Source organism: Roseibium sp. 10G30-5, assembly GCF_055809635.1.
In genome coordinates, this window is sequence record NZ_CM147918.1 from 2,280,001 (window position 1) to 2,325,000 (window position 45,000).

A 45,000-nucleotide genomic window follows, 5' to 3' on the forward strand; every position below is an offset into this window, starting at 1 on the left:
CCCGTGAGGGCTCTTGGAGATATCAGAAGTGCGAATGCTGACATGAGTAACGATAAAGGGTGTGAGAGACACCCTCGCCGAAAGTCCAAGGGTTCCTGCGCAACGCTAATCGGCGCAGGGTTAGTCGGCCCCTAAGGCGAGGCCGAAAGGCGTAGTCGATGGGAAACAGGTTAATATTCCTGTACTTGGTGGTAGTGACGGATGCCGTGTATCGTATTCCCTTATTGGATTGGGGATGCGGTGAAGGTGTTCCATGAAATAGCTCCACCGCTATAAACCGTACCCGAAACCGACACAGGTGGACTGGTAGAGCATACCAAGGCGCTTGAGAGAACTGTGCTGAAGGAACTCGGCAAAATGCTCCCGTAAGTTCGCGAGAAGGGAGACCTCATGGTGGGCAACCATTGTGGGGTGGCACAGACCAGGGGGTGGCGACTGTTTATCAAAAACACAGGGCTCTGCGAAGTCGCAAGACGACGTATAGGGTCTGACGCCTGCCCGGTGCCGGAAGGTTAAGAGGAGGTGTGCAAGCTCCGAATTGAAGCCCCGGTAAACGGCGGCCGTAACTATAACGGTCCTAAGGTAGCGAAATTCCTTGTCGGGTAAGTTCCGACCTGCACGAATGGCGTAACGACTTCCCCGCTGTCTCCAGCACAGACTCAGTGAAATTGAATTCCCCGTGAAGATGCGGGGTTCCTGCGGTCAGACGGAAAGACCCCGTGCACCTTTACTACAGCTTCACACTGGTATTCGTGACGACATGTGTAGGATAGGTGGTAGACGTTGAAGCATTGGCGCCAGCTGATGTGGAGTCATCCTTGAAATACCACCCTTGTCGTTATGGATATCTAACCGCGGTACTACAATATCCGGGACCGTGTGTGGCGGGTAGTTTGACTGGGGCGGTCGCCTCCCAAATGGTAACGGAGGCGCGCGAAGGTGGGCTCAGAGCGGTCGGAAATCGCTCGTTGAGTGCAATGGCATAAGCCTGCCTGACTGCGAGACTGACAAGTCGAGCAGAGACGAAAGTCGGCCATAGTGATCCGGTGGTCCCTCGTGGAAGGGCCATCGCTCAACGGATAAAAGGTACGCCGGGGATAACAGGCTGATGATGCCCAAGAGTCCATATCGACGGCATTGTTTGGCACCTCGATGTCGACTCATCACATCCTGTGGCTGGAGCAGGTCCCAAGGGTTTGGCTGTTCGCCAATTAAAGTGGTACGTGAGTTGGGTTCAGAACGTCGCGAGACAGTTCGGTCCCTATCTGCCGTGGGTGTAGGAGAATTGAGAGGATCTGTCCCTAGTACGAGAGGACCGGGATGGACGTACCTCTGGTGGACCTGTTGTGGCGCCAGCCGCATTGCAGGGTAGCTATGTACGGAAGGGATAACCGCTGAAAGCATCTAAGCGGGAAACCCACCTCAAAACGAGTTCTCCCTGAAGAGCCGTGGAAGACCACCACGTCGATAGGAAGCGTGTGGAAGTGTGGCAACGCATGAAGCTTAGCTTTACTAATAGCTCGTTCGGCTTGATCCTCTCATTAGTCAATGTTCATCAAATCAACTGACCAGTTTTGCGAAAGTGCAAGGACAGACACACATCTGTTCAGGCCCTCTCAGGGATCCAGAATCCCAAACGCTCAAACCGCAAAACTCAAAACAGACCAGTTCTCGATATTTTCTGCGCTTCGCCGGCCTGAGTGGCTCTAGCGGGGAGCCCCCACCCGATCCCGTCCCGAACTCGGCCGTGAAACTCCCCAGCGCCAATGGTACTGCATCTCAAGATGTGGGAGAGTAGGTCGCTGCCAGTGCCTGCAAAACGCAGAAAATAATCTCGGATACATAAAATAATAACGCGGGATGGAGCAGCCCGGTAGCTCGTCAGGCTCATAACCTGAAGGTCGCAGGTTCAAATCCTGCTCCCGCAACCAAATTATAACAAATATGATGAAATACACCCGCTACAAAAGCGGGTTGTTTGCGTTCAAAATTAAAAAAAAATCAGAAACGCAGAAACTGTGCCTCCCATCCAAAGGCAAAATCGAAATAAAAATGGCGTCGCTGACGAAGTGTTTGACGGGCGACCTTTAGCGTTCCGACACCCGACCCGCTCAAAAGCGGGTCGGCACGTCCCACGACACGAATTGATATGTCACTGTGGCCTGCCATCCCGAGAAAAACAGGTCAGAACCTGCGGCGGGCGTGTCTGATCGTGCGTTCCCGTTAAGCATTTACCGCCGTCGCGGCTTGAACTTGGATGTCGAGAGGGGGCGCGCCCTTAAAGGTGATCCTGCCGATATCGCCAGAGATGACTTCGTGAATGCCTGTGGTCATGCCGGTCAGGACGATATCACCGGCGGAAAGCCTCCGACCACGCTCTGCGAGATTTTCAGCCAGAAAGCGTACGGCAGCCAATGGACCGCCTGCAATTTTGGCCGCGGATCCATCGCCAACATCTTCGCCATTAATGCTTGTGTGCGATAGAAGAACTTCGAGTTGTGAGGTTCGCCATTCGGGTATCGCTCCGCCGATAACTGCGCCGGCGTTGTTGCCGTGATCGCTCACAACGGCAAGAGGACCAATGGCATTGATCGTTGCCATCGGGCTGGAGGCGATTTCGGAGCCGGCATGAAGATCAGCAATGGCATCCAGAAGGACGTCGTCTGAAAAACCGTTTTCACCGGCAATAAGATCTTTCGCCATGATGACAATAAATTCGGCCTCTAATGCACCGAACCCTTGCGGATAGATTCGTGCTTCGGCTGTGCCACCTGCGCGAAGGTCCTGGATCTTGTCGGCAAAGACGGGACCACAAAGGCGCGGGCTGCCAAGGGCTGCCTGAAGATCGGGATGGACACCGGCCACCTTCCAGCCGCCAACAATCCGACCATCAATGGCCAGAGCACGGTCCTGCACACAGTAGGCCTCTTTGAGCGTCTCAGGCAGGGCGCCTGGAAAGGTATCAAGTGGTGTTGCGGAGCGACGCGCGCTGACCAAAGCCGTGGCAATGCTGTCGATTTCCTTAGTCGGTAAGGCGCATGTTTAAAACTCCAAGAGCGTATCAGTCTGCCCATTAAGGCGCGATCTGCGATTTCAAGACAGGATAAGCTATATTTATCAAGGCCGTCCATGCTTGTGATCGATCGAATGGCAAGAAGCGGTCCTTGCACGTCAAAAACAGATCTGCAAAACTTTAAAAGGCCCCGGAGCATCTGCTTCGGGGCCTTTGTCATTTTACCATCAAACGCCTTCGCGCACATTCGATGTGCCGTGACCAGCTTAACGGCGTCGCGTCACCAGTGCGCGTGTCCTGATAGGCATCGAGAACCTCGGCCCCGCCTTCCGAGCCATAGCCGGAATCGCCAATGCCGCCGAAATGGATTTCCGGCAGGCCAATGCCGAGATGGTTGATCGACAGCATTCCTGCCTGAATTTCGTCGCCAAGCCGGTCGGCTGTTTCCAGACTGCTTGTGAAGGCATAGGCTGCGAGGCCGACATCCAGTCGATTGGCTTCCGAGACGGCATCGTTGATGGATGCGGTGCGGTTGACAATGGCAATCGGCCCAAAGGGTTCTTCGTTCATGATGCGAGCATCGGTCGGAACATCCGTCAGAACGGTTGGCTCGAAGAAGCTGCCATTGTTGCCGATACGGTGCCCCCCGGTGACCAGCCTGGCACCACGATCCAGCGCATCGGCCAAAAGCTCTTCCATGACACCGATGCGACGCGGCCCGACTAGCGGACCCATCTGTGAAGCGTCATCAAGACCGTTGCCAACCGTCAGTGCCTTGCTGTTGGTCGCAAATTGATCAATGAAATCACCCGCTACATTTTCCTCAATCAGAAAGCGGGTCGGGGATACACACACCTGTCCGGCATTGCGGTACTTGTGTTGGGTCATCAGCTTGACCGCTTCGCCTACGTTGGCGTCGGCGGCAACGATCACGGGCGCATGACCGCCCAGCTCCATCGTCGCGCGCTTCATGTGCAGGCCCGCCAGACCAGCAAGCTGTTTGCCCACAGCGGTTGACCCGGTGAAGGAAATCTTGCGAATGGCGGGATGAGGGATGAGGTGCCCGGAGATATCAGCGGGCACGCCGAAGACCAGGTTGACCGCCCCCTTGGGAAGGCCTGCGTCCATGAGACACCGCACCAGTTCTACGGCGGAGGCTGGGGTGTCCTCAGCGGCTTTCAGGACCACGGTGCAGCCTGTTGCCAGAGCCGCCGCCAGTTTGCGGGCCGCCTGATTGACCGGAAAATTCCACGGTGTGAAGGCGGCGACCGGGCCAATTGGTCCTTTTAAGGTCGTCTGTGTGATGCCGCCAGCGCGGGCCGGAGTGACAAATCCGTAGATGCGGCGGGCTTCTTCCGCGCACCAGTCAAACACATCGGCAGCGGTTGCAAGTTCCGCCTTGGCCTCGCGCAAGGGTTTGCCTTGCTCCATCGTCATGATGACAGCGTTCTGGTCAGCGCGCTCGCGAATCAGCTTGGCTGCCGCCCGCAAGAGCTTGCTGCGCTCAAATGCAGAGGTGTCGCGCCAGGCAGGAAAGGCGCGGGCCGCGGCGTCTGCGGCTTCGTCAAGATCGGCAGTCGTGGCGACGCTTACCTGACCTATGGTCTGATCATCGGCGGGATTGATGACGGGGAGTGTGTCCCCACTGGCGCCTGCACGCCATGTGCCGTCGATGAAAAGCAGGCTGTCGGGATACTGGGCCATGAGGGGGTGTCCGCTTGTTCTGGGGTTGGTGTCGTCCGACCTGACGTCTGTGCACAAACAGTGCGGATCGAGATCAGGTGGCGCTGAATTGCTCCAGCCAGTTTGTATAATCACGTTTGCTGTTGGCAATATGTTCGGCAAGCGCTTTTTGAAAATTTCCGCTGTCGCGTGCGCTCACCAGATCCAGCAGCTTTTGATGAAAGCCGAGAGAGCGCTCGATGACTTTGATGACTTCCAGCCCGCGATTGCGCAGCGCATCGATTTTCAGCGACAGAGGGTCATAGGCCTCAAGGATCATCGCATTGTCGGATCCGGCGACGATCGCCTTGTGAAACTCGGAATCGAGCCTCCGATAGGTGCGATAATCCTTTTCCGCTACAGCCACTTCCATCTTCTTGACGACGGAGGCCATGTCATCGCGCGTTTGTTCAAAGCGGCGAGAAAAAAGACGCTCGGCAGAGCCAAGCTCCAACAGCAAGCGCAGATCGAATATATCGGCCAACTCTTTCTCGTTGGGCAAAAAAACGACGGTTCCGCTTTTTGGGGCAATCTGTACCAGGTCCCTGACGGCGCAACTCCTGCAAGGCTTCGCGAACCGGAGTTTTTGACACCCCAAGGCTTTCAGACAGGCGTAGCTCGGACAATTGTGCGCCAAGCTCGATTGTTCCCTCGATAATCGCCTTTCGAATGTCGTGCAGAACGACTTCGGTCAATGATTGTGGGCGTTTCAGGCGATGGATAGGCACTGCGAGTCCTTTTATCAGAGACGGAGAATCTTGCCGAGACCATAGGCGAGAGTGGTGTGTTTGACAACTGATATCTGGCATGCTAGATCTTAAATATCAGTCCGACGCCATCCCTTGACGCGTCGGATGGGAGGAGGAACGTCATGGGTAAATTGCGATTTGGGCGCGGGATCGCCCTGTCGGCGCTGCTCGCTGTCTCGGCGGCGGCACCTGCATCGGCGAAAGACGTCACACTTACGTTTGCAAACTGGGCATCGGCAGAGGCTGCCACCCGGTCAGGCCTTGAGAAGGTCATTGCCGAATTCGAGAAGAAAAATCCTAGCATCAAGATCGACAGTCAGGCCATCGCCTTTCCGGAAATTGGCCGTCAGATGGTCTTGCGCATCCGTTCAGGCAATCCGCCTGATGTCGCGCAGGTTGCGGGAAACGATACCTTTGTTTTGGCGCAGACCGGGGCGCTGCAACCGCTTGATGCGGATGCCAAGGGCGGGCTTTTAAGTTCTCTGAAGGAAGGTTCTTACAAGCCTTTCGAGACCAAAAAGGGGTTGATCGCTCTGCCTTGGAACCAGGCCCCTGCCGGTTTCTGGTTCAACCGCGATATTCTGAAAGGGGCCGGTCTGGATCCTGCAAGTCCGCCGAAGACCATCGATGATCTGAATGCGGTCATGGCCAAGATCAAGGCCAAATATCCCAACATCATCGTTCTTGGCATGGACACGACGAACCGTGCGTTCTCGTTGCAGTCGAACTGGCCCTGGATTCGGGCGTTTGGTGCTTTGCCGATTGGGCCGAATGCCACTGGTGCGAACACACCGCAAATGAAAGCGTATCTGACATGGATGCGGATGTTGGCCCAAAAAGGTTACATCGATCCGGGTCGCAAGATTGGCGAATTCCGGCCGCTCATTGCACAGGGACAAGTTGCGTTTTTGTGGGATCAGGTGTTGGTGCAGGGTGTCATTCAAAATGCCAGCGGTATTGATGACAAGGCCTTCAACGCCAAGTTCGGCGTCGAGCCGATGCCGGCTGGTCCATCTGGCAAGGGCTACAGCTTTGAAGGGGGGCACCAACTCGTGCTCTTCAACAAGAGCGCCCACAAGGATGCGGCCTGGAAATTCATCAAGTTTCTGGCAACGGATGAAGACGCCGCGAAAATCTACACGGTGGGGACCAACAAGTCGATCCCGCCCGCCAAGAGCTTCAAGGATCCGGACCTGTCCAAGATGCTTGATACGCCTGTGATCAACGCGTTCTCCAATGACATCATTCCGACCATCTCGCCCGAGCCTTTCGGGCCGAAATTTTCGGAAGCCGCAACGGCCATCATGGCTGGTGTTCAAGAGGCCGTGACAAGTGACCGGTCGATTGACGACATCGCAGCTGACATCCAGAGCCAGGTCGACCGCTGATGAAATCTGGAGCAGCCCCCGGATGGTCCCTTTCCCGCCGTGCGCGGGGAGGGGTTCCCTTTCTCGACTGGATGGTTCTACCAACGCTTGCGGTGCTGGCGCTGATCATTGGCTATCCGGTCGTCTCGACGCTGACGCTGTCGAGCGAGCACTATAATCTCATCAATGATGTTGTTCCGCGCTTCATTGGAACGCGGAACTTCGAGAACATTGCCACCGACCGGGTGTTCTGGCTGGCTGTGCGCAACACGCTTTATTACACCTTCGGAACAGTCTTCGTGTCAGGTCTGGCAGGAGCTGGAATGGCTTTGCTTCTGGAAAACATGAAGGGGCGTTTTGCTGCTGCGGCGCGGGCCATCGTGGTGTCCCCGTGGGCGGTGCCCTTTGTGGTCGTCGCCTTCCTGTTTCGCTTCATGTACATGCAGAAAGGCGGCATCGTGAATGCCGTTGGTCTGCATACAGGCCTTCTGCATACGCCAATTCCATGGCTGAATGATTCCGATCTGGTTTTGCCGTCGATCATCATCGCCAATATCTGGACCACGACGCCCTTCTTTTTCCTTCTGGTGTCCTCGGCCCTGTCCGGGATTCCCGATGCGGTGCTGGAAAGTGCGCGCGTTGACCGGGCCGGGTTATGGTCAACCTTGTTTCACATCAAGCTGCCGTATCTGCGCAATCCGCTGGTGATCGGATCGCTGTTGATGATCATCGCCAATTTCAACGATTTCGCAAAGGTCTGGGTCATGACCCAGGTGGCCTAGGCTACGCATCCACCACACTGGTGGTCTATGTCTACCGGATGGCCTTCGAGAATTTCCGCATCGGCTATGCCTCTGCATTGGGTGTGATCTGGCTGATGTTGTTGTTGTTGACTGCAGCCTTGTACTTCCGGCTTTTGAGAGGCAAAGACTGATGAGTGTCGACACCGCACAGGGCTTTCAAGCCCGCTCTGGCCGCACCCGCACAATCGGCCGCGTCTTGCAGTATGCCGGACTGGGACTTGCCGTTCTGTGGAGCCTGGCTCCGATGTACTGGATGCTGGCAACCTCGTTGAAAGGCGAGCTGGAGGCAACTCAGCTTGATCCAACGTTCTATCCGCATGTGCCGACGCTCGCCAATTACGCCAGTCTCGCGGGGGGATCCCTGCCGTTCGTGCAGTTTTTCTTCAATTCGGTCGTTAGCTGTTTCCTTGCCGCTCTCGTGGCCGTGGTCATTGCCGTGCCTGCCGCTTATGCTCTGTCTCGCGCCCGGTTTCGCGCGGCCTCCAGCGTCGGCTATCTCATCCTGATCGTACGCATGTTTCCGATGGTGGTGCTTCTGGCACCGCTCTATCTGATCTTGCTGAAAACTGGTCTGCTGAATTCTCAGTTGGGTCTCGTTGTCGGTTACACCACCTTCGGACTGCCCTTCGCCGTGTGGATGATCAAGGGTTTCATTGATGCTGTGCCGATGGAGATCGAAGAAGCTGCGCGCGTGGATGGCTATCCGCGCTGGCAGATTCTGCTGCGCATTATTGTGCCGTTGATCTACCCGGGTCTGATCACCACTGGCATTTTTGTGCTGATGGAAGCCTGGAACAATCTGATTTATCCGCTGACCTTCATTACCAGCCTCGACAAGCAGACCCTGCCTGCGGCTTTGGTGCTGACGTTTACCGGCCAGTTCAAGACGGACTGGGGCGGCATGATGGCGGCGTCTGTCGTCACGACACTGCCGCTCATGGTCGCCTTCTTCTCGGTCCAACGCTCAATGGTGCGTGGGCTGACGGCAGGCTCGGTGACAGGGACCTGACGATGAGCAGCTTTGAAACAGTGTCTGCGCCACCTGCGCCTGTCGCCATTGTTACTGGTGCCGCACGCGGCATAGGTCTTGCGACCGCAACCCGTCTTGCCCGTCTGGGTTATCGCGTCCTTCTGAGTGATGTGACAGAAGGGGAACTGGCTCTGGCAACACAGGACCTCAAAGCGGCGGGCTTTACCGCCGAGTGCCTTGCGGTGGATCTGACCACGCCGGAGGCTGCGCGGCAGATTTCTGCCGCAGCGCTTGCTGCCTGTGGGTCGCATTGATGTGTTGGTCAACAACGCAGCCTTTCACGGTGAACGGCAATCGGTTTTGTCCACGTCTGCTGCGGAGTGGCGGGCAGTCTTTCAGGTCAATGTCTTTGCCGCAGCCGAACTTTCCCGTGTCGTTACGCTCGACATGGCACGTCGAGGGGCCGGTGCAATCGTCAATGTGGGGTCCGTTCAGTTCAGTCTGCCCGCCCTGTCTTATGCGGCCTATGTCGCCAGCAAAGGGGCGATTGTTGGAATGACGCGCGCCTTGGCGGCTGAACTTGGCTCGCTCGGCATTCGCGTTAATGCGGTCGCGCCCGGCGTCATTGCCTCTGAGGCTTATCAGGCCAGTCTTCAGCGCCTTTCTGGAGCGGAGGCGCCCGAGTTGGCCTCCCTTCTTGGCCGTGCTGGCGATCCGGATGAGGTGGCACAAGCTATCTGTTTCCTCGTCAGTGATGCAGCCTCCTTTATCACTGGCGCCGTGGTGCCGGTTGACGGCGGGCGGGCGCTCAGTCGCCGCTCCGATCCGTTCCAGTTTGAATTCGAACATGATCTCTCGCAGGAAGAACAACATGGCTAGAATCCGCGTCGACGGTGTCGAGAAACAATATGGCGCTCTGACTGTGCTGCATGACTGCAATCTTGAGATCAGGGACAATGAATTCATTGTGCTGGTCGGGCCATCCGGATCCGGCAAGACGACGCTCCTGCGACTTATCGCCGGACTTGAGACTATTTCGCGCGGGGACCTCTTCTTCGACAGCACGCGGGTCAATGATCTTGATGTTTCGGATCGTGACATCGCGATGGTGTTTCAGAACTACGGCCTCTATCCGCATATGACGGTCTACAACAACATGGCGTTCAGCTTGCGGCGGCGCGGTCTCGACAAGAAAGAGATCGATGAAAAGGTGCGCAGCGCGGCTGAACTGCTGAACCTGACGCCGTATCTGGAGCGCAAGCCGAAGCAGTTGTCCGGCGGGCAACGACAGCGTGTGGCGTTGGGAAGGGCGATCGTGCGAGATCCGGAAGTGTTCCTGCTTGACGAGCCGCTCTCCAATCTGGATGCCCAATTGCGTGTCCAGATGCGTTACGAAATCCTGCGTGTCCATCAGAGGGTGAAGGCGACAGCGGTTTATGTGACTCATGATCAGGTAGAAGCCATGACCATGGGCGATCGGATTGTCGTCATGAACCACGGTCGCATCCAGCAGGTCGGAACGCCTGAGGATCTGTACGATAATCCGGTGAACAGATTTGTTGCCGGGTTCATCGGCACTCCGGCGATGGGGTTTTTCGAGGCGCAGGTCCACCGGACAGAGACCGGAGCCATGTTGTTGACGAAGGCAGGCGAGCTGCCATTGTCTGCGGCCCAGAGCAGCGAAGATTGCCGACCGGTCCGGGGTGACCGTTGGCGCGCGTCCAGAGCACATTACCCTAGGCGAAACGACAGCGGGGTGGCCGACGCTCGCGGCGACCGTTGAAGTGGTCGAGATGCTGGGAGCGGAGCAATATGTCCATTGCCGGATTGGCGAAAACGAGGTGCTGACCGCCTGCATGCCGCGCACGTCCGGACTCAAGCCGGATCAGCCGGTGCAAATTTCGATCAATGCCGAAGCGCTGCACTTCTTCGATCTGGAAACGGAGGCAACGCTATGAGTACGTCCTCTCCACGTCTCGCCCGGATCGAGGCTTTTCCGGTACCGCCACGCTGGATATTCGTGCGTGTCACGGATGATGCGGGCAACATGGGATGGGGCGAGGCCATTCTGCCCAAGCGGCGTGATGCCGTTCTGGGGGCGATCGAGGATTTTTCCCGCCTGCTGGTCGGACAGGAGGCCGGGCGGATCGAGGATCTTGCCCAGCAGATGCGGAAAGGCGCGTTCTTCCGTCGCGGCCCGGTTTTGTGTTCTGCAGCCGCCGGGATCGAGATTGCTCTCTGGGATTTGAAGGCGCGCCGGGCAGAATTGCCCATCTTCGAATTTCTGGGTGGCTAAGGTGCGCGACAGCATCCGCTCCTACTGCTGGATTGGCGGGGACTCGCCTGCTGACGTGGTGGCCCATGCCCACACGCGGGTTGAGGCCGGGTTCTCCGCCGTCAAGATGAACGCGACATCTGCAGTGCCGGCCCTCGGCTATCATGCGGAAATCGATGCGCTTGTAGAGCGGATGAGCAATTTGCGGGATGCTTTTGGCTCCAGTCTCGACATTGCTCTTGATCTGCATGGTCGGGTGCCGCGGACAGCGCTAAAGGATCTTGTTCGCGAAATCGAACCGTTCCGGCCCATGTGGCTTGAAGAGGCATGGCTGCCGGAGGCTGACGACACGCACGGAATGTTGGCGCGTCTGGCACCTCATATCCCGATTGCCACGGGAGAGCGTTTGTTGGATCGCTGGGACTTCAAGCGTCTGCTGGATCGCGGCGGCGTCGATATTGTGCAGCCGGATGTCTCGATCACCGGCTTGTTCGAGCTGGAAAAAATCGCGCGCATGGCAGAAATCTACGATGTGGCAGTGGCGCCGCATTGCCCCAATGGGCCGGTGTCACTGGCAGCTTCTTTGCAAATCGGCTTCTGCTGCGCCAATGTCGTGATCCAGGAACAAAGCCTCGGCCTGCACTATAATCAGGGGTATCAGGGGCTGCCGCCAGCGGATCTGCTGGATTATCTGAAAGACGCGGCGCCTTTGACAACACAGTCCGGTGCATTCCCGCTGATGCAGGGGCCGGGATTGGGCGTTGAGCTTGATGGCGACAGCATTGCGGCTGCGCGGGACACCTCCCGCATGCGGGATGCTGGGTGGCGACATGCGGATGGGAGCTTTGCCGAATGGTAGGTTTTGACCAGATTCCGCTGGAGGACGCTGACAGAGTGCGGGTCAAGATCCGCAAAGTCGAAGCGTTTGCGTATCGGGAAGACGTTGCGCGCCCCTTGGCATTGTCCTTTGGTATCATGCGTCAACGCTCGGCTGTCTTTGTGCGTCTGGAAGCGGAGGACGGCACTTTTGGGTGGGGCGAAATTTTCGCCAACTGGCCCGCCGCCGGGGCAGAGCACCGCTGTCGACTGGTGATCGAGGATATTGCCGACATTTTTGTCGGCAAGAGCTTTTCACATCCTTCAGACCTGATTGTCTTGCTTGAGCAGCGCACCGAAATCAGGGCTCTGCAATGTGGTGAATGGGGCCCGTTTCGTCAGGCCTTGGCGGGGCTGGACATCGCGTTTTGGGATTTGTTTGCCCGACGCGCAGGCAAGCCGCTCGCCAAATTCCTGAATCCAGATGCGCTGGATTGTGTGGCGGCCTACGCCAGCGGTATTCACCCCGACGGCGCAGATCTGGAAATCGACAAAGCGCGAGCGCTGGGCTTTTCACGGTTCAAGGTCAAGGTCGGCTTTGATCGGCCAGATGAAGCAGGACGTATTGCCGAGCTCTCACAAGGCTTGAGCGCAGCAGAGCGGTTGTGTGTCGATGCCAACCAGTGCCTGGAGCGAGGCGCAGGCGCTGGATTTTCTGCGCAAGACCGACGGACTCAATCTGTCCTGGGTGGAAGAACCTGTGATTGCCACGGCGTCCGGGGCAGTCTGGCGCAATCTTGTGGCCGCAAGCGCCACGCCGATCGCTGGTGGCGAAAATCTGGCTGGTCTTGACGCTTTCGACACTGCGATCCTGGCCGGATATCTCGATGTTGTGCAGCCGGATGTTGCCAAATGGGGGGGATTACGGGATGCTTTTCTGTAGCCCGCCGCGCCATTCGCGCAGGGCGCAATTATTGCCCGCACTTTTTGGGCGGTGGGCTTGGATTGGCCGCTTCCGCGCATGTTCTTGCCGCAGTCGGTGGTCCCGGTGCGCTGGAGGTGGATGTGAACCCCAATGGCTTGCGCCAGACATTCGGTACGCAGCCTGGCGTCATGACCGCGGAGGGCTGGCAATTGAGCATGGCCCCCGGTCTTGGCATAGACGAATTGCCGGAGGCCCTGGGCGATTATCGCACATGCCACCGGGTAAGCCCATCGACATGAGGAGAAGACCTATGGCGGCCCGCGACGTTTCGAGCGACACGCTCTACACCAATGAATTCCGGCAACGCCTTCAGGCGGGGCGACCGCAAGTCGGCGTCTGGGCGATGCTCAATTCGACCTCGGCGATTGAAGGCTTGAGTTGGGCTGGCTTCGACTGGCTGCTGATTGACGGAGAGCATTCGCCAGCAGATCTCGGCGATATCCTGTCCCACCTGCGCGCCATGGAGGCCACACCAACGGTGCCGATTGTTCGCATGCCCGTAAGCGATCCGGTTCTGTTCAAGCGGCATCTGGATATCGGCGCCCGCACGATCATGGTGCCGATGATCCAAAGTGCTGCTGAAGCTGAAGCGGCTGTCCGCGCGATGCAGTACCCGATGGGGGGCATCGAGGCTTTGCGGGCATGCACCGGGCCAGCCGATACGCCCATGTGCCTGATTATGTGACCCGTGCCAGCGAAGGCCTTTTCTTGATTGTTCAGGTGGAAACCCCCGAAGCTCTGGCTCAGGTCGTCGAAATTTCAGCGATCGATGGGGTCGATGGAGTGTTTTTTGGCCCCGGCGACCTTTCTGCCAACATGGGATATCTTGGACAACCGGGGCATCCTGATGTGACCGCGGCCATCATTGATGCCTCCAAGCTGGTGCACGAGGCTGGCAAATATGCTGGCGTTCTGGCCCCCAGCCCGGATCAGGCATCGCATTATATCAAGGCGGGTCTGGATTTCGTTTCAGTGGCAACCGACTGCGGCATTCTGTTTGGCAACGCTGATCATATAGCCAAGGATTTTGGCGCTCAGGCGGATGCTCAGGCGACCCCCAAGGGCTAGTGGCCTCTCATTCCTATGCACACAAAGGCGGGACGCAGGGGGTGTTACCTGTCCCCGCCTTTGGCATATCAGCGTTTCAAAGGTCAGGGCCTGAGTCGGATCAGACCCTTTTCTTGTCCGTTGAAAAAGCAATGTCTTTTTGAGCCTCAAGCGCGGCCAGCCGGTTGGTCAGGGCCATGCGGATGTTCTCGTAAGAACTGCTGCCCAGCGTTAGCCGCAGCGGGGCGGTTTCTGCATCCGCACTGGTTATCATTGCCTCGGCCATGCGCGTGGGGTCGCCGATCAGTTCGAACGAACCGTCGAATATCGCGCGGCGGATGGCTCCGGCCGGGGTGTCTTCATAAACGGGCATAGGGTCCGGGCGGACGAGAGAGGCTCCGAAGTCCGTGCCAGCGGGGCCGGGCTCCACCAGTGTGAAGGTAATGCCGAACGGCGCCACTTCCTGTGCGGTCGCCTCAACGAATCCCTCAATTCCCCATTTTGTGGCGTGATAGAGACTGAAACTGGGGTAGGCAATCTGGCCGCCTTCCGAGGACACTTGCAAGATGCGTCCGCCCTTCTGGGCGCGAAGATGGGGCAAGCTTGCGCGGATCAGCGCAATGGAGCCGGTCAGGTTGGTCGCGATCTGATGGTCAATCTGTTCGTCCATCAGTTCTTCTGCTGCTCCGAAAAGTCCGTAGCCAGCATTGCTGACGATCACATCAATGCGACCGACTTTGGCGAAAGCCTCGTCAACAGTCTTGCGGATGGCATTCGTGTCGGTGAGATCCAGTTTGGCGATAGTCAGGCCGTCGCCATAGGTCGCCTTGAGATCGGTCAATGCGCCGATCCGCCGTGCTGTGGCAACCACCCGGTCGCCGCGCGCCAGCAGCTTTTGCGTCATCAGAAAGCCGAAGCCGGACGAAGTGCCGGTGATGAACCATGTGCGTGTCATTGTGTAAGCCTTTTGATTGCGGGGCAAATTAAGCAGCGTTGGCAAGCATAACGTCTGCCATGCTGCGCGCCCTTGCCGAGAAACCGGGCGGGTTTGCCTGAGGATCCAGCGAATACAGACGCGCCCGACACGGGGCGCAGACAGTATCCTTGCGAGCGCTCTCCTTATCTAGACGCCGAACAATCCTGTAACTATGCTGATCATTTTTGATGGATCAGTGAAAAAACAACAGCAATGACCAAGCCGACCCTGAATGATCTGAGTGCATTTCTGGACGTTGCCGCACATCGCAGTTTTCGCAAGGCCGCCGATGCGCGGGGCACATCGCCCTCGACCCTGAGCCATACCCTGCGATCTCTGGAACAGACCCTCGGCGTGCGGCTGCTGAACCGGACAACGCGCAGCGTGTCTCTGACGGAGGCGGGGGCGGCCTTTCTGGAGCGGATTTCGCCGACGTTAGGAGATCTTGATGCTGCCATTGACGACCTGGGCAGTTTCCGTGATCAGCCAATGGGGACAGTGCGCATCAATGCACCAGAGGTGGCAATCCGCCTGCTTCTGCCCACTGTTCTCCCGGTGATGCAAGCGACATATCCGGGTGTAAAACTGGATCTCGTCAGTGAAGGCCGCTTGGTCGACATTGTTGCCGAAGGCTTTGATGCCGGCATCCGCTTGGGCGAATCCGTGCCGCAGGAGATGATTGCGGTGCGCTTTGGTGGCCCGGTTACCTTTGTAACGGTGGCTTCCCCGGACTATCTCGTCCGCCATGGACGACCGGAAACACCTGATGATCTGGCAAATCACAGATGCATCCGTCAACGCCTGCCCAGTGGCAAACCCTATCGCTGGGAGTACGAACGCAATGGTCAGGAAATTCTGGTGGACGCTCCCGGCTCCTTGATGCTCAACCATCCGGGTCTGATGGCAGAAGCTGCCGCTAACGGTCTTGGCATTGCCTTTGTGCCAGACAACAGTGCGTCGGATTTGATTGCGACGGGGCGGCTTGTTGTCATTCTGTCAGAGTGGTCACCGCCTGTGCCCGGCTTGTTTCTTTATTATCCCGGACGTCGTCGGGTGCCAACGGGGCTGAGGGCTTTCATTGAGGTTTTGCGTCAGGCTTTTCCCTGACCTGTCTCACGCGGACCTTGGCAATAGTCTGCGGCATTTCAGGACTGGGTTTTTCGAATAAATTAAGTCGTACGCGATTAAATCGCATCTTGACATATTTTATGGGTGAACCTATTTAGATCGTGCGCGACTTAATTGGTGATGTCTTGAGACCCGCCCGCACTTTGGGCCAACAGATGGCCCGCACAGATCAAGATGCGACCCGGCCCCGCAAAAAGGAGACCGCCGCTTCGCAAAACCCTGGAGATGAAGCAATGACTACATTCACCACATCAGACGGAACCGAGCTCTTTTACAAGGATTGGGGCACAGGCCAGCCAATCGTCTTTTCGCATGGCTGGCCGCTGAGCGCCGATGCCTGGGATGCCCAGCTTCTGTTCTTTGCTCAGAACGGCTACCGCGTGATTGCGCATGACCGCCGCGGTCATGGCCGCTCTGCTCAGCCCTGGGATGGCAACAACATGGACCGTTATGCAGACGATCTTGCCGAATTGATCGTGCATCTCGATCTGCATGAGGCCATCATGATTGGTCATTCTACCGGTGGCGGCGAAGTGGCGCATTACATTGGACGTCATGGCAATGAGCGCGTGGCGAAAGTGGTTCTGGTTGGCGCTGTTCCGCCGATCATGCTGCAGTCGGACAGCAACCCGAATGGCACACCGCTGGAGGCCTTTGACGGTATACGGCAGGGCACGGCTCTTAATCGCTCGCAGTTCTTCAAAGATCTGACGATGCCGTTTTACGGATTCAACCGAGCAGAGGCGGACGTCAATGAAGGCTTGCGGGACAGTTTCTGGCTGATGGGGATGCAGGGCGGCATCAAGGGACACTATGACTGTATCCGCGAATTCTCCGAAGTCGATTACACCGACGACCTCAAGGCGATCACAGTGCCAACGCTGGTCATTCACGGCGATGACGATCAGATTGTTCCAATTGATGCATCGGGACGGCTGAGTGCGGCTATTGTCGAAGGCGCGGAATTGAAAATCTATCCGGGCGGTGCCCACGGCCTCGCTCAGACGGAGGCTGAAACCTTCAATGCCGATGTGCTGAATTTTATTCGTCGTTAAAGCGCATTTATGGGTCTACACCATAGACAAGCGGCTGAATTTCGATCAAAAATATCGTGCACGATAAAATCTTGTACGATTAAAATTGAACCTTATATGAGGCTAAGACGTTTCAGTCTTGTCAGAACGAACAGGAAAGGAAATAAAATGCCTGTAGATGTCGTTTATAAAACCGCAGCGCGCGCAACCGGCGGCCGTGATGGTCAGTCCGGCACCCTTGATGGCAACGTCAACGTCAAGTTGACCACGCCGAAGGAGATGGGTGGCGCAGGCGGTGAAGGCGTCAATCCGGAACAGCTTTTCGCAACCGGCTATGCTGCTTGTTTCCTTGGCGCCATGAAAGCTGTGGCCAGCCAGAACAAGGCCTATAAGGTTCCCTCGGACGCAACTGTCACGGCCCATGTCGGCATTGGCAAGCGCTCTGAAGGTGGGTTCGGCCTGACGATTGATCTGGAAATTGATCTGCCAGGCGTCGAAAAAGACACGGCACAGGCTCTCGTTGATGAAGCTCATCAGGTCTGCCCGTATTCCAATGCGACGCGTAACAACATCGATGTTGGTCTGACGGTCGTCTGACGCGTGTTGAACAAATGCTTTCCGGGTGATCTTGACGTGTCACCCGGACGTCATCCAAGAGCCCGGTCCCGTGACCGGGCTTTTTGCGTTTCAGGGGGGGACGAACCTATCGGGTGTGTTCACCGATGACGGTCATGTCGAATTTGACCCGATCAGAATACAGCGGCCGTCCGATACCCATTCCATAAGCGGAACGGATCATCTGTCCATTCACATGCAGAGATACCTGCCTGCCTCCAGTTTTCAGCAGGGAGGCGGTGAGTGTCATCGGATGGTGTCTGCCTTTCACGGTGAGAACGCCGGTGATGTGAGCGCTTGTCTTTCCTATCAGATGCACCAAGGTCGAGCGAAAGATGATGTCGGGAAAATGGTGCGCGTCGAAGACAATGCTTGATCGCAAAACATGATCGATGACGGAAGTGCCTGTCGATATGCTTTCAGCTTTGAGATGCAGGATCACTGAAGAATGGACAATATCATCCGGATCGAGATTAAAGGTGCCAGAGTATTGCGTGAATTGTCCCCGCACGGCCCCTCCGGCGAGACTTGAGACGGAAAAGCCGATATGGGACTGCGGTTCAATGTCGTACCGGCCTGCAAGATTGTCGAAACGAGGGCTGGCACTGGCAGCACCAGATATCAGAACGAAAAACACGACTTGAAGGAATGCGGGCAGTTTGCGGAAAGGCATTGATTAAACCCTTGTGTGATGCCACGGACTGAGGACCGCAAACATGACGTTAGAAACCTTTGTGCCCATACCCGAAGGCTCGCCCCTCAGTGTGAGGGACGGGGTACTTACGTAAGCTGTTCATAAATATCGGCGGCGATAGTCTTCAATTCCGCACGACTGAGCGGACCAACCACCGTGCAATCGAGATGAGCATCGGTCCAGTTGAGAGCTTTGAGCGCTCCTGCGTCAGCAAATCTCGGCGCGCGGTCGTCGGAGTAAGACGATGGCGTTACGAATAATGTCATGCGACGGCCATTGCCATCTTCATACATGATCTGAGCCGCGGCGGATTGGCCGACGGGCAGGAGGCTGCCTCCAACGAGCGACCAGCCGGTCCGCTCAAGGTTCGGGATGACCAGCTTGCGATCAAGACGTTTCGACAACCAGACACCCAGGTGTCCGTTGGGGTTGCCACGCACTTCAACCGGGTGCAGAACCTCGCGGCTGTACAGTTTGTGTGCAGCCAATGCGTCGGCGACCAGCATTGAACTGGTTTTCTGTTGTGCGCTGGGCAGGACTTCGCGTGCCATGTAGACACCACCGGTCATTCCAACGGTCAGGGAGACAACCACCGTTGCTGCCATGCGCTGCTAAGGAGCGTATCTGCCGTCGCCGATCCGTTTCAAGACGATGAACAGTCAGCCGATCCGGCACAGGTTGCAAGCCGGTCGGCTGATAGAGGTCGTTGATCAGGTCTGTCTGCCGCCGCCAGTCCGCCAAGCGAGCCTGTGCGTCCGGGTCCTCAGCCAGCAAGACTTCGATTTCCTTGGCGCGGGTAAGATCCAGCTCCTGATCGAGATAGGCCATCAGGTCGGTGTCGGTCAGCTTGTGCGAGGGGGAGGTCATTTCACACTCCGCAATTTATGAAAGGTGGCGCTGGCCGGGGTGCGCAGGCTGTGTCTGGCGCGTGATATACGAGACATCAGGGTTCCTGTCGGGATGCCGAGAATCTCGGAAGCCTCGGCATAGCTCATGCCTTCAAGAGCGACGAGCAGTAGGGCTTCGCGTTGTTCTATGGGCAGTTGCTGTAAGGCTTTTGCCATCTCGGTCAATTCCACTCGGGCATGTTGGTTGCCCGAGGTGGAGGTTTCCATTGATCCATCGTCCGAGAGGGCGATGGTCTCGCCCTGTCGCTTTCGTTTTCGCAGGTCATTGCGATAGATGTTCAAGAGAATACGGAACAGCCAGGCACGCACGGGCCCCTTTGGTTTGAAGAGGCCCTGTTTGCGCAAAGCCCGTTCCAGACAGTCCTGAACGAGATCATCGGCCAGATCCGGGTCATGCGTTACCGCTTTCGCATAGCGCCGCAAGGCCGGAATGCAGGCTTCAATCTCGTTCAGAAACGCGCTCATCGACAGGGGCTCTTTTCCAGTTCACAGGCAGATTAGCAGCTGTCACGTGCTTATTTGGCCGGGATGATGTGCCAGATGCCTTTGATGCCATCACCGCTGATGTCGCCTTTTTTGGTGTCGCCCTGCCAGAAGTACAAAGGCTTCGCATGAAGGGCCCACTGGTGGGAGCCATCCTTGCGCTTGACGAGTGAGTAGGGGGCACTGGCTTTTGCGCCAGCCTTGGCCAAGAAGGGCGGCCATGCCTTGGCGCATCCACCGTAGCACCTGGATGTGTTCTTGGTGTCCATGTCAAAGGTATAGAGGGTCATGCCTTTGGCATTGGCAAGAACATTGCCCTTGGTGGTTGTCACTGTGGCAATTGGCGCAGAAGCGGCAAAGGCTGCCGGCGGCACAAGCAGAAAGGCAGAAACGGCAAGAAGGAGAGGCATTTTCATGGTGTCGATGATCCTGTTTTGCAGTAGCACGATTTGTCGTGTCGATGGGTCAACACCATTGCGGAGACTTTATTCCGCATAGAATTGGCAGACTGCAAAAAAAGATCTTTTCAGGCTCTGCCGCATCGCGCCTTTAACGAGCAGGATATTGCAAAACGCGCACAAAACCCGGCGAAGCGTACGATCCTCGCCGGGTTTTGGGGGACGTCTTGCATCAGCGTTTGCAGTCAGTGATGGGCAAAGCGCTCAAGCGTCGTGGCATGCATTTCAGCTGAAAAGCCCGGTTCAGTTGGCGCGGTGTACCGACCATCGCGGATGATGCAAGGCGCGCGGAAGTGCTCATGCAGATGGTCGACATACTCAACCACGCGGCCCTCCATGGATCCGGAGATCGCCAGATAGTCGATCATCGACAGGTGCTGAACATATTCACAAAGCCCCACGCCACCTGCGTGCGGACAGACGGGTTTTCCATATTTGGCTGCCATCAGCATGATGGCCAGGTTTTCGTTGAGCCCGCCAACACGGGCGGAATCGATCTGCACTACGTCAATGGCTTCTGCCTGAAAGAATTGCTTGAACAGGATGCGGTTCTGACACATCTCGCCGGTGGCGACCTTGATCGGTGCAACACCGCGGCGGATTTCGGCATGGCCCAACACATCATCGGGCGATGTTGGTTCTTCGATGAACCAGGGCTTGAACTCGGCCAGCGCATTGACCCAGCGGATGGCTTCATCTACCTCCCAGACCTGATTGGCGTCGATCATCAGCGTGATGGCCTCGCCGACTTCCTCGCGCATGATGCGGCAGCGGCGGATATCTTCCTCCAGATCCTGCCCGACCTTGAGCTTGATATGGGTCCAGCCGGAACTGACGGCCTCACGCAGCAAGCGGCGCATCTTGTCTTCCGAATAGCCAAGCCATCCAGCGGAGGTGGTGTAGGACGGATAGCCGGCGCTCAGAAGATTTTTCTGACGTTCCGCCTTGCCGGGCTGCGCTCTTTTCAAAATGTCCAGAGCTTCAGTCCGGGTCAGCGCGTTGTTCAGATAGCGGAAGTCGATGCACTGGATGACCTCTTCGGGCGTCATGTCGCCAACCAGTTGCCAGACCGGCTTTTTCTCGGCTTTCGCCCACAGGTCCCACACGGCGTTGATCACGGCAGCTGTCGCCAGATGCATGACGCCTTTGTCCGGGCCCAGCCAGCGAAGTTGTGAATCTCCGGTCACGTGATGCCAGAAAGCGCCCATATCCTCGGAGATCTGTGTCAGTTCGAATCCCACGACCCGGGGCGCCAGAGCTTCGATCGCGGCCACACATAGCTCGTTCCCGCGCCCGATGGTGAAGGTCAGGCCGTGGCCTTCCATGCCAACCACATCTGTTTCAAGAATGACATAGGCGGCGGAATAATCGGGATCCGGGTTCATGGCGTCCGAGCCATCGCGTTGGCTGGACGTGGGAAAGCGGATGTCAGCCGTGCGAAAACCTGTGATCTTCATGTCTGGGAAAACCTCTGAAAGCGCCTCGGAACGCGGATATCAACCGAGCGCGTCTGGAGCGCTTCCGGCCAAGGTGTAGGAGAAAAGAAATGGGGAGCGTCAGATCGTCCAGCCGCCATCAATGACATGCGCCTGACCTGTGGTGTATTCGGCTCCTGCCAGATAGACCGCGAGATTGGCAATTTCGGTGGGTTTGCCAAGTCGACCCTGAGGCTGCCGCGCGATGAAGGCCGCTTTGGCTTTTTCGAGATCGCCAAGCGCCCGCATCCGCTCATCCAACGAGGGGCTTTCCACCGTGCCGGGGCAGATGCAGTTGCAGCGTATACCTTCGCTGACGTAATCGGCAGCGACTGACTTGGTCAGTCCGATCACGGCGGCTTTGGTCGTGCCGTAGATAAACCGGTTTGGAACGCCCTTGAGACTGCTGGCAACCGACGACATGTTGATGATTGCCCCGTTCTTTCTGACGCGCATGCCGGGCAGGACAGCCCGAATGGTACGGATCATCGAGGTCACGTTGAGATCATAGGCGAAGGCCAGTTCGTCATCCGTCATCTCAAGGATTGTGCCGTTGTGGACGAATCCGGCGCAATTGAAGAGAATGTCGATCTCGCCGATGGCTGCCACGGCATCGGCAACCATGGCGGTGTCGCGCACATCCAGCTTGCGGGTGGTGATGTTGGCCTCGCCGGACAGCGTGCCGAGAAGCTCTTCGTTGATGTCTGTTGCAACGACTTTTGCCCCGGCTGCCGCAAATGCCAGCGCCGTGGCGCGGCCAATGCCTTGTGCCGCGGCTGTGATCAGCGCGGTCTTGCCTGAAACATATGTCATGATCTGATGTCCTTCATTGGGTCGGCTGATGGTGCATTGCGATTCAAGGGTTCTGGGGGCGACGTTCGACGACCAGAATGTGGTCTGCCACCAGCACGACGTCCTCTCGTTGGTTGAGCACTTCGCAGCGTTCTGTCACCCGGCCCATATGGTCACGCTTGGGATCGTCGGTCTTGGCGACAATCGTCACCCGCGTGCGGATGGTGTCGCCGATGAAGACGGGACGGACGAAGCGCAGTCGGTCGTAACCGTAGGAAAAAGCGACTGGATTGATGACAGTCGCCGTCTGTCCAACGCCGATGGCGAAGATCATCGTGCCATGGGCGATGCGTTGACCAAACTCAGTCTTGGCGGCAAATTCGGCGTCCATGTGGTGAGGAAAGAAATCGCCGGTATGCCCGGCATGCACCACCACATCCGTTTCGGTGATGGTGCGACCGGTGGAGATGCGCTGATCGTCCAGCGAGTACTCTTCGAAATAAAGCGTTTGTTCGGACATCAGGCAGCTCCGGGGCGGGGGGCAATTGGTGTGGCAGGCGACTGGCTCGACTGATATGCGGCCTCGACCAGCGCCATGGTCAACCATCCGTCTTCGACCGAGCCGATCAAGTCGGTGTCCTCGCCACTGGCGACCCGTTGCAGATTGGCCATGCGCCCGACAAAGGCATCCGGAAACCAGGTGCCGGTAAGGGGGACTTGAACCCAGTCCGACCCATCCTTGGGATAAATCCAGAGTTCGTCCGGCTCTCCTCTGGGGTAGTCGAGATTGACGCCCAGCTTGACGTAGGCGGCCCCTTGTGTGCCGCAGATGCGAAATTCGCAGGCCTGAAATTTACGGCCAAAGGCGTGGTCGTGATTGATCGACAAAGCGCAACGCACTTCATCACCATAATCCAGAATGGCTGTGGTGCGCGTTTGCGCCATGTCGTGATTGGGATGGCCAATGGTCTTGGCATGTACCCCGGACGGATCGCCGAGAAGCTGGCGAATCAGGTCGAGGTAGTGGATTGAATGCATGGCGATTTCGATACGCGGCTGACCTTGCAGAAACGCCCAGAGGCTCCACGGTGTGTCCAGTGCCAGCCAGGCATCGAAATCCACCACCTGTCCCAGCCAGCCCTGGGCAATGGCATCCTTGAGCGCCAGCATCATTGGGGCGAAGCGCAACTGAAAATTGACCGCAGCGGTGAGGTGCTTTTTCCGGCAAACGTCAAGAATGGCGCTGGCCTGATCAAGCGTGCCGCCCATCGGCTTCTGGATCAGCGCAAACGCCCGGTCGGGCAGGGCGCTCATGACCTCGGCATGACGGGTGGGCGGCGTTGCCAGATCATAAATCGCGTTCGGCACGGCAAGCGCGTCGTCCATCGTGGCAAAGGCCTCGACGTTCCATTTTTGTGCCAGCGCGGTGGCCTTGCCGTGGTCCGGATCATAAAGCCCGGCAATCGGGAAACCTGCTTTGGCATACGCGGGGAAATGAGCATCGCCGACGATACTGCCAGCCCCAAATGTGACGATCGGCCGTGGTGCTTTGGGCAAGGGCCAGGCTTGCTCCAAGTTGCCCGGATCGAAGACGTCTCCCGTCATTTGCAAGTTCCTCCCGTTTCTGCCGCTCTTCGCGCCAGCCCATCACAACAACGGTGATGAAACATGCCTGCGACACCTCCCGATGCAGTCGCTGACAGACGACCAAAAGGTCTTTATCGTTTCCCAAAGGTGCGGAAGCACGATCATCGTCCCGAATGAGACATCGCGCTGATAGGCCATGGTCAAAGAGCTCACCCCTCCTCCACAAGGGGCTTTTGGGTATCCTGTCGCCGCGCCTTGTCTTTTTCAAGTAAAAAAGGTCTATTTATATAAAAATAAGTTGCCGTTTTAGGGGGCTCTGATTTACATCCCACACACCCCGCGCGCGGCAAGGACTATGGCATCGGCGCCAGAACTGCTGTGCGGATGGCCGAAAGGACCGAGATGGCTGGCAAGGAAGATGATGACAAGCGCTACCGCGCTCCGGCTCTGGACAAGGGGTTGGACATTCTGGAATTGTTGGCCAGCGTGGATGAGGGCTTGTCACAGGCCGAGATTTCCAAAGCGCTGAACCGCACCGCGAACGAAATCTACCGCATGTTGGACCGCTTGGTGCGGCGCAATTATGTCGCCCGCACCAATGGCGACCGCTATGAACTGACGCTGAAACTGTTTGCGCTCGTCCATCAGCGCCCGCCAATCCGGCGTTTGGTCAACCGCGCCACACCAATCATTCAGCGCATTGCCCGTGTGGCGGAGCAGTCCTGTCATGTCGTGGTGCTGGATCGCGGCTCTCTCGTGGTCGTGGCCCAAGCAGATTCTCCGGGATACTGGGGTGTTTCTATCCGCGTCGGTTCGCGTATCGGGTTGGTGAACACGGGATCCGGCCATGTGCTTCTGGCGTATGCCAGCGATCTTGAACGGCAAATGATGTTGGAAGAGCACGAGCTTGTGGCACAGGAAGTCGCACCCACTGACTTGAGCGAACAGCTTCAGCAGGTGCGGGCGCAGGGCTGTCAGATCATGGACAGCGCCCAGACACAGAGCCTGATGAATCTGTCCGTGCCGATCTTTGGCGCGAATGGCGCGGTGCTGGCGGTATTGACATCGCCGTTTATCAAGCGATCGGACGTTGATACAGCCCCTTCGGTTGACCAGGTCGTTGAGCTTCTCAAGGCAGGCAGTGCAGAGATTTCAGCGCTCTCCGGCTTTGACCCTGATAGGGAAGACGACGCCCGCGAGTGATGTCGCGGTTCGTAGGCTGGTTAAAATTCTCCAGATTCATGACGAGACATGGCGCAGCATTCTCTTGTGCCGTGCCGTGCCGTGCCGTGCCGTGCCGTGCCGTGCCGTGCGCTGTGCCAAATTTCAACATGCTTGAAATGAAAACTCATTTATGAAAAAAGAATTCAAATAAGAATTTCCATGATGTGAGCTGTCTGCGATGGCTGCCGCCGTGGGACATGGGAGGAGGGGGAGAAAACAATGCACCTTCTGGAGAGCCGTTGCTGCTCGCTGATTTCGCAAGGCCGTTTTAGTGCCTTGCCAAAGAGGCGCTGGATCGATCCGAAACGCCTTTGCGGGGCAAGCGGCGAGGGAACATCATGACTGATGCCCAGGATCTTCCGCTGTCGGGTCTGCTTGTCGTGGACATGAGCCAGTTTCTCTCCGGCCCCTATGCTTCTTTGCGCCTTCTTGATCTGGGTGCACGGGTCATCAAGATCGAGCGTCCGGATGGCGGCGACCTGTCGCGGCGGCTATATCTGAGTGATACGGAAATTGGCGGTGACAGCACGATCTTTCACGCTATCAATCGGGGCAAGGAAAGTCTGGCCATAGACCTTAAGGATCCGGCGGATCTGGCCTGCCTGAAGCAATTGCTCGCCAAGGCGGATGTGCTCATTCAGAACTTCCGACCGGGCGTCATTCAGCGGTTGGGGCTGGATTATGAGACCTGCCGTGCGATCAATCCCGGTCTCGTCTATGCCAGCATTACCGGCTATGGCGACAGCGGACCTTGGGAAAAACGCCCGGGTCAGGATTTGTTGGCGCAATCGCGTTCCGGGCTGATGTGGCTCAATGGCGACGAGACGCAGGGACCGGTTCCCTTTGGGCTGGCGATTGGCGACATGCTGGCTGGCGCCGCCATCGTGCAGGGTGTTTTGGCGTCTCTGGTCCGTCGTGGAATATCCGGCAAGGGCGCGCATATTGAGACGAGCTTGCTGGAAAGCCTTGTCGATTTGCAGTTCGAAGTGCTGACAACCTATCTCAACGATGGCAGGCGGCGTCCTAAGCGCAGCGATTTCCGCAGTGCTCATGCCTATCTTGCTGCCCCTTATGGCACCTATCCAACGCGCGATGGCTACCTCTCGATTGCCATGATGCCTCTTGGCAAACTAGCTCCGCTTCTGGAACTGGAGGGGGCTTTGGCTGCCTATGTCGAAGATCCGGCCAGTTGGTTCACCGCTCGCGATGACATCAAGCGCATTATCGCTCTCAAATTGGTGGAAGAAACGACGGAGCATTGGTTGTCCCTTCTGGAACCGGCGGACATCTGGTGTTCCAAGGTGCTGGAATGGCCCGAGCTTCTGGAAAGTGACGGCTTTAAGGCGCTTGATATGCTGCAAAATGTGGTGCGTGCGGATGGCGTCGATATCCAGACAACCCGGTCGCCGCTGACGGTGAATGGTTATCGGCACAAGGTAGACGCCGCCGCACCACGTGTCGGCGAGCATTCCGATCTCATCCGCAAGGAGTTCGGCTTGTGAGTATCCCTCTGAAAGGCATGACCTGGAGCCATCCGCGTGGTTACGACCCTGTCGTGGCCGCATCCGACTTCTGGAAGCGCACACATGACGTATCGATTACCTGTGACAAGCGGTCCTTGCAGGATTTCGAAAGTTTTCCGGTCGACGAACTGGCACGGACTTATGACCTGATCATCATTGATCATCCGCATGTTGGCCAGATCACAGCGGAAGGCTGCCTGCTGCCTCTTGAAAGTGATCACCGCCGTGCCGATTTGGCGTCTCTTGCGACTGGCAGCATCGGCAAGTCTTTCGAAAGCTATGCTTGGCAAGGGCATCAATGGGCCTTTCCGGTTGATGCGGCAACGCAGGTGCAGGCCTATCGCCCGGATCTGCTGGCTGCGCCGCTGGCCCGATGGACAGAGGTCATAGACCTTGCAGCGGCAGATAAGGTCATGTTGCCACTGCGCGCGCCGCATAATCTGATGACGTTCTATTCAATCTGCGGCGGTCTCGGTCAGGGCTGCGCTGCGCAAGGGACAGAACTTGTCGACTATACGGTTGGTCGGCAGGCGCTTGAGATCTTGCAACAAATCGCTGGAGAGGTGGACCCGGTCTGTTTTGAAATGGATCCCATTGCCTGTCTGGAAGCCATGGCGGAGCCGAGGTCAGAGATCGCCTGTGCGCCGTTGATCTACGGGTATGTATCCTATGCGGTTGGCGGGTTCAAAGAGCGACTCATCCGCTTTGCCGATAGCCCGCATCTGGGGGGCGCAGGATCCGCAGGGACAGCGCTGGGCGGCACGGGCATTGCCGTGTCGGCGTATTGTCAGCATCCAGAAGAAGCCATTGATTTTGCTTATTGGCTGGCCGGGGCCACGTGCCAGGCGGGCATTTATGTCGAGGCGGACGGACAAGCGGGCCACGACGCTGCCTGACGGGATGAAGCCATCAACGCGCGGGTGAACGGCTTTTACGCAGACACGCGCAAGACGCTTGAAGGCGCCTGATTGCGACCGCGTTTTGACGGCTACATGGCTTTTCAGCAGGAGGCCTCGGATCTTTTGACGCAGGCGCTGCGCCAAAATCGGGATCCCTTGCAGACGTTAGTGAGCCTGGATGAACTTTTCGTCCGCAGTCAGAGATAGCGCAGCAGGGGGCGCTTTCCTGATCCTGCTTCCAAGAAGGGGTGAACTGTCAGGCGTGGTGAAAAACCTGATCCATCATTGCCCACCATTCGCCTTGCGCGCGTGTTTCAAGCGGTTTCTGACAGGGCATGCAGACGGACCACCATTCCTTGTTGCGCGGGTCATCCGCCATCTTCTGCATGTCGGCGTCAAAGTCATCGCCTGTATATTCCCAATAGCCGAAGAGCAGGTTTTCTGGCTCCTTCAGGAAAATCGAATAATTGGTGATGTTACAGGCTGAAATCAGCTTGAGAATATCCGGCCAGACGTCCGCATGCAGGCGTTTGTAGATGTCGATCTTGTCGGCCTCCAGGCCGATGACCATTCCCATGCGCTGCATCTGTTACGCCTCCTTGGTGAAGCTGCGGGTGTAGTCGGGCCTGCTGCGCGCTGTGAGGATGTCCCAATCCCAGGCAATGCCCAGACCCGGTTCGCTCGGCGCCACGGCATGGCCGTCCTCGATGGCCATCGCCTGCGTGGTCACATCATCAAGTTGCGGAATATATTCGACGTATTTGCCGTTTGGCACGGCGCAGGTCAGGCTGACATGCAATTCCATCAGAAAATGCGGGCACACGGGAATGTCAAAGGCTTCCGCCGCATGTGCCACTTTCAGCCAAGGCGTGATACCGCCGATGCGGCCAACGTCGACCTGCACAACAGAACAGGCACCACGCTGCATGTATTCGCGAAACTGACGGATGGAATAGACCGATTCCCCAATGGCTATCGGCGTCGATGTGCGGGCATTGAGCCGGGTATGTCCGTCAATATCGTCGGCGGGCAGCGGTTCTTCAATCCAGGCAAGATCCAGCTCTTCCAGCACACGGGCCCGGCGAATGGCCTCGTCTACATGAAATCCTTAGTTGCAGTCCGTCATGATCTCGAAGGCAGGGCCGACAGCTTCGCGTACCGCCGTCAGCCGTGCCTTGTCTTCTGCGGCATTCGGGCGCCCGATCTTGATCTTCGATCCGCGAAAGCCTTTGGCTTTTGCTTGCAAGGCATCCTCAACCAGTGCAGGCGTTTCAATATGCAGCCAGCCGCCTTCTGTGGTGTAAAGCGGACAACGGTCTTTGGCCCCGCCTGCCAGCTTCCAAAGTGGCAAGCCCATCTTTTTAGCGCGCAGGTCCCAAAGAGCCGTGTCGATGGCGGCCAGCGCGATCGCGGTGATAGCGCCAATGGTGGTGGCATGGGTGGCAAATTCGAGATCGTGCCAGATCGCTTCGATGCACTCGGCGTCGCGCCCGATCAGACGCGGCACCAGATGGTCGGCCAGAAGGGCCATGACGGAGGAGCCGCCGGTGCCGATGGTATAGCTGTAGCCAATGCCAACAGCACCATCCTCATCGGTGATTGCGACAATCGGCGTCTCCTGCAAGTCGAACGACTGGATCGCATCCGTGCGTTTCACCTTTGGCGGCAAATCCACCATGCGAATATCGATTTTTTCGATCCGCGCCATCTTGAGGCCCTTCTGGCTTGTGTTCGTGTGCTGTCAGCCTTTGTCGGCGACGAAGGTCTGCTGTTGTTCTCCCAGCCCTTCAATGCCGAGGCGGACCACATCACCGTCTTTGAGGAAGGTCGGCGGCTTCATGCCCATGCCCACCCCCGGAGGAGTGCCCGTGGAGATCACATCACCGGTTTTCAGCGTCATGAACTGGCTGAGATAGGAGACAAGAAAGGCCACGCCATAAACCATTGTGGCCGATGAGCCGTCCTGACGGCGGGTGCCGTTGACATCGAGCCACATCTTCAGGTTTTGCGGATCGTCGATTTCATCGCGCGTCACCATCCAGGGCCGAGCGGGCCGAAGGTGTCGCAGGACTTGCCTTTGGTCCACTGGCCGGAGCGTTCTGTCTGGAAGGCGCGCTCGGAAACATCGTTGGTGACGCAATATCCCGCAACGTGTTGCATTGCATCTGCTTCGCTGACGTATTTGGCATCCTTGCCGATGATAACGCCCAGTTCGACTTCCCAATCTGTCTTCTCCGAGCCGCGCGGGATCAGAACATTGTCGTTGGGGCCGACGATGGTGGAGGTCGCTTTCATGAAGATCACCGGCTCAGGTGGCACACTGGCACCGGTTTCAGCTGCATGGTCGGAATAATTCAGGCCGATGCAGATCAATTTGCCAACGCCATTGACGCAGGGACCAAGGCGCGGTTGACCGTCAACCAGTGGCAGGCTTGTCGGATCGATGGCCGCCAACGCAGATGGGTCGCGGAGTACATCCCCTGCGATGTCGGAGACATGGCCGGAGAGGTCGCGGATCTGGCCATCCTTGTCGATCAGACCGGGTTTTTCAGCGCCTGTAGCGCCGTAACGGACAAATTTCACGTGTTTGCTCCATATGTTACGCGGTGCTCTGCTCAGACGTCGGGATCAGACCCGCAGGCTGGCGCCGCTATGTTTGTCAAAGATGTGCAATTGCTGCAATTCCAGCAAGAATTCGAGGGTCTCGCCAAGGGCGACCGGGCGCGGATTGAGCATCCGGCTCTGCACTTCGATGCCGCCAATGTCGGTGTAGAGAATGGTCTCTGTTCCAAGCGGTTCGGCCAGTTTGACCTCGCGCATCAGGCTGACAGTGCGCGCCTCGCCATGCAAGGAGTGTCCCTTGGGTGCGAGGCTTTCCGGACGAAATCCGACCACAATGTCCTGATCAGGACCGAGGGCGGGATCAAATCCAGGTGGAATCGGGAGGATCGTTCCGTCTTCAAGACGTGCAGTCAGACGGCCAGCGGCATCTGATTGCGTACGGGCATCGAGCTGGTTCATCGGCGGTGAGCCGATGAAGCCCGCAACGAACGTGTTCACGGGCCGTGCAAACACTTCGGCCGGTGTTCCGACCTGTTCAATTCGGCCATTGCGCATGATGACGATACGATCGGCCAGCGTCATCGCCTCAATCTGATCGTGGGTGACATAGATGACCGTTGTTTTGACGCGCTGGTGCAGTTTCTTGATCTCGACACGCATCTGGCCACGTAGCTTGGCATCCAGGTTGGACAATGGCTCATCGAACAGGAACACTTGCGGATCCCGCACGATGGCGCGGCCCATGGCAACACGCTGACGTTGACCGCCAGACAGCTTGGCCGGATATCGATCCATGTATGGATCCAACCCCAGGATCTGCGCGGCCTCACTGACGCGGCGATCAATTTCAGCCGGTTCAGTGCTGGCGATCTTCAGACCAAACCCGAGGTTTTCCTGCACGGTCATATGCGGGTACAGTGCATAATTCTGGAAGACCATCGAGATATTGCGCGAGCGTGGTGGCAGACTGTTGACCACGCGGTCACCGATTTCGACGGTGCCGTCGGAGATTTCTTCCAGCCCCGCGATCATCCGCAGAGTCGTGGATTTGCCACAGCCGGAGGGACCGACGAGCACGACGAATTCATTGTGGGCGATATCGAGATCGATGCCGTGGACCACGTCCAGTGCACCGTAACGCTTGACCACTTTTTTGAGACTGACTTCGGCCAATTGTTTACCCCTTTACTCCACCGAACGTGAGCCCGGCGATCAGATGCTTCTGGACGATGTAGGTGAGGATCAGCGCCGGAATGATGATGAGAACGGCCATGGCGCTCATGCCGGCCCAGTTGACAGTGAACTGTGCCGTGAAATCCATCAGCCCCACCGGCATGGTCTTTGAGGCGGTTGTCCGGGTGAGCTGTGCGGCCAGCGCATATTCATTCCAGGACATGAGAAAAGCGAAAATCCCGGCGGAAGCCAGACCCGAGCGGGCCATGGGGAATTCCACTTTCCAAAAGGCTTGCCAGCGGGTGCAGCCGTCAATCTGGGCGGCTTCCGAAAGGTCGACCGGAATTTGCCGGAAAAACCCGTCGGTCAGCCAGATTGTGAAAGGGATATTGATCGCCATATAGACCAGGATCAGGCCGAATTTGGTGTCGATCAGGCCCAAACGGCTCCAGATGATGAACAGCGGCAGCGACAAGGCAATGCCTGGCACGGTGCGCGATAGCATGAAGCCGAGAAACAGCGCACCCTTGAAGCGGAAGCGATAGCGCGCAAAGGCATAGCCGCCCATCATGCCGATGGCGATGGCAACGGCGGTCGAGGTGATCGAGATCACCAGTGAATTACGGAAATACTGGAGGACAGGCAGCCCAAGCTCCTGCTTCGGCAACAGGCCGAAGATCTTGTAGAAGTTCTCCAGTGTCCACTGCTGCGGGATCCAGATTGGCGGGCGTGCCAGAATTTCGACGTTGGGGCGGAAGGCAGATAGAACCACCCAGACGCCAAGCAGACACAGAATCGCCATGGCCACGAAAACGCCGAAGCGGATGGACCAGCGCTGCCAGGGCGTTCGATTGTCATCGCAATGCTCATTGTGCCCCCATGTACCGGTTGGCGCTGACCAGCTTGCGGTAGAAATAGAAGGTGAAGAAGATCGACAGAAGGATGGAGACGTAGCCCATGGCATTGGCCATCCCCATGTTGGAATTCTGGTACCCGGTACGGGCCATCAGCGTCCAGATCAGCTCGGTGCGCCCGGCAGGTCCGCCATTGGTCATGATCTTCACCATGTCATAGGCGCGCGCCACATCCAGTGAGCGGATGGTCATGGCAATGAAGATGAAGGGCATCAGAAACGGCAGTGTGATGTGACGGAACACCTGCCAGGCTGTTGCAGCCATCAACCTTGGCGGCTTCCAGTGGATCGCGTGGCAAGGCCAGAAGTCCAGCCAGCAGAAGGATGGCGAAGATTGACGTCGACATCCAGATTTCGGCGAAGATGATCGAGAAGTTCGCCAGCCAACTGTCCACAAGCCACGGGATCGGCTGAGTGATCAGACCGAACTGGAACAAGGCGTTATTGACCATGCCGACAGCATCGTTGAACAGATATTTGAATTGAAACCCCACCAAAATGGGCGAGAACATCATTGGAAACATCATGATGGTGCGCAAAAGTCGCTGGCCGACGGTGATTTTGTTGATCAGCATGGCGAGGCCGAGGCCCAACAGCATTTCAAGGTTGAGGGCGATCGTGATGAAGACGACGGTGCGGCCAAAGGCCCACCAGAAATCGGCATTGTGGAACAGGCGTCGATAATTTCGAAAGCCGATGTAGTGATACAGCGTGTCGGGCCGAATGAGCTTGTAGGGCGTCAGACTCGACCAGAACGACACAATCAGCGGTAACAGAACAACTGACAAGATGACGATGATGGCCGGCAAGAGCAGCAAGTAAGGCACGGCGCGTGGCGATCTCAGGAGTTTCATCTGGGCCAAGGCGACTTTCCGTCTTTGAGCAATCGGCGCGGGAGATCCTGCGACCGACATGAAGTGAAAGAAGTGAAGGGGAAAGCAACACCGCCCGACAAGAGGCCGGGCGGCGGAGTGGTCTGAGGGCTGATCAGTCGTTCAGCAGACCGGCGTCTTCCATGATCTCAGTCGCCTTGGCGGCAGCATCATCAAGCGCCTCTTGTGGGGTTTTTTCGCCAACGATGGCCGCTTGCAGATCTGGCCAGACAACGTTAGAAACCTCGATCCACTGCGGGATGAGCGGTGGTGTGCGGGCCTGATCAAGCGCCTTGGCGAAGGTCTCGAACATATTTGCCATGAATGGTTTGTTGTTGTTTTTGAACCATTTTTCAACTTCCGGAAAGACGCTGGTGCGGGTTGGCAGGTTGCCTGCCTTGGCTTCCAGCATTTCGGAATCGTGGTTGGTCAGGAAAACGATCAGGCTGACGGCAGCCTTTTTGTTCTGGCACTGCTCAGTGACTGAGAACGAATGCGATCCCGACCAGGACGACCTTGTTTCCCTGAAAGGCCGACAGGGGCCACCGCAACGCCGACATCTCCGGCGATCTTGGATTTGTCAGGGTCGTTGAAAAAGGCAGCAAAGCCCGGCCAGTCCAGATCAAGCGCGAGCTGACCCGCAGCCATCGCATTGCCGATGTCATCCCAGGTGTAATTGACTGTTCCGGCTGGAACGGCCTTGGCCTTGTATAGATCGACGAACCATTGCAGGGCCTTGACGCCTTCCGGCGAATTGAACGTTGGCTTCCAGTTCTTGTCGAACATGTCGCCGCCGTTGGCACGCAGGATTTCCATGAACTGCCCGGTCATGCCTTCGTCTTTGCCGGCGAAGGCCGTTCCGTAGATGTTGGGTGGGTTGGAGAAGAAGATGGCTTGTTGCTTGTATTCTTCGTAGGTTTTGGGCGGAGCCAGCTCTTCGCCGTATTTCTCTTTGTAGCGCGCCTTGTTGTCGGCGTTCTCGTAGAGCTTCTTTTGATAATAGATGTTGGAGACGTCTGTGACGCGTGGCAACTGGACGAGGCGTCCGTCAACTTCCGCGCTCTTCAGCGTGCCGGGAACATATTTGTCGAGTTCCGACTTCGGGATCAGTTTGCTGAGATCGATATAAAGACTGCCATATTGGGGTGCAAAGCTCGTATGGTTGGAGCCGACACACCAATTGATGCTGCCTGTCGCGATGTCCTGCTTGATCTCACGGTCGAGGTCGAAATGATTTTTTGACGAAACGATCTCGACTTTTGCACCCGTCAGCTTCTCCCAGTGCTGGAATGCGTGTGTAGAGTCTTTCGTACTGAGTGCCACCAATCAATTTGGCCTTGATGGTCACACCGGGGAAATGCCCGTAATCGAAGTCCGCTGCGTGGGCAATGCCGCCCATGCCTGCGAGCGTGCCTGTCAGCAGCACGGCGCTTAGTCTTGTCTTCCACGTCATTGTCAATTCCTCCCGATATGACAACTAAGAAAAACTCTTCCATATGTAAAAACTTTTTTCTTATATAATTTTCTAGATATCAAGGATTAAATGTCGTGAAATGCTGAAAAGGCTGAAATCCGTCCTCGAGGAGGGGCCGCGGACGACAGGCGACTAAAATTGGGGGACGCGCCTATGCGCATTTTCGACACGCATCTTCACACCATCTATCTTGAGAAATTCACGTACCCCTGACTAAAGGGCACACCGCTTAACCGCGAAATCCCCATTGCAGCCTATCTGGAGCATGCGAAACTGCTGGGCATCGAAGGATCACTGCACATGGAGGTGGATGTGGTCGAAGCGCAGATCGAGGCGGAAACAGAATTTGCGCTGACCGTCGATCCGCATGTGAAAGGTGCGGTGATCAGCGGTCGTCCGGAGCGCCCGGATTTTGCTTTGTCGCTGGAGCGGGCTGCTGCGATTCCTGTGGTCAAAGGCATGCGCCGCATTCTTCATACGTCGCCGGATGATCTGTCCCAGAGCCAGCTCTTCGCGGAAAACCTGCGTTTGTTGGCAGGGTATGATCTGAGCTTCGACCTCTGTGTTCTTGCGCGGCAATTGCCGGTCGGGGCGCAGCTGGTTGATCGCTGCCCGGATGTACGGTTCATTGTCGATCATTGTGGCGTCCCGGATATTGCGGGAGAGGACTTCAAAACCTGGAGCACGGCGATTGCCGATCTCGCGCAGCGGGAGAACGTGGCGGCGAAAATTTCCGGAATTATTGCCTACGCAGGCGAGAATTGGACGATAGACGCCTTGCGTCCCTATTTTGAGCATGTGATCGAAGTCTTCGGGTGGGACCGGGTTGTCTGGGGGAGTGACTTTCCGGTGTGCACCCTGACTGCCGATCTTGCGGCTTGGGTTGATGTAACGCATCAGCTTCTGGCCGGGACAAGTGCGGAGGAAAAGGCGAAGCTGCTTCACGTCAACGCGGAACGTATTTACCGCATCTGAGTGCCAAAGCAGTCGTAAGGCGGCCTCTACTGGCCGTCCGCGAGTTTTGCTGCCGGATATGATCCGGTGGGAGCAGAAACAAGGGAGGAAGTGTGAGGCATGCGATTAGGGGATTGCTATAATTTCCATGACTTTCGTCGTCTGGCACAGCGTCGGCTGCCCGGGCCGATTTTCAATTATATTGATGGCGCTGCTGACGACGAAGTGACGTATAGGCGCAATACCACCAGCTTCGACAATGTCGATCTGGTGCCCAATATCTTGCGCGGTGTCGAGGATGTCGATCTATCGGTCACGGTGATGGGACAGAAGCTGGCTTTACCGGTGTATTGTTCGCCGACGGCGTTGCAACGGCTGTTTCATCACGATGGCGAGCGAGCTGTAGGCAATGCCGCTGCCAGACACGGCACCATGTTCGGCGTCTCTTCGCTTGGGACGGTCAGTCTGGAAGAAGTGCGCGAGGCGCATTCCACACCGCAGGCCTATCAATTTTATTTCCATAAGGACCGTGGGCTTAACAGCGCCATGATCCAGCGGGCGAAGCAGGCCGGTGTTGATGTGATGATGCTGACTGTCGACAGCATCACCGGCGGCAACCGCGAGCGGGATCTGCGCACCGGCTTTTCCATCCCTTTCAAGCTGACCGTCGGGGGGCTGTTTGAATTTGCCCGCAAACCCATGTGGGGCATCAACTATGTGACGCATGAGAAATTCCGGTTGCCGCAGCTTGATGATCACGTCGACATGGGCGGCGGGGCCATGTCCATCGGCCGCTATTTTACCGAGATGCTCGACCCCTCCCTGAACTGGTCTGATGTCAGCGCCATGGTGCAGGAGTGGGACGGTCAGTTCTGTCTCAAGGGTGTGATGTCAGTGGAAGACGCGCGCCGCGCGGTTGATATCGGGTGCAGCGGAATTGTTTTGTCCAATCACGGCGGGCGTCAGCTTGACGGCTCGCGCTCCGGATTTGATCAGTTGGCCGAGATTGTCGATGCGGTGGGGGACAAGATCGACGTCATGATGGACGGTGGGATTCAGCGCGGATCGCATGTGCTCAAGGCCTTGTCGCTTGGGGCGAAAGCCGTCGGGCTGGGCCGTTACTATCTGTTCCCGCTTGCTGCTGCCGGACAGCCGGGCGTTGAACGGGCGCTGGAGCTCATGAAGGCAGAACTGGTGCGCGATATGAAACTGATGGGCTGTAAATCCGTCAGCGACCTGAACCGTGAAGCCCTGCGCTTCCGTTGAAAGTGCGACATGGCTCTGTGACCAGAAAGTGTGGTCGCAGAGCCTTTGTAAACCTGGGCGTCGAACAAAGAGCCGATGGTCAGGCCGTATCGATCAATGCCTTTAGGTTCGTATCACGGACCGCCAGCACCTCAAACAGTCCCAGTGCATTGAGAGCGGGCAGGGCATCGACGATGTCACATCGTGCTTCGTGTCGGGCGCTGGCAGATGCATTGCCGTCGCAATAAACCCGGGCGTTGGCCAAAAAGGCGCCAACGCTGCCTTTTCGTATGATGACCCCGTTCTGTTCGACCTCATTGATGGTGTCGGGAAGGATGTCTTCAGCACGCATTGTCTATCTCCTTGGTGGCTTGAATTGACAAGACCGATGATAGATGGGCATTTTTGGCTTCACTGCCGCATTTAGGTCAAACGATAGCTGAAAACGGCCACGTCATGACGTCCAGTCTTATTTCTGTTTCTCTGGCGTCCGCGCCCGAAGGCCCTATTCTGATTTCTGCCTCCCGGAAAATGGATCACATTCGGCTGACGCCGCCCCATACTCATGCGCGTGGTCAGATGCTTGGCGCGACGGCGGGCTTGCTGGCGGTTGAGACGTCGGCTGCCCGATGGATCGTTCCGGCGACGCATGGCGTGTGGATACCGCCGTGGCAATTACACGGCTTGCAGTCCTTCGGACCTTTTTCCGGCTGGAGTGTTTATGTACGTGAGGACATTTGTTCCACCTTGGCGCAAACGCCTCGGGTTTTTCAGGTGTCGGGACTGTTGCGGGAGGCACTGGTCCGGGCCTGCACGTGGCAGGACCTGACACGCAGCGCCGCAGCCTTGCGCTTGGAACGTGTTATTCTCGACGAGATTGCGGGACTGCCAGACGTTCCATTGACACTGATGCTGCCTCAGACGCCTGCCTTGCGTCGTATTGCAGACGCTTTGTCATATGATCCGGCAGACGGGCGTCGACTGGAAGAGTGGGCACATTGGGCAGGTCTGGCCCCCAGAAGTCTGTCGCGACGCTTCAAACAGGAAACAGGTGTTGCGCTGGGCGAATGGCGCGCCCGGCTGCGTCTGTTTAAAGCGCTGGAAATGTTAGCAAACGGTACACCGGTCACCACGGTTGCTCTGGATCTGGGATATAGCAATGTCAGTGCATTCATTGCACTGTTTCATAGAGCCTTTGGTGTGACGCCAAGGCAAATATGATGCGGAGACAGGTTCGTTGGATTGGCAAAAGGCTTCCGGCCAATAGTGTATTTGACGAGGCTAGAAAGCTAAACGTCCCGACCCTTGTTGAAGGTCGGAACGTTGATGGTCTTGCATTTGGCCTTCAAGGCCGGGAGATCAGGGAAGGGTATGACCAGCCGCACGCAGCAGACGATACCATTCCTCACGGCTCAGAGTGACCCCCGCACCGACCACGCATTCCAGCACACGCTCGCTCTTGGTGGTGCCCAGCACCACCTGAATATTGGCCGGGTGGCGGGTGATCCAGGCCACGGCGACGCCTGTTGGCGTGATGCCATGCGTTGCGGCAATGTCGTCCAATGCATCATTCAGTTCCGGGCAGTTCTTGCGGTCGCCGACAAAAACGCCATCGAAAAAGCCACGTTGGAACGGGGACTCAGGCCTGAAGCACCATGCCTTCCTTGCGTGAATAATCCAGCAAGCCGTCTGTGCGGTCGATGGACTGGTCCAATCCGCCCATGTTGATCGCCAGTCCTTGCGTGATCAAAGGGGCATGGGTGATCGAGAGTTGGATTTGATTGACGGTCAACGGTTGCTTGACGGCCGTTTTCAGCAGTTCGATCTGACCGGACGTGTGATTGGACACGCCGAAATTCCGAACTTTCCCCGCATGGTGCAATTTGTCGAAGGCGGATGCCACTTCTTCAGGTTCCACCAGAGCGTCGGGCCGGTGCAGCAGGAACATGTCGATGTAATCGGTCTTCAAGGCAGCCAGCGACTCGTCTACCGAGCGCAGGATATGCTCCTCGGAAAAGTCGAAGAAGCCTTTGCGGATGCCAGCCTTTGTCTGGATGATCAACCGCTCGCGCTGGCCGGGAGTCAATTGCATCGCCTCTGCAAAACGTTCTTCGCAGCGGTGGCGCTCGCCACCATAAATGTCGGCATGATCGATCATGTTGATGCCAGCGTCTTGCGCGGTTTCGACCAGCTTGCAAATGTCCGCGTCGCTCATGTCGGCAATGCGCATCAGGCCCAGAATGGCCGAGGACGCCGTTAGATCCGTGCGGGGGATGGTGTGGTGTTTCATCGTGTTCGGCATGGTGTATCTCCTCCCGAGAGTAGGCTTTTGAAAGCCGGTTTATGGGCGCCTTGCAAAATCGTACTGCGCCTTCGATGGTCAAAAACTATTTACAAAGTGAGCGATGGCAAACGGATAAAGCGGTTGCCATCACCTGCGTGTTGTCTTGATCAGAGCGCCCCTGCCTGATCGAGTGCCTGAATGTCGGTTACCTCAAGCTTCAGCGAAACGGCCTTGCGGAAGGTTTCCAGATGATCACGCTTGGTCGCGCTTGCAATCGGCGCAGTGACGCCTCTTTGCGCAAGGATCCAGTGCCAGAGAGATTTCCGCCGGAGTGGCCTCGTGTTTTTCACTGATCGTATCAAGGGTCTCCAGAATGGCGGTGCCCTTGGGCGTCAGATACTTGGCAACACCCTGTCCGCGCTGCGATATTTGCCTGTCAAAAAGCCGGATGCGAGACTGAAATACGTGACGACGCCTGTTTTGGAGCGGGTGCAATGCTCCTGGAGTGGGCCTTCGTAGCTGTCACGATTGTAGAGATTGTATTCCGGCTGGACGACCTGATAATCCGGCAGTTCGTATTTGGTCGCCGCCTCTCCCGCGGATTCCAGCATAGAGGCGTCGTAGTTGGAGGCGCCAAGGGCGCGCACCTTGCCAGCCTTGATCAGCTTGTCATAGGCGCCAAGCGTTTCTTCATGCGCTGTCGAGGCATCTGGCCAATGCGAGAAATAAAGGTCGATGACATCGGTTTTCAAACGGGCGAGAGACTTTTCGGCCGCCTCGATGATCCATTTCTCGGAAAGCCCTTTCTGTCCCGGTCCGCCCATGTCGGAGCCGACTTTGGTAAAGAGAACGATCTTGTCGCGCATACCGGGGCGCGCTTTGAGCCAGTTACCGATGATGGTCTCAGATCTCGCCGCCACTGTTGCCGTCTACCCATGCGGAATACACGTCTGCCGTGTCGATGGCATTGAAACCCATGTCGACGAATGCATCAAGCATATCGAAGCTGGTCTTTTCATCAATGGTCCAGCCGAAAACGTTGCCGCCAAAGACCAGAGGCACGATGTCGAAACCGGTCTTTCCCAATGAGCGGGTCTGCATGTCTGTCTCCTTTATGTGCATTTCCGTAATCGTCTTGCAGCTTTAGTCTGATGGACGGGATCCGTCCGTTTAACGGCGCCTGCGGGCCACTTCGGCTCCTGCGTCGCGTGGCAGGTTGAGTAGATCAATCAGAGCCAGCAGCCCGAAGGCTGCCACGATGACAAAGGCAACGTGGAAGGGAGTGGCCGGATCGCCCCCCGCCCCGATGAAGCCTTCGCCGATCTGCCAGTGCCACGGCTCCCAACGAAATGCCCAGTCCCATTGTTAGTTGCGTGGCCGTTGAAAACAGCGTGTTGGCAGGGTTGATCTGGTCACTTGGCACGTCGGCAAAGGCGAGCGAATTCAAGGCGGTAAATTGCATCGAACGGGTGACGCCGCTGACGTAGAGAATGAGCAGCATAATCCAGACTGGCAGATCGCTGGTGAACAGGGCGATTGCCCCCAGGGCCAGCACATTTATGGCGCCATTGACCAGCAGCACAGTGCGAAAGCCCACCGCCCGGATGATGGGCGTGGTCAATGGCTTGATCGTCAGATTGCCGGCGAAGACAGCCATCAGCATCATGCCGGAGGCAAAGGCACTATATCCGAGGCCAATCTGGAACATCACCGGAACCAGAAACGGGACCGCACTGACTGCCATGCGGAACAGCGAGCCCCCCCAGATGGTGATGGCATAACTCTTGATCGAGAGACTATGCAGATTGACCATGGGATGCGGTGCTTTGTTCAGATGGCGGACCGAGAGCCAGATCAGGGCCATGCCCAGCACGGCGGAGGGCACTGCCCAACTCCACGCAGGGTCGGGACGACTGAGAATTTCTGTCGTCGTCAACAAGAAGAACAGACCGAAGGCTGTGAGCAGAAAACCGGGCCAGTCAAACCGCGCTGCCCTGTGTTCGCGACCTTCCGGCACCAGCTTTAATGATAAAATGAAGGCGATTACACCCAAAGGCAGATTGATGTAGAAGATCCAGCGCCAATCGAAATGATCCGACAGGAGGCCGCCAAGGGGAGGTCCCAAAACCGGAGCCACAAGGGCCGGCCATGTCAGGGCGGCGATGGCGCTGATCAGCTTTTCCTTGGGCGTAACGCGTAAAACCACGAGGCGCCCGACAGGCACCATCATGGCACCGCCTATGCCTTGCAGCACACGGGCCGCAATAAAAAGATTGAGTGAATTGGCCATGCCGCACAGCATGGACGCCAGAGTGAAGATGATGATGGCAAGAGCAAAGACGCGCCGTGCGCCAAAACGATCAGCAATCCAGCCACTGACCGGAATGAAGATGCCAAGCGTCAGCATGTAGGCAGAGACACCGGTGTTCAGGTCGACTGGCGCTGCGCTGAAGCTTTTGGCCATTTGCGGCACCGCAGGCGTGATGATGGTCGAGTCAAGATTTTCCATGAAGAATGTGCCCGCCACCAAAAGGGCAAGTGGCAAGGTTCCGCCTGCGGCTTTGGTGGCAGTCGGGGCGGTTGCACTCGGTGTCGTCACCGTCTTGTCGGCCTGCGACATGGGGTCGGAGCTGGTGGGCGGGGTGCTCATAAGGCGTCCTTGCCATTCGGCTCGGTCATGAAAAGTGTCCATCTGATCGACCCGAGCGAACGCCCGGGCCAGGAGGGGAAGCGCCCCACCGGGCCTTTTGTGGTGCGCTCTGTCATCTTTCGGGAAAATCGGATCAAAGAAAAGGGCTGCCACACCTTTAAGTGGCAGCTGCCGATGCGTGTTACCTCAGAGACTGTCCACCACACCGCCATCGACCCGCAAGGCTGCGCCGGTTGTGGCCGAGGCCTGCGGCGACACGGCATAGACGACCAGGTTGGCCACTTCTTCTGGCGTTGCCGGGCGCTGAATAATCGAGGTTGGACGGTTGGCCATGACAAAGTCGATGCCAGCCTGTTCAAGGGACTTGCCGGTTTCGGCCACATCGTCCTTGAGCATTTCCGCAACGCCTTCGGTCATCGTCGGGCCGGGCAGGACAGAGTTCACGGTTACGCCGGTTCCCGCCATGCGTTTGGCAAGACCGCGCGCCAGGGACAAAATCGCCGTCTTGGTGACGCCGTAGTGGATCATGTCCGCCGGGATGTTCAGGGCTGATTCCGAGGACAGCATGATCACTCGCCCCCATCCGTCTTTTTCCATGCCGGGCAGATAGGCTCGCGACAGACGTACGGCAGACATCACATTGATGTTGAGAAAGCGGTCCCATTCCGTATCGGGAATGTCAAAGAAATCATGGGGTCCGAAAATCCCGACGTTGTTGACGAGAATATCGCAGGCCGGAAATGCCTCGACCAGAGACGCGCTGCCCGAGGCGGTGGCGAGATCTGCCGCAAAGCCGGTCACTTTGGCGTCGGGAACCTTGCCTTTCAGCGTCTTGACTGCGGCGTCGACTGTGTCCTGCTTGCGCCCGTTGATGACAACTTCCGCGCCGCTATCGGCCAGTCCAATCGCCGTTGCCAATCCGATGCCGCCCGTTGAACCTGTGACGATGGCGCGTTTGCCGGTGAGATCAATTTGCATGGGTGTTCTCCTGCTTCATCTGAATGTCGTGGTCGGCAAGCCGCGTGGAAGGTCGTCTTCAGCCCCGTAAATCACGCATACTTCAGATGTATAATTATCGGCGGTGACGATAATGCTTGAAATTCAGCGAGGACTTTTTACTCTCATCGAATAATGGATCAACTCAGCCTTCTTCGTCTTTTTGTCTCCATCGTTGATCAGGGCAGCCTGTCTGGTGCGGCTCGCCAGCAAGCCTTGTCACCGTCCACGGTAACATTGGCCTTGCAGCAGCTTGAGGAACAGGCAGGGACTCGTCTGGTTACACGGACGACCCGTCGTCTGGCGCTGACATCAGAGGGTGAACGTTTTCTGGGCGACAGCCGAAGAATTCTGGCCGACCTGGATCGCGCATTCGAGGCGGTGTCCGATGACGGGCCTTTGCAAGGCACCATTCGTGTGTCGGCCATCAATGACTTCGGCCGAAGTCGCATTGCTCCACTGTTGAATAGTTTCATGCAGCAGCATCCCGGCCTGCGCATTGAACTGACGCTGACAGATGCGGTCGTCGACTTGATGGAAGATGGGTATGATCTGGGGATCCGCACCGGCCCCTTACAGGATTCCGAGTTGCGGGTGCGCTTGCTGCTTCGCGGTCGGCGTCAGATTTGTGCCGCGCCTGCCTATTGGGATCGACAGGGCCGGCCGGGCCATCCGCGCGATCTCTCTGCTCATAATTGCATGGTCTTGTCGCGGCCGGGGTCACCCCAGGCCAAATGGCAGTTCCACGATAGTGGGACTGATTTTGGCGTGCGGGTGTCGGGGGACCGTATGGCGAGTGATGGCGGGACCTTGCGTCAATGGGCTATCGCGGGAGCGGGTGTGGTTCTCAAATCCAGCTTTGATGTGCAAGAGGATATTGCGGCCGGGCGGTTGGAGCCGGTACTGGAGCCTTTCACCACAAGTGCGATCAACCTGTATGCCGTGCGGGCCGCAGGCGACAGGCCTGCGCGCCGTGTGTTGGCGCTGATTGATTTTCTCGCACACCATTTGTGAACGCAGCGTTTCTTGATGTCACAGAGTGACTTAATTTGCATGTCGCCTCAAAGAGGCTCCGGAGTGAGGTGCCTGTCTTTGCAGGAGAGCTCAGGCCGGAGAGGCAGGCTGTCGTTTTGATGTTTCACCGTATAGTGTTGGACGTGTTTTGTGTCTGAAGAGGGAAACTGGGCGTGTCAGAGTGTCGAATTTTGCTGGATGTGGATACGGGAATCGATGATGCGCTGGCCATTGTGTTTGCGCTGGCGCGTCCCGGTATCACGCTGGAAGCTGTGACAACCTGCTATGGCAATATTGATGTTGCAACCGCAACCCGCAACACATTGCAGATCCTGGAGATTGCCGGGCGCAGCGACATTCCGGTAGCGGCCGGTTCATCTCGTCCCTTGACTCGCGCCTTCAACAAGCATGGCAGTCGGATCCATGGTGAAAACGGGCTTGGTGGTGTCGATCTGCCTCCGCCATCTCGTCAGGCGGAGGAAGTCTGGGCGCCGGATTTTCTGATTGAAAGGATCCGCGCCAATCCGGGAGACTTGATCCTTGTGCCCACAGGTCCGATGACCAACGTGGCGCAGGCGTTGATGAAAGCGCCGGATATTGCAGAAAAACTGAAAGCACTGGTGCTCATGGGCGGCACGATCTGGCATCCGGGTGTCCCGAAGATTGCCAGCCCGATGGCGGAAGCCAATTTTTTCAATGATCCGGAGGCCGCTCGTATTGTGCTGCAATCGGGGGCAAATATCACCATGGTTGGTCTGGATGTGACCATGCAAACCCGACTGACCGGCAGCATGATCGAGACGATTTCAAAGGAAGGCGGTCCTGCAGCCCGTGCCTGTGCTGAAGCTGCCCGTTTTTATCTGGCGGCCTATCAGGCGCAATATCCGGACATCACATATTGTGCCCTGCACGACCCTCTTGCGGTTGGCGTTTCTCAGGACGCCAGCCTTGTCGACACGCAGGCGATGCAGGTCGATGTGGAATGTACCGGGGATTTGACCCGCGGCCAGGTGATCCCTGATTTACGCAAGACGGGCGATACGGTGCCAAACGTCAAGGCGGCCCTCAAGGTGGATGCCACACGGTTCGAGGGGCTTTTCGCGGAAGCGCTTCTCTCCGGTATTTGACGGTATTGCGCATGGGAGGGGCATCGGTCTGTGCTGCCCTTCCTGTGGTCTGGTTTGGCAGCACAGACCGGAGGTCAGGCTCAGGTCTGCCAGAGCGCATGAAAATGGTGCAAGGGTCCATGGCCCTGTCCGACATCAAGCTGATCACTGGCCGCCAGCGCCCCTTGCAAATAATCCTTTGCCTGTTGCACTG

Annotated in this window: 44 protein-coding genes, 1 tRNA gene, 2 rRNA genes and 8 pseudogenes (2 of these 55 cut by a window edge); 27 read left to right on the top strand and 28 right to left on the bottom strand. The window is 57.2% G+C overall.

The window, feature by feature from the left end; all coding sequences use genetic code 11:
• The 3 genes from AC0L7U_RS11565 to AC0L7U_RS11575 form a co-directional block, all read left to right on the top strand.
• Positions 1 to 1,537 (top strand): 23S ribosomal RNA (locus AC0L7U_RS11565) (it extends 1,202 nt beyond the left edge of the window).
• Positions 1,538 to 1,696: 159 nt separating this feature from the next.
• Positions 1,697 to 1,810, top strand: a 5S ribosomal RNA gene (gene rrf / locus AC0L7U_RS11570).
• 44 nt (positions 1,811 to 1,854) lie between these two features.
• A tRNA-Met gene (locus AC0L7U_RS11575) sits at positions 1,855 to 1,931 on the top strand.
• 292 nt (positions 1,932 to 2,223) lie between these two features.
• On the opposite strand, the gene AC0L7U_RS11580 is transcribed toward AC0L7U_RS11575, so the two are convergent.
• The 4 genes from AC0L7U_RS11580 to AC0L7U_RS11595 all read right to left on the bottom strand — a co-directional run bounded on the left by AC0L7U_RS11580 (position 2,224) and on the right by AC0L7U_RS11595 (position 5,544).
• A complete protein-coding gene (locus tag AC0L7U_RS11580; protein WP_473690836.1) occupies positions 2,224 to 2,916 on the bottom strand; it encodes a 2-keto-4-pentenoate hydratase in 693 nt (230 codons plus the stop codon).
• Between the two features lie 313 nt (positions 2,917 to 3,229).
• Positions 3,230 to 4,717: an NAD-dependent succinate-semialdehyde dehydrogenase gene (locus AC0L7U_RS11585; protein ID WP_473690838.1), complete on the bottom strand. Its 1,488-nt coding sequence runs from the start codon at positions 4,715 to 4,717 to the stop codon at positions 3,230 to 3,232.
• Positions 4,718 to 4,790: 73 nt separating this feature from the next.
• A complete protein-coding gene (locus AC0L7U_RS11590) occupies positions 4,791 to 5,219 on the bottom strand; it encodes a GntR family transcriptional regulator (protein ID WP_473690840.1) in 429 nt (142 codons plus the stop codon).
• Positions 5,146 to 5,544 (bottom strand): GntR family transcriptional regulator, encoded by a 399-nt coding sequence (locus AC0L7U_RS11595; RefSeq protein ID WP_473690842.1) that lies wholly within the window; start codon positions 5,542 to 5,544, stop codon positions 5,146 to 5,148. The genes AC0L7U_RS11590 and AC0L7U_RS11595 overlap by 74 nt, the downstream gene beginning before the upstream one ends.
• Before the next feature lie 62 nt (positions 5,545 to 5,606).
• On the opposite strand from AC0L7U_RS11595, the gene AC0L7U_RS11600 reads away from it, so the two are divergent.
• From AC0L7U_RS11600 to AC0L7U_RS11660, 13 genes and pseudogenes are all read left to right on the top strand, one after another.
• Positions 5,607 to 6,872 carry an extracellular solute-binding protein gene (locus AC0L7U_RS11600; RefSeq protein WP_473690844.1) on the top strand — a complete coding sequence of 422 codons (1,266 nt, stop codon included), beginning with the start codon at positions 5,607 to 5,609 and terminating at the stop codon, positions 6,870 to 6,872.
• Positions 6,872 to 7,633, top strand: a complete 762-nt coding sequence (locus AC0L7U_RS11605) for a carbohydrate ABC transporter permease (RefSeq protein WP_473690846.1) — start codon at positions 6,872 to 6,874, stop codon at positions 7,631 to 7,633. Before AC0L7U_RS11600 ends, AC0L7U_RS11605 begins: the two co-directional genes overlap by 1 nt.
• A 20-nt stretch (positions 7,634 to 7,653) precedes the next feature.
• Complete coding sequence (locus AC0L7U_RS11610) at positions 7,654 to 7,785, top strand: hypothetical protein (protein WP_473690848.1); 132 nt, start codon at positions 7,654 to 7,656, stop codon at positions 7,783 to 7,785.
• Positions 7,785 to 8,663: a carbohydrate ABC transporter permease gene (locus AC0L7U_RS11615; RefSeq protein WP_473690850.1), complete on the top strand. Its 879-nt coding sequence runs from the start codon at positions 7,785 to 7,787 to the stop codon at positions 8,661 to 8,663. The genes AC0L7U_RS11610 and AC0L7U_RS11615 overlap by 1 nt, the downstream gene beginning before the upstream one ends.
• A 2-nt stretch (positions 8,664 to 8,665) precedes the next feature.
• The gene (locus tag AC0L7U_RS11620) at positions 8,666 to 8,938 is read left to right on the top strand and encodes an SDR family NAD(P)-dependent oxidoreductase (RefSeq protein WP_473690852.1); all 273 of its coding nucleotides are present in this window, start codon (positions 8,666 to 8,668) and stop codon (positions 8,936 to 8,938) included.
• A complete protein-coding gene (locus AC0L7U_RS11625) occupies positions 8,925 to 9,503 on the top strand; it encodes an SDR family NAD(P)-dependent oxidoreductase (protein WP_473695782.1) in 579 nt (192 codons plus the stop codon). Before AC0L7U_RS11620 ends, AC0L7U_RS11625 begins: the two co-directional genes overlap by 14 nt.
• A pseudogene (locus tag AC0L7U_RS11630) lies at positions 9,496 to 10,582 on the top strand (ABC transporter ATP-binding protein). Before AC0L7U_RS11625 ends, AC0L7U_RS11630 begins: the two are co-directional and overlap by 8 nt.
• Positions 10,579 to 10,920, top strand: a complete 342-nt coding sequence (locus AC0L7U_RS11635) for a hypothetical protein (RefSeq protein WP_473690854.1) — start codon at positions 10,579 to 10,581, stop codon at positions 10,918 to 10,920. Before AC0L7U_RS11630 ends, AC0L7U_RS11635 begins: the two are co-directional and overlap by 4 nt.
• A 1-nt stretch (position 10,921) precedes the next feature.
• Complete coding sequence (dgoD, locus tag AC0L7U_RS11640; RefSeq protein ID WP_473690856.1) at positions 10,922 to 11,758, top strand: galactonate dehydratase; 837 nt, start codon at positions 10,922 to 10,924, stop codon at positions 11,756 to 11,758.
• Positions 11,752 to 12,567 (top strand): hypothetical protein, encoded by an 816-nt coding sequence (locus AC0L7U_RS11645; protein ID WP_473690858.1) that lies wholly within the window; start codon positions 11,752 to 11,754, stop codon positions 12,565 to 12,567. Before dgoD ends, AC0L7U_RS11645 begins: the two co-directional genes overlap by 7 nt.
• Positions 12,455 to 12,939 (top strand): annotated as a pseudogene (locus AC0L7U_RS11650) (enolase C-terminal domain-like protein). Before AC0L7U_RS11645 ends, AC0L7U_RS11650 begins: the two are co-directional and overlap by 113 nt.
• Before the next feature lie 11 nt (positions 12,940 to 12,950).
• Positions 12,951 to 13,385, top strand: a complete 435-nt coding sequence (locus AC0L7U_RS11655; RefSeq protein WP_473690860.1) for an aldolase/citrate lyase family protein — start codon at positions 12,951 to 12,953, stop codon at positions 13,383 to 13,385.
• Positions 13,370 to 13,768 (top strand): aldolase/citrate lyase family protein, encoded by a 399-nt coding sequence (locus AC0L7U_RS11660; protein ID WP_473690862.1) that lies wholly within the window; start codon positions 13,370 to 13,372, stop codon positions 13,766 to 13,768. The genes AC0L7U_RS11655 and AC0L7U_RS11660 overlap by 16 nt, the downstream gene beginning before the upstream one ends.
• 100 nt (positions 13,769 to 13,868) lie before the next feature.
• Here the strand turns inward: AC0L7U_RS11660 and AC0L7U_RS11665 are convergent, their stop codons facing one another.
• A complete protein-coding gene (locus tag AC0L7U_RS11665; protein ID WP_473690864.1) occupies positions 13,869 to 14,702 on the bottom strand; it encodes an SDR family oxidoreductase in 834 nt (277 codons plus the stop codon).
• A gap of 234 nt (positions 14,703 to 14,936) precedes the next feature.
• On the opposite strand from AC0L7U_RS11665, the gene AC0L7U_RS11670 reads away from it, so the two are divergent.
• The 3 genes from AC0L7U_RS11670 (at position 14,937) to AC0L7U_RS11680 (ending at position 17,482) form a co-directional block, all read left to right on the top strand.
• Positions 14,937 to 15,830, top strand: coding sequence for a LysR family transcriptional regulator (locus tag AC0L7U_RS11670; protein WP_473690866.1), 894 nt, complete (start codon positions 14,937 to 14,939; stop codon positions 15,828 to 15,830).
• A gap of 254 nt (positions 15,831 to 16,084) precedes the next feature.
• Positions 16,085 to 16,906, top strand: a complete 822-nt coding sequence (locus tag AC0L7U_RS11675; RefSeq protein WP_473690868.1) for an alpha/beta fold hydrolase — start codon at positions 16,085 to 16,087, stop codon at positions 16,904 to 16,906.
• A gap of 147 nt (positions 16,907 to 17,053) precedes the next feature.
• Positions 17,054 to 17,482 carry an organic hydroperoxide resistance protein gene (locus AC0L7U_RS11680; protein WP_473690870.1) on the top strand — a complete coding sequence of 143 codons (429 nt, stop codon included), beginning with the start codon at positions 17,054 to 17,056 and terminating at the stop codon, positions 17,480 to 17,482.
• A gap of 106 nt (positions 17,483 to 17,588) precedes the next feature.
• On the opposite strand, the gene AC0L7U_RS11685 is transcribed toward AC0L7U_RS11680, so the two are convergent.
• The 9 genes from AC0L7U_RS11685 to AC0L7U_RS11725 all read right to left on the bottom strand — a co-directional run bounded on the left by AC0L7U_RS11685 (position 17,589) and on the right by AC0L7U_RS11725 (position 23,915).
• Positions 17,589 to 18,173: a YceI family protein gene (locus AC0L7U_RS11685; RefSeq protein WP_473690872.1), complete on the bottom strand. Its 585-nt coding sequence runs from the start codon at positions 18,171 to 18,173 to the stop codon at positions 17,589 to 17,591.
• 107 nt (positions 18,174 to 18,280) lie between these two features.
• Positions 18,281 to 18,745: an anti-sigma factor family protein gene (locus AC0L7U_RS11690; RefSeq protein WP_473690874.1), complete on the bottom strand. Its 465-nt coding sequence runs from the start codon at positions 18,743 to 18,745 to the stop codon at positions 18,281 to 18,283.
• Positions 18,636 to 19,061, bottom strand: a complete 426-nt coding sequence (locus AC0L7U_RS11695) for an anti-sigma factor family protein (protein WP_473690876.1) — start codon at positions 19,059 to 19,061, stop codon at positions 18,636 to 18,638. The genes AC0L7U_RS11690 and AC0L7U_RS11695 overlap by 110 nt, the downstream gene beginning before the upstream one ends.
• Positions 19,058 to 19,567, bottom strand: a complete 510-nt coding sequence (locus AC0L7U_RS11700) for a sigma-70 family RNA polymerase sigma factor (protein WP_473690878.1) — start codon at positions 19,565 to 19,567, stop codon at positions 19,058 to 19,060. The genes AC0L7U_RS11695 and AC0L7U_RS11700 overlap by 4 nt, the downstream gene beginning before the upstream one ends.
• Before the next feature lie 50 nt (positions 19,568 to 19,617).
• Positions 19,618 to 20,001: a COG4315 family predicted lipoprotein gene (locus tag AC0L7U_RS11705; RefSeq protein ID WP_473690880.1), complete on the bottom strand. Its 384-nt coding sequence runs from the start codon at positions 19,999 to 20,001 to the stop codon at positions 19,618 to 19,620.
• Between the two features lie 227 nt (positions 20,002 to 20,228).
• Complete coding sequence (locus tag AC0L7U_RS11710) at positions 20,229 to 21,500, bottom strand: L-fuconate dehydratase (protein ID WP_473690881.1); 1,272 nt, start codon at positions 21,498 to 21,500, stop codon at positions 20,229 to 20,231.
• 99 nt (positions 21,501 to 21,599) lie between these two features.
• Positions 21,600 to 22,331 (bottom strand): SDR family oxidoreductase, encoded by a 732-nt coding sequence (locus tag AC0L7U_RS11715; protein ID WP_473690883.1) that lies wholly within the window; start codon positions 22,329 to 22,331, stop codon positions 21,600 to 21,602.
• Between the two features lie 43 nt (positions 22,332 to 22,374).
• Positions 22,375 to 22,830 carry a MaoC family dehydratase gene (locus AC0L7U_RS11720; protein ID WP_473690885.1) on the bottom strand — a complete coding sequence of 152 codons (456 nt, stop codon included), beginning with the start codon at positions 22,828 to 22,830 and terminating at the stop codon, positions 22,375 to 22,377.
• Positions 22,830 to 23,915, bottom strand: a complete 1,086-nt coding sequence (locus AC0L7U_RS11725) for a Gfo/Idh/MocA family protein (protein WP_473690887.1) — start codon at positions 23,913 to 23,915, stop codon at positions 22,830 to 22,832. Before AC0L7U_RS11725 ends, AC0L7U_RS11720 begins: the two co-directional genes overlap by 1 nt.
• Before the next feature lie 366 nt (positions 23,916 to 24,281).
• Here AC0L7U_RS11725 and AC0L7U_RS11730 point away from each other — a divergent pair, with 366 nt between their 5' ends.
• The 3 genes and pseudogenes from AC0L7U_RS11730 to AC0L7U_RS11740 all read left to right on the top strand — a co-directional run bounded on the left by AC0L7U_RS11730 (position 24,282) and on the right by AC0L7U_RS11740 (position 27,750).
• Complete coding sequence (locus AC0L7U_RS11730) at positions 24,282 to 25,100, top strand: IclR family transcriptional regulator (RefSeq protein ID WP_473690889.1); 819 nt, start codon at positions 24,282 to 24,284, stop codon at positions 25,098 to 25,100.
• A 359-nt stretch (positions 25,101 to 25,459) separates the two neighbouring features.
• Positions 25,460 to 26,623 carry a CaiB/BaiF CoA transferase family protein gene (locus tag AC0L7U_RS11735; RefSeq protein WP_473690891.1) on the top strand — a complete coding sequence of 388 codons (1,164 nt, stop codon included), beginning with the start codon at positions 25,460 to 25,462 and terminating at the stop codon, positions 26,621 to 26,623.
• A pseudogene (locus AC0L7U_RS11740) lies at positions 26,620 to 27,750 on the top strand (extracellular solute-binding protein). The gene AC0L7U_RS11735 and the pseudogene AC0L7U_RS11740 overlap by 4 nt, the downstream one beginning before the upstream one ends.
• 49 nt (positions 27,751 to 27,799) lie before the next feature.
• Here AC0L7U_RS11740 and AC0L7U_RS11745 read toward each other — a convergent pair.
• The 7 genes and pseudogenes from AC0L7U_RS11745 to AC0L7U_RS11775 form a co-directional block, all read right to left on the bottom strand.
• Positions 27,800 to 28,129 (bottom strand): L-rhamnose mutarotase, encoded by a 330-nt coding sequence (locus tag AC0L7U_RS11745; protein ID WP_473690893.1) that lies wholly within the window; start codon positions 28,127 to 28,129, stop codon positions 27,800 to 27,802.
• A 3-nt stretch (positions 28,130 to 28,132) separates the two neighbouring features.
• Positions 28,133 to 29,251: pseudogene (locus AC0L7U_RS11750) on the bottom strand (mandelate racemase/muconate lactonizing enzyme family protein).
• Positions 29,252 to 29,284: 33 nt separating this feature from the next.
• A pseudogene (locus AC0L7U_RS11755) lies at positions 29,285 to 30,126 on the bottom strand (fumarylacetoacetate hydrolase family protein).
• 45 nt (positions 30,127 to 30,171) lie between these two features.
• Positions 30,172 to 31,278, bottom strand: coding sequence for an ABC transporter ATP-binding protein (locus AC0L7U_RS11760; protein WP_473690895.1), 1,107 nt, complete (start codon positions 31,276 to 31,278; stop codon positions 30,172 to 30,174).
• A gap of 4 nt (positions 31,279 to 31,282) precedes the next feature.
• Entirely contained in the window at positions 31,283 to 32,080 is a 798-nt protein-coding gene (locus AC0L7U_RS11765; protein ID WP_473690896.1) for a carbohydrate ABC transporter permease, read from the bottom strand.
• 64 nt (positions 32,081 to 32,144) lie between these two features.
• Positions 32,145 to 33,045, bottom strand: a pseudogene (locus tag AC0L7U_RS11770) (carbohydrate ABC transporter permease).
• A gap of 133 nt (positions 33,046 to 33,178) precedes the next feature.
• Positions 33,179 to 34,516: pseudogene (locus tag AC0L7U_RS11775) on the bottom strand (ABC transporter substrate-binding protein).
• Positions 34,517 to 34,837: 321 nt separating this feature from the next.
• Between AC0L7U_RS11775 and AC0L7U_RS11780 the strand changes: the two are divergent.
• Positions 34,838 to 35,512, top strand: coding sequence for an amidohydrolase family protein (locus tag AC0L7U_RS11780; RefSeq protein ID WP_473690898.1), 675 nt, complete (start codon positions 34,838 to 34,840; stop codon positions 35,510 to 35,512).
• 99 nt (positions 35,513 to 35,611) lie between these two features.
• Complete coding sequence (locus AC0L7U_RS11785) at positions 35,612 to 36,757, top strand: alpha-hydroxy acid oxidase (RefSeq protein ID WP_473690900.1); 1,146 nt, start codon at positions 35,612 to 35,614, stop codon at positions 36,755 to 36,757.
• Between the two features lie 79 nt (positions 36,758 to 36,836).
• Here the strand turns inward: AC0L7U_RS11785 and AC0L7U_RS11790 are convergent, their stop codons facing one another.
• Positions 36,837 to 37,088, bottom strand: coding sequence for a hypothetical protein (locus AC0L7U_RS11790; RefSeq protein ID WP_473690902.1), 252 nt, complete (start codon positions 37,086 to 37,088; stop codon positions 36,837 to 36,839).
• Positions 37,089 to 37,192: 104 nt separating this feature from the next.
• On the opposite strand from AC0L7U_RS11790, the gene AC0L7U_RS11795 reads away from it, so the two are divergent.
• The gene (locus tag AC0L7U_RS11795) at positions 37,193 to 37,957 is read left to right on the top strand and encodes an AraC family transcriptional regulator (protein WP_473690904.1); all 765 of its coding nucleotides are present in this window, start codon (positions 37,193 to 37,195) and stop codon (positions 37,955 to 37,957) included.
• A 138-nt stretch (positions 37,958 to 38,095) separates the two neighbouring features.
• Here the strand turns inward: AC0L7U_RS11795 and AC0L7U_RS11800 are convergent, their stop codons facing one another.
• The 5 genes and pseudogenes from AC0L7U_RS11800 to AC0L7U_RS11820 form a co-directional block, all read right to left on the bottom strand.
• The gene (locus AC0L7U_RS11800; protein WP_473695784.1) at positions 38,096 to 38,413 is read right to left on the bottom strand and encodes an aldo/keto reductase; all 318 of its coding nucleotides are present in this window, start codon (positions 38,411 to 38,413) and stop codon (positions 38,096 to 38,098) included.
• Positions 38,376 to 39,038, bottom strand: a complete 663-nt coding sequence (locus AC0L7U_RS11805) for an aldo/keto reductase (RefSeq protein WP_473690906.1) — start codon at positions 39,036 to 39,038, stop codon at positions 38,376 to 38,378. Before AC0L7U_RS11805 ends, AC0L7U_RS11800 begins: the two co-directional genes overlap by 38 nt.
• Positions 39,039 to 39,187: 149 nt before the next feature.
• A pseudogene (locus tag AC0L7U_RS11810) lies at positions 39,188 to 40,121 on the bottom strand (aldo/keto reductase).
• A gap of 124 nt (positions 40,122 to 40,245) precedes the next feature.
• Positions 40,246 to 41,670, bottom strand: coding sequence for an MFS transporter (locus tag AC0L7U_RS11815; protein ID WP_473690908.1), 1,425 nt, complete (start codon positions 41,668 to 41,670; stop codon positions 40,246 to 40,248).
• 186 nt (positions 41,671 to 41,856) lie between these two features.
• The gene (locus AC0L7U_RS11820) at positions 41,857 to 42,648 is read right to left on the bottom strand and encodes an SDR family NAD(P)-dependent oxidoreductase (protein ID WP_473690910.1); all 792 of its coding nucleotides are present in this window, start codon (positions 42,646 to 42,648) and stop codon (positions 41,857 to 41,859) included.
• 153 nt (positions 42,649 to 42,801) lie between these two features.
• On the opposite strand from AC0L7U_RS11820, the gene AC0L7U_RS11825 reads away from it, so the two are divergent.
• Together AC0L7U_RS11825 and AC0L7U_RS11830 are read left to right on the top strand one after the other, a co-directional pair.
• Positions 42,802 to 43,680, top strand: coding sequence for a LysR family transcriptional regulator (locus tag AC0L7U_RS11825; protein ID WP_473690912.1), 879 nt, complete (start codon positions 42,802 to 42,804; stop codon positions 43,678 to 43,680).
• Positions 43,681 to 43,853: 173 nt separating this feature from the next.
• Positions 43,854 to 44,807: a nucleoside hydrolase gene (locus AC0L7U_RS11830; protein ID WP_473690914.1), complete on the top strand. Its 954-nt coding sequence runs from the start codon at positions 43,854 to 43,856 to the stop codon at positions 44,805 to 44,807.
• A gap of 80 nt (positions 44,808 to 44,887) precedes the next feature.
• Here AC0L7U_RS11830 and thiD read toward each other — a convergent pair whose 3' ends face one another.
• Positions 44,888 to 45,000, bottom strand: the 3' end of a protein-coding gene (gene thiD, locus AC0L7U_RS11835) for a bifunctional hydroxymethylpyrimidine kinase/phosphomethylpyrimidine kinase (RefSeq protein ID WP_473690916.1). 697 nt of this gene lie beyond the right edge of the window; only the last 113 of its 810 coding nucleotides appear in the window; its start codon lies off the right edge, out of view; the stop codon is at positions 44,888 to 44,890.

Bases quoted from the DNA above. Each gene is read 5' to 3' on its own strand.
- AC0L7U_RS11805 (WP_473690906.1), bottom strand. From the start codon at position 39,038: ATGCCGAACACGATGAAACACCACACCATCCCCCGCACGGATCTAACG.
- AC0L7U_RS11790 (WP_473690902.1), bottom strand. From the start codon at position 37,088: ATGCGTGCTGAAGACATCCTTCCCGACACCATCAATGAGGTCGAACAG.
- AC0L7U_RS11710 (WP_473690881.1), bottom strand. From the start codon at position 21,500: ATGAAGATCACAGGTTTTCGCACGGCTGACATCCGCTTTCCCACGTCC.
- AC0L7U_RS11695 (WP_473690876.1), bottom strand. From the start codon at position 19,061: ATGACCTCCCCCTCGCACAAGCTGACCGACACCGACCTGATGGCCTAT.
- AC0L7U_RS11615 (WP_473690850.1), top strand. From the start codon at position 7,785: ATGAGTGTCGACACCGCACAGGGCTTTCAAGCCCGCTCTGGCCGCACC.
- AC0L7U_RS11600 (WP_473690844.1), top strand. From the start codon at position 5,607: ATGGGTAAATTGCGATTTGGGCGCGGGATCGCCCTGTCGGCGCTGCTC.
- AC0L7U_RS11705 (WP_473690880.1), bottom strand. From the start codon at position 20,001: ATGAAAATGCCTCTCCTTCTTGCCGTTTCTGCCTTTCTGCTTGTGCCG.
- AC0L7U_RS11700 (WP_473690878.1), bottom strand. From the start codon at position 19,567: ATGAGCGCGTTTCTGAACGAGATTGAAGCCTGCATTCCGGCCTTGCGG.
- AC0L7U_RS11795 (WP_473690904.1), top strand. From the start codon at position 37,193: ATGACGTCCAGTCTTATTTCTGTTTCTCTGGCGTCCGCGCCCGAAGGC.
- AC0L7U_RS11595 (WP_473690842.1), bottom strand. From the start codon at position 5,544: ATGCCAGATATCAGTTGTCAAACACACCACTCTCGCCTATGGTCTCGG.
- AC0L7U_RS11820 (WP_473690910.1), bottom strand. From the start codon at position 42,648: ATGCAAATTGATCTCACCGGCAAACGCGCCATCGTCACAGGTTCAACG.
- AC0L7U_RS11685 (WP_473690872.1), bottom strand. From the start codon at position 18,173: ATGCCTTTCCGCAAACTGCCCGCATTCCTTCAAGTCGTGTTTTTCGTT.
- AC0L7U_RS11815 (WP_473690908.1), bottom strand. From the start codon at position 41,670: ATGAGCACCCCGCCCACCAGCTCCGACCCCATGTCGCAGGCCGACAAG.
- AC0L7U_RS11765 (WP_473690896.1), bottom strand. From the start codon at position 32,080: ATGGCGATTCTGTGTCTGCTTGGCGTCTGGGTGGTTCTATCTGCCTTC.
- AC0L7U_RS11655 (WP_473690860.1), top strand. From the start codon at position 12,951: ATGGCGGCCCGCGACGTTTCGAGCGACACGCTCTACACCAATGAATTC.
- AC0L7U_RS11735 (WP_473690891.1), top strand. From the start codon at position 25,460: ATGACTGATGCCCAGGATCTTCCGCTGTCGGGTCTGCTTGTCGTGGAC.
- AC0L7U_RS11665 (WP_473690864.1), bottom strand. From the start codon at position 14,702: ATGACACGCACATGGTTCATCACCGGCACTTCGTCCGGCTTCGGCTTT.
- AC0L7U_RS11635 (WP_473690854.1), top strand. From the start codon at position 10,579: ATGAGTACGTCCTCTCCACGTCTCGCCCGGATCGAGGCTTTTCCGGTA.
- AC0L7U_RS11725 (WP_473690887.1), bottom strand. From the start codon at position 23,915: ATGACGGGAGACGTCTTCGATCCGGGCAACTTGGAGCAAGCCTGGCCC.
- AC0L7U_RS11730 (WP_473690889.1), top strand. From the start codon at position 24,282: ATGGCCGAAAGGACCGAGATGGCTGGCAAGGAAGATGATGACAAGCGC.
- AC0L7U_RS11585 (WP_473690838.1), bottom strand. From the start codon at position 4,717: ATGGCCCAGTATCCCGACAGCCTGCTTTTCATCGACGGCACATGGCGT.
- AC0L7U_RS11620 (WP_473690852.1), top strand. From the start codon at position 8,666: ATGAGCAGCTTTGAAACAGTGTCTGCGCCACCTGCGCCTGTCGCCATT.
- AC0L7U_RS11645 (WP_473690858.1), top strand. From the start codon at position 11,752: ATGGTAGGTTTTGACCAGATTCCGCTGGAGGACGCTGACAGAGTGCGG.
- AC0L7U_RS11715 (WP_473690883.1), bottom strand. From the start codon at position 22,331: ATGACATATGTTTCAGGCAAGACCGCGCTGATCACAGCCGCGGCACAA.
- AC0L7U_RS11745 (WP_473690893.1), bottom strand. From the start codon at position 28,129: ATGCAGCGCATGGGAATGGTCATCGGCCTGGAGGCCGACAAGATCGAC.
- AC0L7U_RS11720 (WP_473690885.1), bottom strand. From the start codon at position 22,830: ATGTCCGAACAAACGCTTTATTTCGAAGAGTACTCGCTGGACGATCAG.
- AC0L7U_RS11780 (WP_473690898.1), top strand. From the start codon at position 34,838: ATGGAGGTGGATGTGGTCGAAGCGCAGATCGAGGCGGAAACAGAATTT.
- AC0L7U_RS11680 (WP_473690870.1), top strand. From the start codon at position 17,054: ATGCCTGTAGATGTCGTTTATAAAACCGCAGCGCGCGCAACCGGCGGC.
- AC0L7U_RS11605 (WP_473690846.1), top strand. From the start codon at position 6,872: ATGAAATCTGGAGCAGCCCCCGGATGGTCCCTTTCCCGCCGTGCGCGG.
- AC0L7U_RS11785 (WP_473690900.1), top strand. From the start codon at position 35,612: ATGCGATTAGGGGATTGCTATAATTTCCATGACTTTCGTCGTCTGGCA.
- AC0L7U_RS11670 (WP_473690866.1), top strand. From the start codon at position 14,937: ATGACCAAGCCGACCCTGAATGATCTGAGTGCATTTCTGGACGTTGCC.
- AC0L7U_RS11690 (WP_473690874.1), bottom strand. From the start codon at position 18,745: ATGGCACGCGAAGTCCTGCCCAGCGCACAACAGAAAACCAGTTCAATG.
- AC0L7U_RS11825 (WP_473690912.1), top strand. From the start codon at position 42,802: ATGGATCAACTCAGCCTTCTTCGTCTTTTTGTCTCCATCGTTGATCAG.
- AC0L7U_RS11675 (WP_473690868.1), top strand. From the start codon at position 16,085: ATGACTACATTCACCACATCAGACGGAACCGAGCTCTTTTACAAGGAT.